Here is a 57,671-nt window from a genome sequence, read left to right on the forward strand (position 1 = left end):
AAATTCTCGAAGCAGCCGGAATTGAATTGGTCTATGATGAAAAGGAAGCACCGAAACATATCTCACTTCTGAACGAAAACATTGTGAGTATGTGCATCAAAGAGGCGGTGACGAATGTCGTCAAACATAGTGGCGCGACGGTTTGTAAAATCACCATTCACCAAAAATCAAAGGAAGCGATCATCACCGTTGAGGATGACGGAACATTTAAAGGCGACTATCCGCCCACTCAATCGAAGGGTCACGGCCTTTTAGGAATAAGAGAAAGATTGGAATTTGCAAATGGCCGCCTGCGTATTGAGACAAAGGATGGGACAAAGCTCATTATGATCATTCCAAATGATTCAGCTGCAAAAGAAAAGGAGGGGATGAAATGATCAACATCTTTATCGCAGAAGATCAGCAAATGCTGCTTGGTGCACTCGGTTCACTTCTCGATTTAGAAGACGATATGACGGTTGTTGGAAAGGGTACGAATGGTCAAGATGCCATCGATTTTGCCAAAAAACACGCTGTTGATATTTGCTTAATGGATATTGAAATGCCGGGAAAATCTGGACTTGATGCAGCGGAAGAGCTCAAAGGATCAGATGTGAAAATCATCATTTTGACGACCTTTGCCCGCTCTGGTTATTTCCAAAGAGCGTTAAAAGCTGGCGTCAGCGGCTATATGCTGAAAGACAGCCCCAGCGAGGAACTCGCAAGTGCGATTCGCAGTGTGATGAAAGGGAAAAAGGTGTATGCCCCTGAATTGATGGAAGACTTATATAGTGATGAAAATCCTTTAACGGAGCGAGAGAAATCGGTCCTTGAACTCGTCGCAGACGGTAAAAACACAAAAGAAATTGCAAAAGAACTGAGCATTAAAAGCGGCACTGTCCGGAACTATATTTCCATTATTTTAGATAAGCTAGAAGTGAAGAACCGCATCGAGGCCATTACCCGCTCAAAAGAAAAAGGCTGGTTTAAATAAGAAAAAAGATCAGGACACACGCTGCCTTGATCTTTTTTTGATAAAAAATCTCTTCTTTATTTTTTATCACCAGCTATCAAAATGTCATTGACAACAGCCCACAGTCCTATGATATGATATCCGAGTGATAATAATTATCATTATCACTAATTCAACCAAATATACGGCTATGTGCCGATTTCAAAGGAGTCTACATTCATGAAGAAAATATTGTTCCCTCTGATGCTCATCTTTGTACTTGCATTGAGCGCATGTGGCAATAGCAGCAGCTCTTCCTCAAATAAAGGAAATCAATCAACATCATCAGACAAAATTACATATCAATCTGAAAATGGCCCTGTGAAGCTGCCAGCGCATCCAAAACGTGTTGTTGTTCTAGGTTCTTACGCAGGTAGTGTCATGTCACTTGGTGTGAACATCGTTGGCGTTGACTCTTGGTCAAAAAAGAATCCGCGCTTCCAAAAAGAATTAAAAAATGTGGAAGAAGTATCGGATGCTAATGTAGAGAAAATTATGAAGCTAAAACCTGATGTCATCATTGGCTTAAGCAATACTAAAAATGTAGAAAAACTCAAAAAAATCGCACCAACCGTTTTGTTTACGTATAACAAAGTCGATTACCTTCAGCAGCACATTGAAATTGGAAAAGTATTAAACAAAGAAAAAGAAGCCAAAGCTTGGGTAAAAGATTTCAAAAAACGTGCAGATGAAGCTGGAAAAGAAATCAAAGCAAAAATCGGTAAAGATGCAACAGTTTCTGTCTTTGAAAGTGGCACAAAAGAGCTCTACGTCTTTGGAGATGCATGGGGCCGCGGAACAGAAATCCTCTACCAGGAAATGAAACTGAAAATGCCTGAGAAAGTGAAAGAAAAAGCATTAAAAGCCGGCTACTATGCAGTTTCACAGGAGGTCATTCCTGAATTTGCTGGAGATTATATGATCATTAGTAAAAACAGCGAAATGGACAATTCCTATCAAAACAGTAAAATTTACAAGTCCATCCCAGCTGTCAAAAAACATCGTGTGTATGAGGCCAATGCAGAAGAATTCTATTTTAATGACCCGATCACACTTGAATACCAACTCTCATTCTTTAAAAAGCACTTTTTAGGTAAATAAGCTGAAGCAAGGGATCTCTTCCCTTGCTTTTTTCTTGTCTGCTTCTAGCGGCATGGTCCTTTTTCCGCTACAATGACAACAAGCGAATACAAAAAGTGTGGTGCTGATTTTGTTTAAGATTTTACTAATTGAAGATGATACAACCCTCTTCCAAGAAATCAAAGAACGTCTAGTCAACTGGTCCTATGATGTTTATGGGATTCAAGATTTTCATCAGGTGCTGCAGGAATTCACATCTGTCCAGCCTGATCTCGTCATTATTGATATACAGCTGCCAAAATACGATGGCTTTCACTGGTGCCGGATGATTCGGCATCATTCAAATGTTCCAATCATCTTCCTCTCCTCAAGAGACCACCCTGCTGATATGGTCATGTCGATGCAGCTCGGCGCCGATGATTTTGTGCAAAAGCCCTTCCACTTTGACGTGCTCATTGCCAAAATTAATGCTGTTCTTCGCCGCGTGCATGATTATAATGCAGAGCCGGCCAGCCTAAAGGTGTGGTGCGGCGCTGCCATTGACCTAGAAAAAAACACCGTTACAAATGATCACGGTGAGGTTGAATTAACAAAAAATGAGTTATTTATTCTCAAGGAATTGATTCAGCATAAAAATCATATCGTCAGCCGGGAATCACTCATTCAAGCATTGTGGGAGGATGAACGGTTTGTCAGTGACAATACACTGACTGTAAACGTCAACCGGCTCAGAAAAAAACTAGACGAGATATCCCTTGGCGCCTTCATTGAGACAAAAGTGGGTCAAGGCTATCTTGCAAAAGAAAAGGATGATCAATGATGCTGCAAGCATTTTTAAAAGAACGAAGAAGCTGGATTCTTTTCTTTCTTAGTTTGCAGCTCCTCATTCTATTTGTTGCTTATTTGGATACGACCATTCCCATCGCTTCTCTTTTCTATATTGTGATATTGTCTATATTTCTCATGATTGTCTTTCTCTTTTTTCGATACCGAAAAGAAACGGCTTATTATGAGAGGTTGAAAGAATGGGATGATGACATTGAACATCAAATGCGGCTAACCCCCTCTTCCCCATTTGAGCAGCTCATACATGATGCAACGTCAGAGCAAATTGCACGCTACCGGCGAATGGCAGCAGAGCAGAAAGTCGCTCTCGAAGAAGAAAAAGATGAATTGCTCTCTTGGATACATGAGGTCAAAACCCCCCTTACAGCGATGCGCTTAATGATTGACCGCTTAACAGATCAGCAGCTGAAATCCAATATGACATACGAGTGGCTCAGAATACATTTATTACTTGATGCCCAGCTGCACCAAAGCAGAGTACGTCATATCGAAAATGATTTATTCATTGAAAAGCTGGACCTGCAAAGCATCATCGCAAAGGAAATCAAAGCGCTCCAATCATGGTGCATGCAAAAAGGAATCGGCTTTGAGCTGGCGCTGGAGGAACGGACCGTATTAAGTGATATAAAATGGTTATCCTTTATGATCAGACAGGTACTCACAAATGCAGTCAAATACAGCCATTCATCTGATATTGTCATTGAAAGCAAGCAAATAAATGACCAAGTCATTCTGACGATCACAGATCAAGGCAGAGGAATTGATTCAAGAGATATCTCTCGTATTTTTGAAAAAGGGTTTACCTCGACAAGACATCACAATGACACCGCCTCAACAGGAATGGGGCTCTATTTAACGAAAAAAGGAGCAGACGCTCTTCATATCACGATCGAGGTCAGCTCCACGATAGATCAAGGGACAACCTTCACCTTCACCTTTCCGAAAAAGAATGATTTTGTTCATATTGCGAGCATGTAAAAAGCAATCGCAATCTCTTCGCGGCTGTCAAAACTTGCGCGAAGAGATTGAGGTGGCTTACTTAGGAAATACTTCCCGCTTCTTTGCGAAAAACATTTCCCATCTGTCTCCGTCTATAAATACTTAAGATCAGCCCAACAGCCATCATTTCTAGGAGAATATGTGAACCTCCATAGCTCATGAAAGGTATAGACACTCCAGGTAATGGCAGCAAGCCAAAGTTTGTGAAAATGCTTAACAGATATTTTGCTGCAAACACAGCCGCTAAACCTGTCATGACCATTTTGCCATAAGCCATTTTCACTCGTTTTGCTGTACGAAATACTCTGTGAATAAAGATGACAAACAACAGGAGCGCAATGAGCCCTGCCAACCAGCCAAATGAATAAATGATATATGTAAACATCCAATCCGTGTGAACCTCAGACATAGCATAAGGTGTGATCTGAAGCCCGTTTGAGCTGAATTCATGAACTTTGAAAAAGGAACGGTGTCTATCTGCTTGAAAAAGAGAAAACACTTCAAACATTAGATATAACACGCCTGTTGCCGTCAGCAGAATGATTTGCTTATAACTTGCGCTAGACACATACATCACGGTTAAGCACATGACCAGACAGATAACGGTCGCAGGAAGAAAACCAATCGTACTGATTAAAATAATCGGTAAAGCCATCATCCCTACTCCAAGCCAAGTTTTGTACGCATTTTCCCAATTCCAATTGTGAAAGATCCCTGCTAAAGAAATAGCTAGAAGAAAAGGCATAATCTCAGTCAAATTTATTGATACATCACGTATTCTTAAAAAAAGAATACCGTTCACTCTTGACCCGAACATCATCGAAAAAATCAGCATTCCGAGTGTCCCAATGTATAAATACCAAGAGTATTTCAATAAGCGCCGATAATCGAAGGAAAACAAACCAAACATAAGCGCTAAACCTACCAGATAAAAGGCAAGGCTTTTATAAAAAATGTTCATGTTTTGAAGATTTGTAAAATCTGAATGAAACTGTAAAAAGTACATCACAAGCAGCCCGCAAGAACAAGCGGCTAGCACTAGAAGAATCATCTTAAAATCGATTTGGACTTTATGTGTTTCGTGAAGCTGCGTTCCGAGAATTTCCGCATCACCAATTTGGTCCAACGCTTGCTCTACCGCCTCTTCTTCAGACATCCCAGCATTCATTGCTTCCTCTTTTAGCGTGTATAGATGATCCATCAGCTCAAGCTTTATATTCGAATGAACATCTTTATTTTTAATTCGTTTACATACACTTTTGACATACTTCTCGAACTTTTTATCTAATCCCATGCGATTTTCTCTCCGTTCAAAACGCCATCAACTGCTTGTTTGAATACGTTCCATTCTTCTTTCTTTTCCTGTATCAATGCTTTCCCTTGTTCATTTATTTTGTAATACTTTCTTTTCCGGTTGCCATTCCCTTCGCCCCAATAAGAGATAATGAACTCTTTCCCCTCCAAATTGTGCAAAATAGGATAGATTGTTCCTTCTTTAAAGCTGAAAATCCCTTCCGATTTCGTCTCTAATTCTTTAATCATTTCATATCCATACATCGGTCTTTCATTTAATAAGCTTAAAATAAGGGTAGCTGTACTTCCCTTTAGAAGCTCTTTACTCACTTTCATTCTTAGTTACCTCCAATACATAGATTTACTATGCATTTATTTAATATGCATATCATACATGAATAAAATGGCCATGTAAAGCTTCAAAACAGCATCCTGACATGAAAAATCTGAGAAGATTGATACATAAGAGTGAAAAACAGATAAAATAAATGGGGAAAGAAAACTCACCCTAATAAGAAACTGGTTTACATACAATTTGTTTAAAAAACAAGCATGTGACAACAATGTCACATGCTCGTCTGTTTTGTTCGCCAAATCGAAGGACGTCTGGCAGGCTTCTTTTTATACTAGAGTTATCAATTAAAAGAAAAAGGGGTTCAGCAAATGAACATTTTAGAAGCTCGCAAAATTTATAAAAGCTATGGAAATAAATTCAACAAACAAGAGGTGCTGAGTGGTATTGATTTAACCATTGAAGCCGGGGAATTTGTCAGTATCATGGGGCCATCAGGCTCGGGGAAAACAACCCTTCTGAACGTATTGTCGTCTATCGATCATGTGTCCAGCGGATCCATTCGTATTGCAGATGCTGAGATGACGCAAATGAAGGATCAGCAGCTTGCGGAATTTAGAAAAAAGCAGCTTGGCTTTGTTTTTCAAGATTATAATTTACTTGATACACTCACAGTCAAAGAAAACATCCTTTTGCCTTTATCCATCTCCAAAACGCCAAAAAAAGAAGCTTTTGAACGTTTTCAACAGCTTGCAGAAGACATGGGGATTTATGAACTAAGAGACAAATACCCGAACGAACTCTCTGGCGGACAAAAGCAGCGGACATCGGCGGTTCGTGCCTTCATTCATGAACCAAGTCTTATTTTCGCTGATGAACCTACAGGGGCACTTGATTCCAAATCGGCATCTGACCTGCTCAACAAACTGCAAGATTTCAATCGCAAACGAAAAGCGACCATTGTGATGGTGACACATGATCCTGTCGCAGCCAGCTATTCAAGCCGCGTCATTTTTATCAAGGATGGACAGATTTATACACAGTTGAATAAAGGCGCTTTAGAAAGAAAAATGTTTTTCGAGGATATTATGAAAACGCAAGGTGTCTTAGGCGGTGTGAAGCATGAACATTAATCAGCTCATCTTTCGTAACCTGAAGAAAAATTTGAAGAATTACTATTTATATGTGTTTGCTCTCGTGTTTAGTGTGGCGCTCTATTTTTCCTTTGTCACCTTGCAATACTCACCAGCACTTGATGATGTAAAAGGCTCCATTAAAGGCGGTGCTTCGATTAAAGCCGCTTCGGTTCTGCTTATAGCCATCGTCGGTATTTTCCTGCTATATGCGAATAGCATTTTTATTAAGCGCAGAGGAAAAGAAATAGGTCTCCTGCAGCTCATTGGTATGACGAAACAAAAAATTTCCAGACTGCTCAATGCAGAGAACTTTATTCTATACGTGACAGCCATGACTATCGGCATCATTGCAGGCTTTATCGGTTCAAAGCTGATGCTGATGGTGTTATTTAAAGTGACTGGTGTTAATGCCATCGCCAATCTGCATTTTTCAGGCATGGCCCTTCTGCAAACACTCATTGTCTTTTTTATTATCTATGGATTGATTATGCTGAGAAATAGACGTTTTATTAATAAACAAACGATTTTATCTTTGTTTAGAACAACGTCTTCGACAGAACAGCGTGTGAAAAAGATCTCTGTGTTTGAAATCATCATTGGAGTGTTCGGTATTGTCTTGATCAGCTCAGGCTATTATATTTCTTCTAAGCTTTTTACCGGCTCATATACGTCCATGTTTGAGTTACTTTTAGCCATGATTTATATTCTAGCCTCTGTTATCATCGGTACCTTTCTTTTTTACAAAGGCTCTGTTTCTTTCATTGCCAATATTGTACGTAAAAGAAAAAATGGCTATCTCGCCATTCATGAAGTATTATCTCTGTCATCCATTATGTTCCGGCTAAAATCAAATGCACTGCTTTTAACGATTATTACAACCGTATCTGCACTTGCCATCGGTTTGCTGGCTCTTAGCTACATTTCCTATTACTCAGCAGAAAAAACCGCTGAGCAGATGATTCCAGCTCATTTCGCCATGGGCTCAGAAAAAGAAGCAGCAACCTTCACTCGTGCACTTTCTGACAAACATATTGCTTATGATCAAAAGCAGTTCAAAGTGATTCAAGCGAAATTTGATGCGAAAAAAATAGTGGATTCAGAGGTGAAAAATATGAAGAATGATCCAGGCGTATTGACACTGCCTGTGATCAGTGAGAAAAATGCACCAAATTTTCATGTGGAGAACAACGAAGTTATTTTAAGCGGCTACAGTGATCTATTAAAGAAAATCATGCCGATTCAAAGCTCAGGCGATGTGAAGCTTCTCATTAAGAAACCGCTTGATTTGAAAGTCATAGATATGAAGAAAGATTATCTCATTTCTTACAACTTCACTTTTGGCGGTCTACCTGTTGCCGTCGTGAGTCAAGATGTTTTTGAGCAGCTCGATCAACAAAAAGATCCAAAGCTACAGCTTGAAAATAGCCAATATATCTCAGTCAATATAAAAGATGATAAAAATCTTGAACAAGCAAATAGCGTGTTTACATCTTTAAAACTAAGTGACAATAGCATGTCTCAATTAGCTTCAGCTCAGCAGCAAAAACAAACAATAGGACTGATGATGTTTGTGGTCGGGTTTTTAGGCCTTAGCTTCCTTGTCACATCTGGCTGTATTTTATACTTTAAACAAATGAATGAAAGTGAAGAGGAACAAAGCTCCTATACGATCTTGCGTAAGCTTGGTTTTACTGAGAAAGATCTATTAAAAGGCATCCGGCTTAAACAGCTGTTTAACTTTGGGATTCCGCTCATCGTCGGATTGCTGCACAGCTACTTTGCTGTACAATCAGGCTGGTTTTTATTCGGCGGAGAATTGTGGACTCCAATGCTCATCGTTATGTCGATTTACACTGTCCTCTATTCTATCTTCGGATTCCTATCTGTCCAATATTATAAAAAGGTCATTAAGGATTCCTTGTAATCAATTCCCCATAGGCAACGCCTATGGGGTTATTTTATTTATGAAGGTGTTGATTCAAACTTGTGTGATAAAATATGGTCTCTTGCCGCATAAGCTTTTCGTTTGACCTCTTCTAGGTTCACACCGACTAGCTTTCCGTTTTGTTTCACTGCTTTTCCAGCAACATAAACAGAATCAACATTTGAAGGATGTGCCGTTTGGACAACCGCTCCAGCCGGATCTGTCATCGGAAGAAGATTCATGCTTGTCCGATCGATCAAAATAAAATCCGCTTCTTTCCCAGGTGTAAGCGACCCAATTTTATGATCAAGCTGTAATGCACGAGCGCCATTGATCGTCGTAGCCTCAAGCATTTGATGAGCTGACAGCCCAAGTTCAGGTCCCGGCATGATCCCATCCATTAACAACGATTGATTTTGGATCGCGCGCTCTGCCTGAAGCCCGAATTTCATTTGAGCAAACAAATCTCCTCCTGTCGCTGTCACTACGTCTACACCGAGCGTTGGAAGAACGCCTTGTTCAATCGCAAGTCCTGTAACAGGATAACCGTGACCCATCATCATTTCAATTTCAGGGGTAATGGATATGGAGCTTCCGCTGTCTGCCAGCATCTTCATTTGATCCGCATCTATTGCGTTAATATGCACCATGTTCAAATCCGGTCCGAGCAGCCCTGCTTTGTAAAGCCGCTCAATCGATCGATCCTCCGCTCCCCAATTTCCAAAGCCGATGTGCATACTACATAGAGCATCTAGAGACCGAGCTGTTTCAATTTCAAATACCGACGTCTCCCATGAAGAAAACTCTGGACCACGAATCGCAAGTCCCATTGTTAAAAGCTGATCTGATGATTGAAAATGCGCTTTTTTCACACGTGCTGCGTCCTCCATATTGGTGAGCGTACTCTCTCTATCCCAATATTCAGCATCTCCAGAGGAACCAAAAGCAAAAACAGCTCGTATACCCGCATCTTTTAATCCTCCAATGAGCTCTTCTGTATGCTCCATTGAATTGATCATCGTCCAATCTAAAAACGTGGTCACACCTGCATCTAAAGCCTCTAATGCTCCTAAATAATTGGCGATACGATCGTCGGACGGGCGTCTCATCGCTCCATAATTGCCATAATAGATTTTGCTTAAATAAGTCTGCAAAGACCAATCTGTTCCTATACCCCGGATGACAGACTGCCACACATGCCGATGTGTATCTACAAGACCAGGCATAATGACCATATTAGATGCATCAACAATGTCTGCATCACTTACTTCAATTGAAGGTCCAACTTCTAAAATGTGTTTCCCTTCAATTAATAAATCTCCCTTTTCAAGAAAACCTAAAGATGGATCAAGTGTTAAGAGTGCTGCATCTTTAAACAATGTTTTCTTCATCCATATCCCCCTTTTCAAATGACGAGGATTAAGTGACCCCGCCTAAATGTCATTTTAAAACAGAACAGGATCAAATTAGAAGAAAAGTGACTTATCAAAATATTTTAAGAGCTGATGTTTCTGAAATAGTTGTATGTGCGCTTTAATTTGATGTCATGCTTCCCTTTTGGACTTTCCATCATCCCAAACTCAAAGAACTTCACAGGTTTGATTCCGACATATTGCAAGAGAGCTCGTTTCATTAACATCTTGTGCGCATTTTGTAAAAAGAACAAAGGGTAGTTGGTTGGTCCTTGCATTGTCGATACACAAACGGCACTTTTCCCTTTTAATAATCCTTCTGGCAGCAGACCGCCTGTTTGACGATAAGCGAAATTCGCAGCAAACATGCGGTCAATAAAGCCAAGCAGCATAGCTGGCGGCCGCCCCCACCAAATGGGATAAACGAACACGATTTTATCCGCCCACATGATCTTATCCTGATACTCGCGAATGTCAGGATCTTTATGCATATCACGTCTCTTTTTCTCTTCATTAAAAACAAGTACAGGATCAAATTTTTCTTGATATAAATCGATTATTTTCACTTCTTGAACGATTGGATTTTCTTCGCTGCCTCTAACAATTTCTTTAAAAAAAGCACCATTTAAACTATTGTGATGAGGGTGAGTATAAATAATGAGTACATTCATATTTTTCTCCTTTAGTTATCATTTGATAACAAAATGATACACACCTCTCGATTAGTTGTCAAATGATAATTGTTTTTTGATAATAAATTTGATATGTTACGTAGGAGGTGATCATCATGCAACATCCACATTTCTTCAAGGAATTCGTCGCATTTGCTTCTACTTTTTCAGAGTTAAAACATAATATGATGAGCAAAGTCAAACCACCAGAATTAACACCCTTACAATATTTAATTTTAGAGCAGCTAGCGGTCAGCGAACCGCTTACCCCTAGTGACATCGCAGACTGCCAGCATATGTCTCTTCCAAATGTCAGCAGAGAACTGAAAAAGCTGCAAGAAAAACAATTCATTGCTAGAGAAGAAGACCGTAATGACAAACGAAAGCATGTCATTATACTTTCTGACAAAGGCCGAGCCTGTATGAACGAAGCCTTCCAGCATATCGAAAGGATGCTAATAGATAGCCTATCTTCCTCAGATATAGAACAAATGGATGATATCGTACAAGCTCTCCGTCTATTAAATCAAACGATTTTTAAAAAATGACCCAATCCTGCATGAGCACTATGCTCATGCAGGATTGGGTTATTGTACTTCCAACACACAAAAAAGCGCTGGATCATTTCGTCCAAACGCTTCTTGTACCTTTACACAATCAATTGATATGCAATGTATAACGCAACCAGCCAGATCATGACCGCGGAAGCTTTATTGATACGGTTCATCCATTTGCCGTTTGTATCTAACTTCCCTAACATCTTCCCTAAAAGGGCGAGACCAATAAACCATAACCAGGACACGATGATACAGGCAAGTGTGAATGCCAGCTTTTCTGCGCCGCTATATTGCACCGAATTTGTCCCAATGACACCAATCGTATCGAGAATCGCGTGGGGATTTAAAAGAGAAACGGAACAAGCAAATACAATTTGTTTTCTTGCAGGCATTAATTTCTGCTTCTCTTGATTACCTGATGATGAGCTTGTGTTCCATACGGACCATCCCATATAAACTAAAAAACAAAAACCAATGATATAAAGACCAATTTGCAGTACTGGAATGGTAAACACCACAACAGAAACACCTATGACAGCTAAAGCAATTAAAAGTGTGTCACAAAGAGAAGCTGTGATGACGACAGGCATTGCTCGATATAATCGAGGCTGCAGCGCTCCTTGTTGAAATACAAATACATTTTGTGCGCCCAAAGGTAAAATGAGACCAAAGGCAAGTACAATTCCATGAATGATCGCAATCGACATCTACTAACATTCTCCTTTTTCAGAAATTCCTACATATTTTAACATAAAGCACCTTGCCTGCTTTCAACAAATTTCATTTTCCGTACAAAAAAAGCGCTGGATGCTTCCATCCAAACGCTTCTCATTTTTTCATTATTTACTTTTTCGTGCAAGCTCTCTTTCTCTCAGCTCTACACGGCGAATTTTCGCTGACGGTGTTTTTGGCAGTTCGTCAATGAATTCGATTTCTCTTGGGTATTTGTATGGTGCTGTTGTGTTTTTCACATGTGTTTGCAACTCTTTGATCAGTTCATCACTTTGCGCCACTCCATCACGAAGGACGACGTATGCTTTCACGATTGATCCTCTGATTTCATCTGGGCTCGCCACAACTGCACATTCCTTCACTGCTGAATGCTTGATCAGCGCATCTTCTACTTCAAACGGTCCAATCGTATAGCCTGAGCTGACAATGATGTCATCTCTGCGGCTTTCAAACCAGAAGTACCCATCTTCGTCTTTTTTCGCGCGGTCACCCGTAATGAAGTAATTTCCTCGGCGCTGCGCCTTTGTACGCTCTTCGTCTTTATAGTATTCCTTAAATAAAGCCGGTGTTTCGAGATGGACCGCAATGTCACCAATTTCTCCAGGTGCGCAGACGTTTCCGTCCTCATCAATGATATCTACTTCATTGCCAGGGGTTGGTTTTCCCATACTGCCTGGCTTGATGTCCATTCCTTTTAGCACCCCTACGAGCAGTGTGCTTTCAGTTTGGCCATAGCCGTCTCGTACTTCTATATCGAAATGCTTTTTGAATGTATCAATGACTTCACGGTTCAATGGCTCTCCCGCAGAAACAGCACTATGCAGCTTCGGCAGCGCGTACTGACTCAAATCATCTACTTTTGCCATAAAGCGATATTCTGTCGGTGTACAGCATAGGACATTGATTTCATTTTTTTGAAGCAGCTCTAAGTATGTATTTGGATTGAATTTCCCTCCATACACAAAGCCTTCTGCTCCACTTCCTAACACAGATAAGAGGGGGCTCCACACCCATTTTTGCCAGCCTGGTCCTGCTGTCGCCCATACTTTATCTCCTTCATTAATGGAGAGCCATGCTTTGGCAGCTGTGCGTAAATGTGCATACGCCCATCCGTGTGTATGAACAACCCCTTTTGGGTTCCCTGTTGTACCTGATGTATAGGATAAAAACGCCATGTCTGTGCGTTTTGTATCTGCCAATTCAAGTTCGTTTGATTGCTCTTCCTTTTGCGCTAGAATGTTTGTCCAGCCATGATCGTTTTCACCGATTGAGAATGTTTTAAAATCGTTCGGCTTTTTAGTTCCGTCGAACGATTGAATGAATGAAGAGTAAACGATCGCTCCCTTTGCTTCTGCGTGTTCAATTCGGTAATCTAAATCTTTCGCACGCAGCATTTCAGAACAAGGAATCACGACCATTCCTGTTTTCAAAATCGCTAAATAAATGCTGTATGCCTCGAGCATGCGCGGCACCATCACAATGATTTTATCGCCTTTTTTGAAGCCTGCATTTAATAAAACATGTCCAATTTTATTTGCCTCTTCTACTAATGCTGCATATGTTACATGCGCTTCGTGCCCATTACCGTCCTGCCAGTGCAGGGCCATTTTCTCCTTGTCATGACTGAACGCTTCAATCTCACTGACTAAGTTATATTGTTCTGGTGCAATTAAGTCTTCTCTTTTCATGGTACAGCTCCTTTTAGCCTCTTTCTTATGAAACGAAACATGTTTCAATTTACCTATTCTAACACTCATAACTGAAAAATGCTTGAATTAGGACCTACTCCTAGTATTATGCCATAATTTTTTAAATCCGTCTTCTTTTTTAAAAATATTCTAACTATTTATATGTACAAAAAGAAAAGAGCGGGAATCATCCCGCTCATAAGCCATAGCTTTTAAATTGTGTGTCTTAGAAAGATCCGCCACCCATATGTTGTTGAGCGTAAGATACAAGACGCTTAGTGATTTCTCCACCAACTGATCCGTTAGCGCGAGATGTAGTTTCTGCACCAAGGTTTACACCAAATTCAGAAGCGATTTCGTACTTCATTTGGTCGATAGCTTGTGCAGCGCCTGGTACTAGTAATTGGTTAGAACTGCTTTGTCTGTTTTGTTGAGCCATGTGTTCTCACCTCCTTGTGAATATAGAATGTGTAGAAACACATGACTTCATGCGATTGATTTTATGGTAATTATTATGAAATTTTCGTTTTAGAATAAATCAGCGAATTCATCTGCCGTTTTCTTTTCATTTGTCACAATAATCGTTTCAATTTGCTCTACTGCCTCGTCCAGCATCGGCTCGAAATCAGCAAAGCTTTCGTAGCGTTCTACCTTCTCAAGCTTTGGTTTTGTTTTAGGGGACGGCGGCGTAAAGATCGTACAGCAATCCTCGAAAGGCTGAATGCTTGTATCGTATGTGCCAATTCTTCTTGCTTCATCAATAATGTCATTTTTATCGACAGCTATGAGCGGGCGGATGATTGGTGTATTAGTCACATGATTAATGGCATACATGCTTTCAAGTGTCTGACTTGCCACTTGCCCAAGGCTTTCACCAGTAATAATCGCAAGGGCATCACGCTTTTCTCTTATTTTGTCAGCTATTTTCAGCATCATTCTTCTTGTTGATGTCATCGTATAGTTTTCAGGTACTTGTTTGTGGATCAGCTCTTGAATTTTTGTAAAAGGTACGATATGAAGCTTCACTTCGCCTCCATATGCTGCTAGGCATTCTGCAAGATCAATCACCTTTTGTTTCGCACGTTCACTTGTATACGGAGGGCTAAAGAAATGCACAGCTTCAATTTGAATTCCGCGTTTCATTGCTTGATAGCCGGCAACTGGGCTGTCAAAGCCGCCTGAAAGCATGAGCATCGCTCTTCCGCTAGAACCAACCGGCAGGCCGCCTGCACCTTTGACATCTTTAAATGTAATGTACGTGGCTTGCTCTCTGATTTCGATGCGTAAATGCACATCTGGCTGTTTCACATTGACTGTTAAGTTTTCCGTATTTCTTAGAACATGTCCGCCAATTTCGCGATTCATTTCATTTGAATCAAGTTCAAATTGTTTATAAGAACGTTTCGTTGACACTTTAAATGTATTCCCTTGTTCATACACTTCCTGTACCGCTGTTAGTGCCGCATCTTTAATCGCATCTAGATTTGTCTCACATTTAACCGCAAGACTAAAGCTCTGAATGCCAAATACACTTTTGAGCTGTTCTGAAATCGGTTCAGGGTCTTCTCCGTTCAGCATAATCGTGATACGGTCTCTATCAGAAGCATACTTCAATGCTTCAAAATCCTTTAAGACGAACCGAATGTGCTGTCTTAGTTTTTCAATGAATTTCTTTCTATTCTTCCCTTTTGTTGAGATCTCACCAAAACGGACTAAAATATGATCATATTTCATGCTGTTATCTCATTCCTTTTAATTTTTTCACACTTTGTGTGATCGATGTGATGATTTGCGATGCAAGCTCTGGTCCTTGTCCATACGTCAAGCTGATTCTCATACTGCTTTTGGCCACTTCCTCTGATTTTCCCATCGCCAGCAGTACACGGCTTGGCTCTTTTTTCTTGGCTGAGCAGGCAGAGGTTGTAGAAACATATATGCCTTCTTTTTCAAGCATATGGAGGAGGACTTCAATTTGAATACCCGGCACTGAAAAATTCACAATGTGCGGCGCACTTTGCGCCCTCGGTGTGTTCATCACAATACCTTCTATGTCTCCAAGCTGTTTTTGCAGCTGCGTTTTTAAGTTCAGCATCTCATCGTGATGCTTGTCAAGCTGTTCATATGATTGTTTCATGGCTTTTGCCAAGCTGACAGCTCCAGCAGGGTTTTCAGTACCTGAACGAAGCCCTAATTCCTGCTCTCCGCCTGTAATGAAAGGGGCGAGAATGACATCTTTCTTTAAAAAGAGTGCGCCTGTGCCTTTTAAGCCATGAATTTTATGACCTGACATCGTCAAAAGATCTACATCCAGCTGTTTATTAAGTGCTACTTTGCACATTCCCTGCACCCCGTCGACATGAAAAAGCGCGTTTTCGGCATGCTCACGAATGATGCCAGCAGCTTCTTCAATCGGCTGGATGGCACCCGTTTCGTTATTGACGTGCATCATGCTGACAAGCACTGTATCAGGGCGAAGCACTTCTTTTAAATGCGTCATATCTGCATGGCCTTGCTCATTTACTTGAATATAGGAGATGTCAAAGCCAAATAACGCCTTTAGCTGTTCAAACGATTCAATGACAGAAGGATGCTCAATTGCTGTCGTCACAATGTGCTTGCCCCGATTCATTTTGGCAAGTGCTGCACCTTTAATGGCGATGTTATTCGCTTCTGTAGCACCAGAAGTAAAAATAATCTCATATTGTTTTAAGCCCGTGTAGTGAAGCATTTGTTTTCTCGTTTCATTTAACAGCCGGCTTGCATCTATTCCGAGCTGATGAAGCGAAGATGGATTTCCAAAATAACGCTCACTCACTTGCTGATATACTTGTAAAACCTCAGGGTACGGTTTTGTGGTTGCACTATTATCAAGATACATCATTGCGAAACTCCTTATCCTCTTGCGTTTAACTAATATGATTCGAATTCCTTTTATTTCAATATAAAGCAGTATATTGACAACCTCATCAATTCACTATATCATGCATAGTGCCATTGTCATATTTTTTCCTAAATTAACAGAATATTTAAACATGGCGGAAAAATAAAATAATAGGGGGATAACCTTATGAAAAATAAGTTAAGTCAAACAGACACATTAGCCATCGGCTTAATGTTGTTTGCACTCTTTTTTGGCGCAGGCAATATGATATTCCCTCCTGTACTTGGACAGTACGCAGGTGAAAACGTATGGCTTGCGATCGGTGGATTTTTACTGACAGGCGTGGGACTTCCGCTGCTAGGCATTATTGCCGTTGCCTTGACAGGAACAGGTGCAAAAGGGCTTGCTGATAAAGCTCATCCTACATTCGGTACCATTTTCACCGTCATATTATATTTATCCATTGGACCTTTCTTTGCAATCCCTCGTACTGGGACGGTTTCTTATGAGATTGGGCTGGCGCCGTTTCTGTCTGAAGCGCAGTCTGAATCATGGATTCCATTATTCTTGTTTTCAATTGCTTTTTTCGGCATTACCTATGCTCTTGCTTTAAATCCATCGAAGCTTGTTGACCGAATCGGTAAAATTTTAACACCAATTTTACTCGCTGTCATTGCTTTAATTGTGATCAAAGCAATCGCGACACCAATGGGTGGAATTGGCAGTCCACATCCAACCTATGCAGGAAGCCCGCTGTTTACCGGCTTTTTAGAAGGCTACAAAACGATGGATGCTCTTGCTTCAATCGTTTTCGGAATTGTCGTTGTCACGGCTGTGAAAGAGCGTGGTATTACAGAACGTAAATCGATTGCAGCAGCCTGTATTAAAGCGGGGCTTGTCGCAGCTGCTGGACTAGCTCTTGTGTACATATCACTCGCTTATGTCGGAGCATCAAGTCCTGAGGCTACAGGTATGGTCGGAGCAAATGATGGCGGAAAACTCCTTTCGCTTGCGGCAAACTTTTTATTTGGTTCTGCTGGAAATATTGTGTTAGGGGCTGCGATTTTATTTGCTTGTTTGACCACAAGTATTGGACTTGTTTCATCCTGCGGGGAATATTTTTCTTCACTATTTCCACGCTTTTCTTATCGTACAGTTGTTTTAATTGTATCTTTATTCAGTACATTTGTAGCAAACCTTGGACTGGCACAAATTATTTCGCTCTCTGTTCCAGTGCTTGTTGCGATTTATCCGTTAGCCATCGTGATCATTCTCTTATCTTTTCTTGATCGCTGGATCAACGGAAGACGGATTATTTATGTGACTTCACTCATTTTTACAGGTATTTTTGCCATAATCGACGGGCTCGTGGCAGCGAAAATCCCTCTTGGCGGATTCCCTAAATTTTTAGAAGCTGTTGTTCCTTTATACAGTCTTGGGATCGGCTGGGCCATCCCTGCCGTTCTTGGAGCTATTATTGGACTTCTTATTTCTTTATTGACGAGTCCACCTAAACAGCTTGCTTAATCAAGCATCAAAACAAAAAACATCCCTTTCCATAGGAGAAGGGGATGTTTTTTTATGTTCTTCATATACTAAAATAGAAAAATTCATGACTTTTGTATGAAAACACATGTTGACATCAGGCGTACATCCTTTATAATTAGTGAATGTTAATGAAGAACGGTTTTAACAACTAATTAACAGAATATTTCAACATAATATTGGAGGCTTTATATTCAATGAAGGCAACATTGTCGACGAAAGATACGGTTATTATAGGTTTTATGTTATTTGCTTTATTCTTCGGCGCCGGAAATATGATTTATCCACCAGAGCTTGGGCAATATGCTGGAACAAATGTATGGAGAGCAATGGGCGGATTTTTATTAACAGGTGTCGGTTTACCTCTACTAGGTATTATTGCGATCGCTTTAACAGGACGTGATGCAAAAGGACTTGCGGATAAGGCTCACCCAGTGTTTGGAACAGCATTCACCGTCATTTTATATTTATCCATTGGGCCGCTTTTCGCTATTCCGCGTACAGGAACAGTTTCGTATGAGATTGGGGCATTACCATTTTTATCAAGTGTACCAGCTTGGCTGTCCCTTCTTTTATTTACACTCGTCTTTTTCGGTATTACGTATTACCTTGCTTTAAATCCAACGAAAATCGTGGATCGTGTAGGGAAAATATTAACACCAATTAAATTTACGATCATTTTTATTATCATTGTCAAAGCCATTTTGACACCGATGGGCGTGATTGGTACACCAGATGTATCTTATAGCAACGGATCGTTTTTCAAAGGGTTTTTAGAGGGCTATAAAACGATGGATGCTCTTGCTTCTATTGTATTTGGAATTGTTGTCATCAACGCGATTAAAGGACGCGGTGTGACAAGTAAAAAGGCCCTGGCTTCTGCTTGTATCAAAGCAGGTTTGATTGCAGCTGCTGGATTAACCTTCGTTTACCTATCACTTGCGTATCTAGGTGCTTCTAGTACACATGCCATTGGATTCGTTGGAGATGGAAGCAAAATCTTAGCTCAGTCTTCTCAGTTCCTTTTCGGAAGTCTAGGAAATATTGTGTTAGGAGCTGCCATTACAGTCGCTTGTTTAACAACAAGTATCGGTCTTGTCACATCATGCGGAGAGTATTTCTCAAAGTTAATTCCTAAACTTTCTTATAAAATGGTCGTGACACTTGTTACATTATTTAGTTTCATCATTTCTAACTTTGGACTTGCTCATATCGTTGCTTTCTCTGTTCCAGTCTTAACAGCGATTTATCCGCTGGCAATTGTGATCATCGTTCTATCACTTGCTGATAAATGGCTTGGACATAGAAGACCAGTATATGTCCTCTCGTTAATTTTAACAGGGTGCGTCAGCTTATTTGACGGATTAGCAGCAGCAAAGCTTCCAATCGGTCCAGTAAAAGACCTCTTCCAAACAGTATTGCCTTTTTATGACCTTGGCATTGGCTGGCTTGTCCCTGCGTTACTTGGAGTCGCCATTGGATTCCTGATCTCACTTTTCACTTCTTCTACTTCAGAAGAACGCCAAAAACAGGCGTCATAATACAAAAAAGCTGAAGTCCTATCAATGGACTTCAGCTTTTTTTATTGATGCTGATATTCTTTTTCCTGCTGAGCTAATAGCTTCTGAACGGCTCCAGGTGATGCTTTTTCAACAGCAGCTGCTGCTACATCAAATGAACCGTTATAATCGAATGCATAAAATCTTCGCTCTGCCTCTTTTAATTGTTCAGAAAGAATATGATTTTGGCTTCTAAAACGATTACCGTATTGAATGATTCGTTCAATTTGATCCACTTTAGTGAGCATTTCTTCCGTCTCATCCACAACATGTCTCACTGTGTCAGAGGCTTCTTTTAATTGCTCATTCACGGCTGGCATGTTGAGCGGCAGGTTCTCCAGCTGCTCGTGCACTTGCTGAATCATCTCCTGCGCTTTTTCAGCCTGCTCTTTCATGTCAGCAGGTACACCTGGAATATTGCTTTTTTGCAGCTGACGCACTGTATCTGTCAGCATCGTTTTGAGCTCAGCCAGTGTTTCTCTCGCTTGCAGCTCTTCTTTTCTTAATGATTGAAGGTGATCTTTAAACGTATCATGCAATGCTTTTGCATCATCGATAAAGGTTTCGAGCTGATTGATTTCATCCATTAATAATGAATATGCGACATGATCACGATCAAGCTTCTCTCGAATTTGTTTCATGAGCTTTTCAATTTCTTCTAAGCGTTTTTCGAACGCCTTCTGTTGATCAAGCTCTCCGGCTGTCAGTTTGTAGCTTTCTTTTACAAGAGCTGTTTCTGCCTTTGTTTGCGTGTGATCCTGCTCGAGTTTTTCAAATGCTTCCGTCAGCTCAGGCATTTTGCTTTTGATTTCCTGCCCTGCTTCTACTTCCGCTTCAAGCTGATCATACAGCGTCTGAATTGCATCATCAATCATTTGGAGAATGCTTGATGCTTCATCCAGATTGAGTTCATCAATCAGCAGTTTTTCCGCACGGGTCAGCTGTTTGTTTAAGTTCTCAAGCTCTTTAGTGATCTGGATATGCTCGAGCTTGTAGCCTTTGTCTGTCATTTCTTTATATCCGTCTTTCAGCTTCGTCAGCTGGCCTGGTACGGTTTGTTTGCAGTCTGCAATGAGCTTCGGTACATCATTGATATACAGCTGAAGCTGATCGAGTCTGCGGTCTTGCTCAAGCAAAATCTTTCTTGCTTTCATATAGTTTCCGTTTTCTGTCTCTTCCTCGTACTGCTTGATCCCTTCCCAGGCCTCATCTAAGTCCTGCTCCATTTTGTCATAAAGGGTGCCGTATAAATGGCTGTACGCAAGCAGATTTTTTCGAACTGTTTGATATTGTTCTTTGACCTTTTCAATGTCCTTGCGATTTTGCTCCTCGCTTGTGACAAGGTCTGCAATCTCTTTTAAAATGTCTTCAATGTTCGAATCAGCAGCACTCAGCAAGTCCTCAATGTGCGTAAGAACCTGCTTGGCTTTGGAGAATCGATATTTATCAGAATACTCTTCTGCATCATATAATAGCTCCTCTACCTTTGGAAGATGGGCTGTGACGATATCGTCCCACTCTGCACGCCATCTTTCAAAAAATTGCTCTGTTTCTCCGGTCATTTTTAAATGTTTGATCTTTGAAATTTCTTCTACAATTGATCTGTTTAAAATTTCAATTTTCCATGCTTCCAATCGGTCAATCTCTTTATATATATTTTTTCGCAGGAAATAACCGACTGAAAACAAAGCAAGCAAAATGACAATTAAACCGATGATAAACTCCATAATGAGCCCCCTTGTTGTGATCTAAGTGATGTCAGGGTAAAAGTGTCCCGAGTAGACCTGAGAACCCTTTCGTGTCCGCTTTGCATTTGTTTTTTATAAGCAGGATCGTATGTTTTCCAATACCATCCATTCACGGTTTTATGTATGTTTTTTCAAGAAAGTATTTGTGCGCTTTCTATCATTTGATCACACGTATCAATGTGACCTGCTTTTATGTATGCGGAAGCTGTCGTTTTCATTGTTATTATGATACCATGTAACCAGCATTTTTGGTCATGATTTTTCATTATTTTCGCTGATAAACATTACGTTTTTCAAAATATCGACAAGAGGTGACGACATGCTGAAACAAGATGCACATCTACATACACCGTTTTGCCCGCACGGTTCGCTTGATTCTTTTCATTCTTATATTGAAAAAGCCATCAAAAAGGGATTTGATTCCATAACCTTTACCGAGCATGCCCCGCTGCCTCCATCGTTTCAAGATCCAACACCTGAGCAGGATAGTGCCATGAAGCTCCTAGACCTTGAAGCGTATATCACGAAACTGGCTCAGCTGAAACAAGAATATAAAGGACAATTAATAGTAAAAACTGGGCTTGAGGTTGACTTTATCAAAGAGTATGAAGAGGAAACTAGAACCTTTTTAGACTGCTACGGTCCAGAGCTAGACGACGCCATTTTATCTGTACACTTTCTTCCTGCTGGCGATGATTATATTTGCCTTGATTTTGACGAGCATGCCTTCCAGCAGCTAATAAGCATCTATGGCAGCATCGAACAGGTCTACCAAAGCTACTATGACCAAATTCATTCTTCTATTCTATCATCTTTAGGCCAATTTAAGCCAAAGAGAATCGGTCATATCACCCTTGTCCAGAAATTCAAACAGCTTTTTCCATATGAAATGTCACCTGAACTTTGTCAAAAGGTCACCCTTTGCCTTGAAGAAACGGCAAAAAAAGGCATGTCCTTAGATTTTAATACATCAGGTCTTCGTAAAACATATGCCAGAAGTATCTATTTAGATCCATGGATGATTGACCTTGCCAAAAAGAAAAAAATTCCGCTCATATTCGGCTCTGATGCCCATCAAGCGGAAGATCTCGGATATGCGTATGATCAATTCGAGGACATCATGAGGTTCAGATGAGAATCTAATGCCGGCTCTTTTGGTTCTAACAGATGATGAAGCGAGCGGCTCAGCTCTTTAAAGTACATTTGATAGAAATACGGCTCACTTGGGTTCAAATAAAGCACCTCTGTTAAATATTGCGGCTGTAAATATGGCATCATGAGAAGTGATTTCAGCTGAATCATAAAGGATGCGAGTGAAAGCTGCTCACAAATAACATGGGTGCTTTTTCCTTTTTCAATGATGAGCTGAAACAAATACTTTTCTTTTGTTAAATATGTCGACATGATTTCTCTGATGAGTGTCGAATCAATCGTCACCTCCCGATAAACGAAACGGGTTAATTGACGGTGCTTGTGCTGATAAGATAAAATATCAAAAACCACATGTAGTAAGCATTCTTTTGCGTGACGGGTTTCCATGTGATGAAGATGTGATTCAATCATATGAATGTAACCTTCATAAAAATCGGATACGAGCTGCTCAAGCAGCCCTCCTTTTCCTTGAAAGTAATAAGAAATGTGGGCAACGTTGACGTTTGCTTCCTTCGCAATCTCACGGACAGAGGTTCCAGAAAATCCTTTTTGGTTAAAAAGTCTGATGGCAGCATCCATAATACGGTCTTTTGTTTGCACGGTTGTTGATGTTTTCATCCGCTCACCCCTCTTCATGTGTACATACTTCAAGATGAAGGCAGAAGTTCCTTTTACAATTGCTCGACAAATCCCACATGCGAAACGCAAGTTATGTATTTTTAAGATAGAAAGTAGGAGATTTTCATGTTTCATGTCGAAAAACAGTCTGGCGATCCTTCAAAAGACTATCAATTGCTTGTCAAACAGGTAGAAGCCATTACAGATGGTGAACCTGATCTGATTGCCAACTTGGCAAATGCAGCTGCATTACTCTATCACTCACTTCCTGAAGTCAATTGGGCAGGTTTTTATTTAGCAAAGGGCGGCGAGCTTGTGCTTGGACCATTTAACGGACTGCCTGCATGTGTGCGCATCCCTTCTGGAAAAGGCGTTTGCGGTACAGCGTTTGCGACAGGTGAAGTGCAGCGTATCGCTGATGTCCATGCATTCCCTGGACATATTGCGTGTGACGCCGCATCGCAATCTGAAATAGTCATTCCGCTAAAAGTCAATGGACAGATCATTGGGGTGCTCGATATTGACAGTCCTGTGAAAGACCGCTTCAGTGAAGTAGATGAGACCTACCTTATTCAATTTACAGAGATTCTTCAACAGGCGTTATCTGTCTCTACGGATGCGTAATCATGCAGAAAAAGCAGGCACATTGTCTGCTTTTTTATGTTTCTTTATATAATGGGGAACGTCACCTTTGCCTCTAAATAGGTTGACTTCTCATACCCAGCGTCATATAATAGAGTTTGTGTGAAATATGGCAGCCTTTTTGTTCGGCTTTTTTGTATCATTTTGTTCCTTCTATATGAAGGTGCATCTTGTAACTCCCTGCTGCTGGAGCGAGGATGCATGAAAACATAATGACGAAGAAGAGGAAGAACAGACGGTTTTTATTTTTCACAAATAAAAACAATAAGGAGGAGTCACATTATGGCTCGCTATACAGGTCCAAGTTGGAAGATTTCCCGCCGTTTAGGCATTTCATTAAGCGGAACAGGTAAGGAACTTGAAAAACGCCCTTACGCTCCAGGCCCACATGGTCCAGGACAACGCAAAAAACTATCTGAATACGGTTTACAATTACAAGAGAAGCAAAAGCTTCGTCACATGTACGGTGTCAACGAACGTCAATTCCGTACACTATATGACAGAGCTGCTAAACTTCCTGGTAAACAAGGTGAAAACTTCATGATCCTTCTTGAAACTCGCCTTGACAACCTAGTATACCGTCTTGGCCTTGCTCGTACTCGCCGCCAAGCTCGTCAGCTAGTAAACCATGGTCACATCCTTGTTGATGGAAGCCGTGTAGACATCCCATCTTTCTCTGTGAAACCAGGTCAAACGATTGCTCTTCGTGAGAAATCTCAAAACCTTGCAGTAGTGAAAGAATCAGTTGAAGTAAACAACTTCGTTCCTGAATACCTTTCTTTCGATGCTGAAAAGCTTGAAGGAACTTTCACTCGTCTTCCAGAGCGTTCTGAATTAGCGCCTGAAATCAGCGAACAACTAATCGTTGAGTTCTACTCTCGTTAATTTCATTACTTCTCTAAGAGAGAGCAAACAAACCCTAGATCCCTTGATTTTTCAAGGTTTTCTAGGGTTTTTTGTATGTTCTCAATTATACATGAAATCATTTGAAGTCATCTTCCATTTTCAACACTTATTTTCCCCGGCTGCCTGCTCCATTCTTACTTCAATCAAACCTTTCTCAATTTTTATATACAAATATAGGAAACATTTCATTGAAGTGCCTTTTTTCTATTGGTACAATAATGATAGATGACGTATCAGTCGTATTGTTCTCTATAGTACTTAGATGGAGGAGATCCATGTTTAGTATCATAATCATTCTATTCTTACTCTTAATCTTATCAGTGATTGCCTATTCTCTTTTAAGAAAAAAACAGATTATCGATGAGCCGCCCAATAGATTTGCTGCATGTCTGTTTATCTTCCTGCTCTTTTTTTCTATCTGCTTTGTGATCGCGATTCCTAGTGTATTGCTATACATCACCGTTTTAGGTGTGAATTTTCTTTTTGGAGAAACCATCACGTATGATTCGTTTTTTTCTTTGATCTCTTTCTCTTTGTTCGTGAGTGTTATCGTTGTTTTTTGGTCACCTTTCCTTCTATTCATAGGAAAAGGACTGGCTTATCTCCTTAAACTTCCTGTATGGCTCACTTATGTTTTGGAATGGGTGAGTTCTTGGATCGTTTTACATCTCTCCATCAAGTATGTCCTTTACTTAAATTTAATGAATGTATCGATAAGGGATTCCGGCGTATTAATTTTATCATTCTTTGTCAGTTTTTTATTTATTGAGATTGATCTCTTTTACTCACGTAAGAAACAACGAAAACAATCGCTGGACACATATCATTAGCATGAAAAAAGCTCCTAGATTTCTTTCTAGGAGCTTCCAATCGTTCATTCTTGACTTGTCCATTTTGCGATGAGCTGCTCTGTTGTCATGACAGTCGCAAATTCATCATGCAAGGTTGCAAGTGAGAGCCGGTGGATCGTTTCTGGGTCAAAATATGTACCATTTTGATCTGTTAATCCAAAGGCAGCTGTTGCATCTGAGATCAGGTACGTATCAAAACCAAGATTTCCGCTCATTCTTGTCGTTGTTGATACGCAATGAGGGGTTGTTAATCCTGCGATGACGACCGTGTCAATCTGGTTTGATCTTAGTTGTTCTTCTAGGCTTGTACCTATAAAGCTGCTGTTGACTTTCTTTTGTATCACCGTTTCTTCCTCTAGCGGTTTAGCAATATCTTTAAAAAGGTGCCCTTCATTTGCTGGATGAAAGACAGATTCCGGATTGTCGGATGTATGCTGAATATGAATCACTTTCCAGCCTTTCTCTCTCCAAAACGTCAATAGCCGGCTAATATTCTCCTCTGCCTCTAGGTTATTGCGTTCTCCCCATTTTTCATGCTCGAACGCTTTTTGTACATCTACAATGATGAAAGCCTTTTGATTCGTTTTCACAAACGCCCACCTCCGAAGATTCTTATTCACTACATGTAGTGTACGGAATGGCGAACGTTTTGTACATGTTTTTATTCGGTTATATACGATGCTTTATCTGTTTTGTGTCATCGTTATACTTCCCTTTTCAAGATCTCTTTCATCTAACAGCTGCCATATGCCAATTGACATCAAAAAAGACAGCATATGCCGCTGCCTTTTTTCGTTTTTTAATTCGTATTCTGTCCTCCGCCGTTCAGTCCTTCTTTAATATAGCCTTTCACTTGGCTTGAGGTTAATAGACCGATATGGCCAACGCCGTGAATCAGGACGTTTTTTGCGCCAATTAAGCGAGAGAGGCTGTTGACGACGATGAGATCTGCTGAACTATAAACGGATGTGTAAAGAATTTTCTGATTTGGATCTGTTCCTGGCAGTGCTCTGCTTGAAACAAGTCCGTTTGCTCCACCAATCGTGACAACGTTTTCAATTTTATCTCCGCCATCAAGATTTTTAATATAGTATAATGTGTTCGCCCCGCCCATACTATGAGCCACAATATCTACTTTTTTGGCACCCGTTTTGTCTAACACATCTTTGACGAATCTGGATAGACGCGGACCATTGTTGCGGTTATTTCCTGTTTTGTCTATGAAATCGATAGCATATAATTGATTTCGATCCCAGCCTTGTCCAACCAAGTAACTTTTAATAGAATAAAAGTTATAAGAGGCACCACCAATACCATGTACCATCACAACCGGATTATGCTCAGCCGCCTTCACCTCTTTCGGCTGGATAAAAGCCATTGAACCAATCACCAATGCAAGTGCAACGAGAATTTGCAAACTCCTTTTCTTAACAAAAATCACTTTCATTCCCCCTTATTCATCTTATACGACTCTATTTTATAAAAGAAAAATATGTCAGAAAAGTGAACAAGGTAATGTTTATGAGATGATTTTACAGAAATATAAATAATCAAAAAGCACCTTGGACTTTTTTAAATTCAAACAAAAAGACTACGAGACCTTCTTTCTTTCATATATAATATCAATAGAAAAAGGAGGTTCTACTAGATGCTATTTACGCAAACCCCTGCTCCACCCTACTATGCTGTGATTTTCACATCAAAACGAACAAATGTTGAGCAGAAAGAATACGCTGCGGCTGCTCAAAAAATGGAAGAATTAGCGAAAGATCTAGATGGGTTTCTTGGAATAGAAAGTGTACGAGATGAACGTGGTGTTGGGATCACTGTCTCTTACTGGGATTCATTAGCAGCCATCAAAGAATGGAAAGCACATACAGCACATCAGCGTGTTCAAAAAAAGGGGAAAAAGGATTGGTATGAATCCTATACTACCCGAATTTGTAAGGTAGAACATGCTTATACAAACAAAGATTCACTCCTTGAACAAGAAGCAGACGAATGAGCTACTTCTACATAAAAAAGAAAAGCACCTCAATGTACACGAACATTTGAGGTGCTTTTTCATGATGTTTACTGTTTCATAAAGATTTATTTATACGTCACAAGGAAGTATTTCTTTTTCCCTCTTCTTAAAACGGTAAATTGGTTTTCAATTCGGTCGTCAGCTGAGAGCACATAGTCTTTATCTGTTTGTCTCTCTCCGTTGATGGAGACAGCACCATTTGTGATATCTTCACGTGCTTGACGCTTTGATGGAGACAGCTTTGATTCCACAAGAATATCAACTAGTGTTAATTCTTCTGTGCTGCTTTTCTCCATTGATGGAACATCCTTAAAGCCTACTTTCACTTCTTCAGCTGTAAGAGATTTGATCTCGCCTTTAAATAGTGCATTTGAGATGTTGACTGCCTGTTCTAGTGACTCACGGCCATGTACAAGTGTTGTCACTTCCTCTGCTAGACGGCGCTGCGCTTCACGCTTTTCAGGTGCTGTTTGCACTTTTTCTTCATACGATGCGATCTCTTCTTTTGATAAGAACGTAAAGTATTTTAAGTATTTCACGACATCACGGTCATCTGTGTTAATCCAGAATTGGTAGAACTCATATGGTGACGTTTTTTCTTTATCTAACCAGATAGCGCCACCTTCTGTTTTACCAAACTTTGTGCCGTCTGCTTTTGTGACAAGCGGCATCGTCAGCCCGAATGCTTTTGCTCCTTCTGCTTCAGACTTACGGATCAGCTCAAGTCCAGATGTGATATTTCCCCACTGGTCACTTCCGCCGATTTGCAGCTTACAATTTTCATTTCTGTAAAGGTTTAAGAAGTCTAAAGACTGCAGGATGACGTAGCTGAATTCTGTGTAAGAAATCCCTGTTTCGATACGTGAGCTCACGATATCTTTTGCCAGCATAAAGTTTACACCGAAGTTCTTTCCAATATCACGAAGGAACGTGATAACATTCATTTGGCTGATCCAGTCGTAGTTATTCACGATGACGGCTGGGTTCTCGCCTGCTTCAAAATCAAGAAATTGAGACAGCTGTCCTTTGATTTTATCTGACCACTGTTCGACGATTTCTGCTGGGTTGAGTGAACGTTCTGCTTTTTTGAAACTAGGATCGCCAATGAGTCCAGTCGCACCGCCAACAAGAGCAATCGGGTGATGACCTGCTTCTTGGAATCTGCGTAATGTTAAAATTGGCAATAGATGACCAATGTGTAAGCTGTCAGCTGTCGGATCAAAGCCGGAGTATAGCTTGATTTTCTCTTCTGCTAATAATTTTGTTAAACCTTCTTCATCTGTTTGCTGCTGAATTAATCCTCTGAACGATAGCTCTTCCATCAATTGACTCATATCCAAATCTCCTTTTTTTACAATTCAACAAAAAAACGCCCCTTCGAATGAACGAAGGGACGATATATATCGCGGTACCACCCTGCTTAAAAGACAAAAAATCTTGTCTTTTCACTTACACTGATAACGGACAGATCCGTTCTTTCACTAATCAGGGCATGCTCCTTTTCGTAAAAGCGGTTCGTGAGGGTAATTCGAATATCTCTTTGTACTGACTTGCACCAGCCGTCAGCTCTCTTAAACAGGGAAAGATCATTCTACTGAATCTCAGTCAAAACCTTTTCATATTCAACTAATGTCATTTTTAACACACTTTTGATATCAAGTCAACTGATGAAAAAATTAATCTTCCATTGTCGAAAGGTCACCAGCAGGTAAATTCAGCTCCCACGCCTTTAGCACACGTCTCATAATTTTTCCGCTTCTCGTTTTTGGCAGTTTGTCTTTAAATTCAATTTCTCGCGGTGCCGCATGTGCTGCGAGTCCTTTTTTCACAAACGTACGAATCTCTTCTTTCAGCTCATCTGTCGGCTCATATCCGCTTCTGAGCGCAATAAATGCTTTAATAATCTCACCGCGGACCGGATCTGGCTTTCCAATGACACCAGCCTCTGCAATGGCTGGATGTTCAACCAGTTTACTTTCTACCTCAAATGGACCGACCCGCTCTCCTGACGTCATGATGACGTCATCGACACGTCCCTGGAACCAAAAGTATCCGTCTTCGTCCATATAAGCTGAATCTCCTGAAACATACCAATCTCCCGGCATAAAGTAAGATTCATATTTTTCAGGATTGTTCCAGATCGTATGCATCATAGAAGGCCAGCCTTTTTTAATCGCAAGGTTGCCCATCCGGTATGGCGGAAGTTCATTTCCTGCATTATCCACAATCGCCGCTTCTACGCCTGGAATTGGTTTTCCCATCGAGCCCGGCTTGATGTCCATGCATGGATAATTACAAATCAGCTGTGCACCTGTTTCTGTCATCCACCAAGTGTCGTGAATTCGCTTGCCAAAAACAGCATCTCCCCAGCGGATGACTTCTGGATTAAGAGGCTCTCCCACACTTAGCACATGACGGAGCGAGCTGAGGTCATATTTTTGAATGAGGTCATCCCCTGCCCCCATGAGCATTCTAAAGGCTGTCGGGGCACTGTACCAAACGGTTACACCGAGTGATTCAATGGTTTCATACCACGTATCAGGATTAAACCGGCCGCCTAAAATCACATTCGTCGCCCCATTAAACCACGGTGAAAAAATACCGTACACTGTGCCTGTAACCCAGCCTGGATCAGCTGTACACCAGTAAACGTCATCTTCTTTCAAGTCAAGCACCCATTTACCAGTCTGGCCTTGCTGCACCATTGCACCATGGACATGAAGCACACCCTTTGGCGTACCAGTAGATCCTGATGTGTAATGAAGCAGGAAGCCGTCTTTTTCATCCATCCATTCAATTTCAAGCTCCTTTGCTGCCTCCTCAAACGCCTCTTCATAGTGAATTGTCCGAACGCCATCGACGTCTTCATTTTCACCGCCGACAATGATGACAGATTCAAGCTTTGGAAGCTCTGCAAATGGAATTCGCTCAAGCAGATCAGGTGTTGTCACAATCACCTTTGCCTCACTATTCTCTAAACGGTCTTTGACGGCACCTTCCATAAATGCCTCAAATAACGGGCCAACGATCGCCCCAATTTTCACTGCGCCTAGCAAAAGAAAATAGAGCTCAGGTGATCTTGGCATAAAGATAAACACGCGATCCCCTTTTTTCACATGTGCCTTTTCTTTGAATAGATTTCCCGCTTTGTTTGTGTTGATTTTCATATCCCTGAACGTATACTTTTCATCCCGCTGTGAATCTTTGTAGTGAAGCGCCACCTTGTTCTGACGAAACGAGTCCGCATGTCTGTCAATCGCTTCATAGGCTGCATTTATTTTTCCTGTTTCATACCAGGAGAAGTTTTTTCTAGCTTCCTCCCATGAAAAATCTTTGTATGCCTGCTCATAATCATTTAAATGATAATCCCCTTTTACTGATGGTAGCGTTTCCAATTTCATCAAACAGTCCCCCTTTGCATACGTTTACAATGACCATTATAGTATAGATGACTTTTTTTCTCAATTTTTAAAAAACTTCTGATGAAACCGTTTTAATTATTGCAAGATTTAAGATAGAATAGAGACGACTCACTAGAATTAGGGGCGGTGGATACGTGGAGCATCCTAAAACTTATTATTCAAAAACCATTGAGCGAGAAACAGGTTCCATCCTGATTGAAGGACCGGTACTTGCATCAGAGCTTGCGAACTATACGTTTCATGAAGGACTAACGGCATTTCGCACGCCTGAGGAACAGAAACAAGCACTTGTTGAAATAGCAGATCTTCCAGAAGGACGTATTATCATTGCAAGAGTGAATGAGCTTGTCGTAGGCTATGTCACGTATTTGTATCCTGATCCACTTGAGCGCTGGTCAGAGGGCAAAATGGAGAATTTAATTGAGCTTGGCGCAATTGAGGTCGCTCCTCCATTTAGAGGATGCTCACTTGGCAAGCATTTGCTTGATGTGAGCATGATGGATGAGCAAATGGAGAATTACATCATCATTACAACTGAATATTACTGGCATTGGGATTTAAAGGGGACAAAGAAAAACGTTTGGGAGTACCGCAAAATGATGGAGAAAATGATGAACGCAGGCGGTCTTGTCTGGTTTGCAACAGACGAGCCAGAGATTAGCTCACATCCAGCCAATTGTTTAATGGCCAGAATTGGGAAACATGTGAGTCCTGATTCGATCGAGCGTTTCGATCGTCTTCGCTTCCATCAGCGCTTTATGTATTAACGTTCAATTCGTTTTTTTGGCAAAGGGGATTGGTAAACAATGATGATTGAACAAATTATGGAGCGTGATGTGATCACGCTGCGAAAAACCGATACGATTGAAGAAGCCATTCAAAAAATGAGTGCACACCACATCCGGCATATTCCGATCGTATCTGATCAAGGATCTGTCATTGGGATGGTGACAGATCGGGATATTAAAAATGCCAGTCCAAGTATTTTTGAGACAGAGAAAAGAAAGCTCTTTATTCAGCGGCCAGTCGAAGAGATCATGGTATTAGAGACGATCACTGCTCACCCGCTTGATTTCGTTGAGGAGATATCAAGTGTCTTTTTTGAGCACGGAATCGGCTGTCTTCCAGTGGTGAGACGCGGCAAGCTTGTAGGCATTATCACAAAAACAGATCTGCTTCGTACGTTTGTAAGACTGACAGGTGCAGATCAGCCTGGATCACACTTAGAGGTTGAAGTGGAGCAGATGACTGAAGGCCTCGCAGACATTACAGCCATTTTAAAGGAGCAGCATATTCAATTGCTGAGTGTACTTGTGTATCCTCATGCCAATGAGGCTTCTAAAGTGCTCGTATTCCGCCTTCAAACCATTCATGCAGATCATGTGACGAAGCTGATTCGCGCAAAAGGCTATAAGGTGCTCTGGCCTATGGAGCAGACGATCAAATGAAGGAAGCGACCTTTGTTTTTTCACCATCTTTTCAAACGTACCAATTTAACCAAGATCATCCCTTCAATCAGCTTCGTGTCTACTTAACTTATGATCTTCTTCAAAAAATGAAGGCGTTAACAGAGGATGAAATTGTCGCACCGCGTATGGCTACTCTGGAGGAATTAAAGCTCGTCCATACAGCAGATTATATCCAGGCCGTGCAGCGGGCAAGTGAAGGAAAGCTGTCTACAGCAGAGGGAGAACGCTACGGTCTTGGCACAGAGGATACACCGATGTTCGCAGGCATGCATGAGGCGGCATCTCTCCTTGTTGGAGGAACGTTAACAGCGGTTGATCAAGTGATGCTCGGTCATTCCCAGCATGCACTCAATCTTGGCGGCGGGCTTCACCACGGGTTCAAAGGGCGTGCATCTGGCTTTTGTATTTATAATGACAGCTCTGTGGCGATTCAATATATTCAAAAGACATATGGCGCTAGAATTTTATATATTGATACGGATGCTCATCACGGCGATGGTGTCCAGTTCAGCTTCTATGACGACCCAGAGGTATGTACAGTCTCCATTCATGAAACAGGACGCTACTTGTTCCCTGGAACCGGACAAGTACAGGAAAGAGGCCACGATAAAGGCTATGGCTACGCCTATAATATTCCGCTAGATGCATTTACGGAAGATGAATCGTTCCTCGAAGCATACCGAACAGCAGTGACTGAGATTGCTGCTTTTTTTAAACCAGATGTGATTTTGACGCAAAACGGAGCTGATGCACACTACTATGATCCGTTAACTCATTTATCTGCCACTATGAAAATATATGAGGAAATTCCTAGACTTGCCCATGAACTTGCGCATCAATATTGTGACGGCAAATGGATCGCTGTTGGCGGAGGGGGATATGATATTTGGCGCGTCGTTCCAAGAGCGTGGAGCCGTATTTGGCTTGAGATGAAAGGCATTACACCGCCAGATGAACTCCCTCGGGATTGGATTCAAGCCTGGAATAAGCAATCGCCTGTTACCCTTCCACCTACGTGGAGAGACCCTGACGATTTATATCCACCGATCCCAAGAAAAGCAGAAATCACAGAAAAGAATGCTCAAACAGTAGAAAAAGCACTCATGCCTGTTAGAAGAGAAAAGAAAAAGGCATAAGAAAAGCAGGCTTTCCCTCACAAGGTAAGCCTGCTTTTTTTGTTTTATTTTGTTGATTGTCTTTCTTCAATTCTGTGCGGAAGCTCAACAATTTGATCGTCCACTTGTTCTTTGTTCATCAGCTTTGTGAGCAGTCTCATGGCAACAGCACCAATATCATATGTCGGTTGAACGACTGTTGTCAGCTGAGGACGCACCATGAGAGAAAGTCTTGTGTTATCGAAGCCAATCACTTCTAAATCTTCAGGAATGGATACCCCTCTGTCTTGTGCTCCGTGAATGACACCTAGCGCCATTTCATCTGTAGCTGCGATAACAGCTGTCGGCTTGTCAGACTGCTCGAGCAGATGAGCGAGTGCTTCAATTCCAGAATCATAAGAGTAATCGCCTTCAGCGACGAGTGCATCGTCAAACGCGATGCCCGCTTCTTCAAGCGCACGCTTATAACCCGCAAGTTTTCTCACGGAATTAATTGGTTCTGACATTGGACCAGAAACAAACGCAATTCGTTTATGCCCTTTTTCAACTAACAGCTGAACAGAATCATAAATGGCCTGCTCATAGTTGATGTTGACAGATGGTGTTTGAGCTTGCTCTTCAACAGATGCTGCAAGAACAATCGGTACAGGAGAGCGCTTAAATTCTTCCACATGCACGTCTGTGATGTTTCCGCCCATAAAGACAATTCCGTCTACTTGTTTACCGAGCATCGTATTTAACAAATGAAGCTCTTTATCAGTATTTTGATCTGAGTTGCTCAAAATGATGTTGTATTTATACATCGTGGCGATATCTTCAATACCGCGTGCTAATTCCGAATAGAAGATACTAGAAATATCAGGGATGATGACCCCAACTGTCGTTGTTTTTTTACTTGCTAGGCCTCGTGCCACTGCATTCGGACGATAGCCAAGGCGATCAATCGCTTCAAGCACCTTTTTTCTTGTTGTTGGTTTTACGTTTGGATTACCATTTACTACGCGTGATACCGTTGCCATACTTACATTTGCTTCTCTTGCTACATCATATATTGTAACATTATTCACATAAATCACTCCTTCAAATACACTTCATATCTATAGCATTCACCAATTGGATTGAGACATGTCAGATACGAGGAAAATAATATCCTATTTGTCATTAAAACGATGAAAAGAGACACATAATTTTTCAATCTACATCAAAATGACATTCTTTTATGAAATTATACACGTTTTTTTGTCATATGAAAACGTTCCCTTTCTTTTTATAACTAAATTAAACAAACTTTAAACAGCTTGTTACCTGTAATTTGAATCATATTTCATAAAAAACCATCGAGAACGCCAGCTATGACAATGATCTTAACAGATTCTATCGGTTTTTAAAAATGAAAACATTGTGAACAAGCTCTTTTTGAGCTTGCAATGTGCTTTCTTCCTTTCATTCCCAAACTTCATCGTATTTTCTCCATAAAAAAACCGCCGGGCAGTCTCCGGCGGCTATTTCTATCTATGATTACGCGTGAATGTTGACAAGTGGTCTTAACGCATCTAACCATTTTTCGAATTGTGGAATGTCCATTTGCTGCGCTGAATCAGATAGAGCAACAGATGGATCTGGATGTACTTCTGCCATAACACCGTCTGCTCCAATCGCAAGAGCTGCTTTTGCCGTTGGAAGGAGAAGATCTCTACGTCCAGTTGAATGCGTCACATCAACGAAGACTGGTAAATGTGTCTCTTGTTTCAAGATTGGCACTGCCGAGATATCTAGTGTATTTCTTGTTGCTGTTTCGTATGTGCGGATACCGCGCTCGCAAAGGATGATTTGATCATTTCCTTGGGCGATGATGTATTCAGCTGCATTGATGAATTCTGAAATGGTCGCTGCAAGGCCACGTTTTAAAAGAACTGGTTTCTTCACGGAACCGGCTTCTTTTAACAGTTCAAAGTTTTGCATGTTACGTGCCCCAATTTGGATGACATCAATATGCTCAATCGCTTCTTCAATATGAGCAGGATTAACAATTTCACTAATGACAGCAAGACCGTATTCATCCGCTACACGCTTTAGAATCTTGAGACCGTCTACACCAAGTCCTTGGAAATCGTATGGACTTGTACGAGGTTTAAATGCGCCTCCGCGTAGTAGTTTTAACCCTTGTTGTTTCGCTGCTGCAGCTACTTCTGCAACTTGCTCGTAGCTTTCAACAGCACATGGTCCAACGATGAAGCGCTGCTTTCCATCACCGATCGCTTCCCCATTGATGTTCACGATTGTGTTTTCTGGTTTTTTCTTACGAGAAACAAGAAGTGCTTTGCTGTGGTCATCTTCTTGAAGCTCTAGACCTGCTTTGAAAATCTCTTTGAAAATATGCTGAATTGTTGAGTTTTCAAATGGTCCATCATTTTCTTCAAGAATTTGGTTCAGCATTGTGCGCTCTCTGACAGGATCATAACGGTTGACACCTTGCGCTTCTTTCGCTTTTCCAATTTCTTTTACAATGTTTCCTCTTTCATTGATCAGTTTTAAGATTTGAAGATTTAGTTCATCTGCTTGCTGCCTCAATTTTTCTAGTTCATTGTTGCTCATTTTTGTCATCCTTTCCTCTGCCTGTTCTCGCTTTTTATTTTTTCATTCTTGCATGATAGGGTTTATTATAAACAAAGATTTCGGAATTGTCACGAAAATTTTCTTTATTACCCAAACGCTTTTAAGCGGTAAAGTATTGTATGTAAGATTATAGCATACTTTTCGTTCAAGTAAACCTTTTTTTATAAAAAAAACGTCAGCCGCTGCTGACGTTTCTTTCTTTTACAGATTATGTTCAAGCGCTTCTTTTGTAATGCTTGAGTGGGATGCATGCCACTTCACTTTTCCACCACTAAAGACGAGTACTTGAGGACTTTCGTGCTTTACACCCGATTTTTCAGTCACGTAGGATGAAAGCTCTCTTGTGTTTTGGATTTGCAAGAAATACGTTGGCACGTCCTCATGTGCAGACGCAAATGCTTCAAACTCTTGAAAAGCCGCTTGGCTGATCGGACATGTCAAACTGTGCTTAAAAAAGACAAAGGTCCCATCTTGATTCGTTAGTTGATCAAACTGTTCTTCTGTTTCAATGAGTTGTTTTGACATGATGTTCTCCTTCTTCACTTCGAGCAGTGAGGGTTAGCCTTTAGTAGATTGTTCTACTTTTTCTTTGACATCTTTGATGCCGTCTTCAATTTCTGATTTTGCTTCTTGTGCTCGTACTTTTGCTTCATCAGCTACATCTGATGCTTCGCTTGCTAAATCAGCTACCGCATCTTCTGCTTCACTTTTCACATGATTAGCTTTACCAGCTGCACGGTCTTTTATGTCTTTCACTTTGTCTAAAATCTGATTTGACTGCTCTGCTACAAGCTGAGACAATTCAGACGTTTTATCTTTCGCAATCGTCACATATTCAGTGCCTCTTTCTTTTGCATCTGTTGCGAGTCGATCTGTTTTTTCTTTTAAAACATTCGCTTGGGTGTTCAAATCATCGCGAAGCTCTTTCCCTGACTTCGGTGCTAAAAATAATGCTGTTGTTGCACCAACAATTCCACCAATAAGTGTTCCGATCAAAAAGTCTTTGCTATTGATTCCGTCTTTGCTCATGATTATTCCTCCTATGCGAATATGGTTTATTTTTGGTGTTTACGTTGTTTCCATTTCTTATAAATTTCAAGTGCTGCGTTACTCCAGCTTACCACATCCGTCACTTTTTCTTGATTTCTTTCAACGGATGAAGAAACCGCACCAGCTGCCTGCTTTATGCTTGTATTAAATTGGTTGATCGAGCCACCAATTCCCTGCACCGCATCCACAACTGTGTTAAGTTTTGCCGATTTGTCTTGAATATCTTCAGCAAGCTTGTTTGTCTTATGTAGCAACTGTGCTGTCTCTGTGGTGATACCTTGCATCTGACCTTCAAGACCTTCTAAAGTTGATGCAACATTCTTTAATGTCAGCTGTAAGGATTTTAATGTTTTGGACAAATAGATGACAAGAATGAGGAAAGCAATTGCGATCAGTGCAACGCTTAGATATAGAATAATAATCATCTGTTACCTCCTTTGCTGCGGGCATATTCAATTCATTACCCTCTCGTTGTATCATTCAAACATCGCCTAGAATGACCGATTGAATAATAATTCTACACTTATTCGCTAATTCCTGTCCACAGCGAACGAAAAAAAGCGGCACATGTTGACACATTTAGCTCTTTTGTCACATTTTATTCAAAATAAAAAAGTGCCGTTTTACACGGCACTTTTCGTTTAGCATTTATACAGCGACTTTTTCATAAGCGCGCAAATATTTTTGAATGTCGCCTGCTCCCATAAAGATCAGAATTGCATCTTCGTGCGCTTTCAGCACAGATGTATCTTCTTCCTCAATCAATTGGGCCTGCGGGATTTTTCCTCTTAAATCTTCAATGCTCAGCTTCCCAATGTTTTCGCGGGCTGAACCGAAAATATCACAAAGATAGACATAGTCGGCTTTCTTTAGACTATCAGCAAATTCACTTAAGAATTGCTGTGTACGTGTGAAGGTATGCGGCTGGAAGACAGCCACAATATCACGGTCCGGATATTTTTGGCGAGCTGCTTCGATTGTAACTTCAATTTCAGTTGGATGATGTGCATAATCATCAATTAAGACCTGCTCACCGACCACTTTTTCATTAAAGCGTCGTTTCACACCGCCAAATGTCTTTAATGCGCCTTTGATAAGCTCTACATCAATGGACTCATAGTGACATAATGCGATAACAGCTAACGAGTTGAGGACATTATGATTTCCGTAGGCAGGAATGTAGAAGGTATCATAAAATGTATTGCGTACAAATACATCAAATGTAGTGCCTTCCGTATTTTTCACAACATTGCGAGCTTGGAAATCATTTTCTTCGTTGAAACCGTAGTACACAACAGGTACCTTCGCTTGAATTTTTGGCAAGTGCTCATCATCACCGCAAGCAATAATCGCTTTTTTCACTTGAAGCGCCATGTTTTGAAACGCATCAAACACGTCATCAATATCTGAGAAATAATCAGGGTGATCAAAATCAATATTGGTCATGATCGCATAATCTGGATGATAGCTGAGGAAGTGTCTGCGGTATTCGCATGCTTCAAAGACAAAATACTCGCTGTTTTCTTTTCCCATTCCAGATCCATCACCGATTAAGTACGAAGTAGGTTTTGCTGCCTGCATGACGTGAGCAAGCAGTCCTGTTGTCGATGTTTTGCCATGAGCACCAGTAATCGCAACGTTTGTGAATGAATCCATGTATTCTCCAAGGAATTTATGGTAACGAATGACAGGAATCCCTTCAGAAAGGGCACGTTCAATCTCAGGGTGTGTATCAGGGAATGCATTTCCTGCGATAACCGTCATCCCTGGCTGAATATTATCTGGGTCAAATGGTAGGATTTTAATATTTCGTTCTTCTAATGCTTTTTGTGTAAAGATATGTTTTTCGATATCCGATCCTTGGACAGTATACCCAGTATCATGAAGAATTTGGGCCAGTGGACTCATACCTGTCCCTTTTATTCCAACAAAATGATAAACAGTCATAATTGTACCTCCAACAAACGTCTATCTGACTTACAGTATATGACGCTCATTTCAATTTGCAACTTGTGATTTTTGCCTCTAGCTGATCACAGATCGCAGCTCCAAATAAAGATTTTTTCCGATCTTCCTATTCTAATCAATATTAACTATGATTAGTATCCGACAACTTTCCCATTTCTAACACCTGTTTCCGCTTATTTTACATAAAAAAGCGTTCTGGCAGACATGCGAAAAGCGTCCAATTACAAAATTGCACCTATGTGCTATCATACCATGTTTATAAAAAAAATGAAGTGGTTTGTTTAGATCAACTGTTCTAAGTCACTCAGCGTCATGAGCACTTCTCTTGGCTTACTGCCTTTTGCACCAGAAATCATGCCCTCGCGCTCCATCATGTCAATCAGTCTGGCTGCACGATTGTAGCCAATTCTAAATCTTCGCTGCAAACTTGATGTACTAGCGCTATTCTGCTCGATGGCAAAACGACAGGCATCCATAAACAATTCATCTTCGTCTGTAATCGCAGAGCCTTGAAGCATTAGTTCCTCCTGTTCAAAGAGGAACACTGGCTTGCGCTGCTTTCTCACATGCGCCACCACTTGATCAATCTCCCGATCTGATACAAAGTTCCCTTGCAGCCTTGTCGGCTTGCCGGAGCCATTTTCTAAGAAGAGCATGTCTCCTTTTCCAAGAAGCTTTTCTGCACCTGCCATGTCAATGATCGTTCTTGAATCAACCTGACTTGAAACAGAAAACGCAATTCTTGTTGGGATATTGGCTTTAATGAGACCTGTGATGACATCAACAGAAGGTCTTTGTGTCGCAATCAATAAGTGAATGCCGCATGCTCTTGCTTTTTGTGCAATTCGGCAGATGCTTTCTTCGACTTCATTTGGTGCGACCATCATTAAATCGGCCAGCTCATCGATCACCACGACGAGGTAAGGTAGTTTTTCACCCATTTGTTTTTCTTTTACAAGCTCATTGAATCGTTTAATTTCTCTCACGCCAGAGTGTGCAAATAGTTCATAGCGTCTTTCCATTTCATCCACTACCCATTTCAGAGCAGCTGTTGCTGTCTTGGCATCGGTAATGACAGGACTCACAAGGTGCGGAATGTGGTTATACGGCGCTAATTCAACCATTTTAGGGTCAATTAAGAGCATTTTCACTTCATCTGGTGATGCTTTAAACATTAAGCTCACTAAAATCGTATTAATGCAGACACTTTTTCCTGAACCAGTTGCTCCAGCAATTAAGCCGTGCGGCATTTTTTGCAGATCAACCACGACAGGCTGGCCTGAGATATCTAATCCAAGTGCTGCTGTTAAAGGAGATGGATTATCTCTAAAAGCACTGCTTCTGATCATTTCTCTTAAGAACACCATTTTACTGTGCAGGTTTGGCACTTCGATCCCGATCGTGTTCTTCCCTGGAATCGGTGCTTCAATTCGAATATCCTTTGCGGACAAACTAAGTTTAATATCATCTGACAGGTTCGTGATTTTGTTCACTTTGACACCTGGTTCTGGATGTACTTCAAACCTTGTCACAGAAGGGCCCTGTGTGACATGAACAACACTTGCTCTTACATTGAAATTTTTAAGCGTCGCATTAAGCAGCTCTGCCCGCTCTTTCACCCATGTTCCGTCCTCTTCTTTTTGAGCTGGCGGTACGTCTAAAAGGGCGAGACTTGGAAAAACATACCCTTGTGTATCGGCTGCTTTCTTTTGCCCTTGCACGCGCTGATCACTTTTTAACATCATGACATTAAACGGAACCGTAGTGGTTTGACCGCTTGCGCGTGGTGGCTGCGGAGATGTCTGTTTTGGTTCTTCTTTCTTGACTTCGTGCGTTTGTTCTTGCTGCTCTGTCTGTTCTATGACCGTTTCTGCAGGTTCAGATGCAGTTTGTTCCTCTGTTACTTGTTCTACTGGCATCACTTGTTCTTCTTCAAATTCAGCTTCTTGAACCAGCTGATCTTCCTGCAGGTCATGTTGGACTGGATCAGCTTCTTCATATGCTGCCGCGGGCGCTTCTTCTTGTTTGTCTTCTATTGGATCAGCTTCTACTTCTTCCACTGGTTCTGCTGACATATTTTCTGTTAACGCCGCTTCTTCTTCTGCTAGAATGTCTGCTTCCATTTCAATCGCTGGCTGCGAAGGTTCCGGTGTTTCGAAGGTCAACATGTCTATTTCCACAGTATGATCTTCAAACTGATGAACAGGCTCGTCTTTTATTTCTTCTTCATCGCTGGTGGCAGCCTGTTCCGGCTCGGACTGTACCACCTGATCCTGATAGACTTCGGCTTGCTGCTTATGTAAATCAGCTTCATGATAATCTTCTGGCTCGTTTTCTTCTAGCTGGAAAGGCTCGTCAGTTAAACGTTCCATCGTCGATTGAACATGATCTTGATAAGCGAGTTCCTCTTCCAATGTATGCGGGGTTACTTCTGGCTCCTTATCCGCTCTCTCTTTTGCTGATGCTGAAACCATTTCCTCGATACGTTTTTCTTTCTGAATAGATGGGATGTTCATTTGCTGCCTGACATTCCGTTCACGCTCTGCCTCTTCTGATAACAATGTGACACGCTGCGCCGTTTCTTCTGCTGCTTTCCTTTGAACTGAACCTACTTCCTCTTTTGCTTCTGCCTTTTTTGGACGCATATCCTGATGATAGCCATAGATCGGTGATGGAATTTGCTCTGGCTTGAATGGCTTTTTATTCATATCAGGCTGAAGCGTTTGTTTAGGCTGATAGGTTGTCTGTCTAGTCTTTGACTGTCTTGGTTTGGCGTGTTTTCTCTCCGGCTTCACTCCGTCACGCAGAGGTTCATCTGGAACGAGCGGAAACCGAAAGTTGCCTTTTGGATATTCATAATACACTTTCGTATCTTCGATTTTTTTATATTCTTTATGCTGTTCAAAAGCTGACTGCTTTGGTGCAGCTAGATCTTCTTCAGGTCTTACAGCTTTTTCTTCTCCTAAAAATACACTAAAAAATTTATCTAACCAACTCATCATTTATCACTCACTTTAACTCCCCTTACGTTTTCTTGGGCGATTTTTAGTATACCATTGCTTTTTCATGCAGAAAAGCGAGAAAAGTGCCGGTTTATGCTGTTCATGCTGTCTGTAGATGAAAAAAAGTCACTAAGTACGTACTTAGTGACTTTTGGTATAACACATTCTTCGCTCCTATGTGCCCGTTTATGGGAGGTTATGCTTTAAAGGGTTCGCCAGCTTGATGGCTACCATCTAAAACAAGTATCCCTTTTTCAGCAGGTGCGTCTGGAAGATCTAACTCTTTTGCTGAACAAATCATGCCGCTTGATGGAACCCCTCTTAGCTCAGCATCTTTGATGACCATACCGCTTGGCATCACTGCGCCGACCTTCGCCACCACGACATATTGGCCTTGGTCAACGTTTGGTGCACCGCACACGATTTGTAAGGTTTCATCGCCCACATCAACTTGGCAAATGTTTAATTTATCTGCATTCGGATGCTTTTCTTTTTCCTTTACATAGCCGACAACAAATTTTGGTGATAGATCCACAGTCAACGTTTCACTGACACCGTTGCGGTTTAAAATTTCATTGATATCTTGAACAATGGTTTCAGAAAGCGGGACAGATCCGTTTTCTTCAATTTTCATGTAAGTAGATGCATTGAAGATATTAAAGCCTGTTGTTTCTTTTGTTTCTTGATTGAAGATTCGTACAACATCTCCAAACGTCTCATGTCCTACTTCTTCTCTCGTCACATCTTTCAATGAAATAAGGAGTGTGTCGCCTACACCTTCTGCATTATAAAAAACATTCATTCTTCAAAATTCCCTTCTACTGCTGTTTTGGTCTGCTTTTTGCAAGTATAAAGATCGGTTCAAGCTTACCCTCATCATATAAAAATGACAATGCGGTAATCGGAACCGTACCGCTGGCGAAGAAGCTCATCGACATCTGTCCTAAAATATCATAGCCTGAATCATTGCGAACATCTGCAATGATGAATACATCTTGATGAGGAACAGAAATCGCCATTTGTCCTTCTATTTTTTGCGCGTATTCTTGTAATAACGACTCATTTAAAAGTCTGCTGGCGTCATACCCGTCATTTGCGCGGAAGAAATAAAACAGGTTGCCTGCCACTTCATCCATTTTCACTACAGTTTCTAGTGAACGGACGTTGAAGCTTGCAGTTTCTCTGATTCGTTCTTTTGTCCAGTTTTCCTTTTGAAGCATCTTTTCATCAATTAATCGGTAGCTGCTTCCAAGGTCAAGTGCATAGTAGATTCTCGTTTCAGCTGTATGCTCATCAAATACGAGCGGAATTCCATCACTTGATGCCTCAGGAAAGGAAGTGGAACGAATGACCGGATAGATCTGCTTTTCTTTTCCTGAAATGTGCTGCGCTTCGCCTTTCATGGCACTCAGCGCTTCTTTCACATAATAAACAATCTCATCAATTGTTTCATCAGGCTTTACTTCCCACTTTGCAATAATTGGCGGGAGCTCTAGTGTGATGCCTTTGCCTGTTTGTTTATCTTCAATACGAAGTGTATCTTTTTCCCGATCAAACTGGTGTGACCAGCTATCGTTCGTCAGACGGCTTTTGAGTTCATTCGCAAGCTGTCTTGATGTCATTTTTGCCATCGTTTTAGACTCTCCTTTCGTTATTTAGAAAGAGAATCTGTTAAAAATGCTTCAATCTCTTCCTTTGTCTTACGATCTTTGCTGACAAAGCGGTTAATCTCTTGTCCGTTTTTAAAGACTAAAAAGCTTGGAATGCCGTAAATTTCCCACTCTGCACAAGTGTCAATGAACTTGTCTCTATCGACATAGAAGTACTCAAATTCTGGGTAGTTTGCTTCAAGCTCTGGCAAGAATGGCTCAATAAATGTGCAGTCCGGGCACCAGTCAGCTGAAAATAGCAATACCGTTAAGTCTTCTTGAATCACTTTTTGTAATTCTTCGTTAGATTCAATTTTTTTCATGTTTCATTCCTCCAGTTTGTATGGTTAAATCTCCGAATTGTATATAGCCTTTCTTTCTCATCCATTCTGATACTACCAAACTAATCACTGCCGGGCCAACGATATGCAAGAGAGCTATCGCCAGAAATACAGATGGATGAAACCCCATGACAGTGAGGGTCATGAGCTGTCCAACAAGCCCGCTCGTTCCCATTCCCGCTCCTGCCGCATTATTGACCATCCCAAAGCCAATAATACCAATTGGCGCGAGAATCAGACCAGCAATCGTCGGCGGAATCAGGATGAGGGGGTTTTTCACAATGTTCGAAAGCTGCAACTTTGACGTCCCAATGCCGACAGCCGCAAGCCCGCCAAAGCGATTTTCTCTAAAACCTGCAGCAGCAAAGCCAACCATTTGGGCACAGCAGCCAATCGTTGCAGCACCAGCAGCTGTTCCGCTTAAGTCAAGCATGAGCGCAAGTGCAGCACTTGAAATCGGAGAACTTAGAGCAAGTCCAACAATGGTCGCTACTAGCATGCCCATGATCAGCGGGCTTTGGTCTGTCCCCCACATGATAAGTCTGCCAAGCCCTGTCATCATCGCCTGAATGCCAGGACCGATGAAAGCAGCAGTGAAAAAGCCAGTGATAATGGTGACAAGCGGCGTTAAAATAATATCAATTCTTGTCTCACCACTGACAAGTTTGCCTATTTCCACTCCAATTAGAGCAGCCGCGAAGCTTCCGGCTGGTCCCCCAAGCTCTGCTCCAGCGGCACCTGAGACAACACTTGCAAAAATGATTAATGGAGAAGCATTTAAGCGATAAGCAACTGCTACGCCAATTGCCGGTCCCATCAGACCCATAGCAAGCGTACCCATTTTCACAATGAGAGAAAGTGATAACAGACCGCCTGCTGTTTTTAAAATCAGACCTACCACTAATGTAGCAAATAGACCTAAAGCCATATAAGAAAGTGCATCAATGAAATACACCTTTGGCGAAAGGGAGATCCCCTTTCTTTTCAAATAAGTCATCAACGTCGTCTTCCTGCTTTCTCATAGGAAAGACGAAGAGGCCTGTCCTTCCCATTATATGTAGTATTCTTACGATGAAAAATTGTCTCTACCATGAATATCATAATCATATTTTTTTTGCTTTATCAAGCACTTCTTGTGTAACATGAAAAGAAACAGGACAAACCTTTACTAAGTTTGTACAAAAGGAGGAGTTCGTTATGCAATTAACTGTTTATTTAGCTGGAGAAATTCATAGCCAGTGGCGTGATGAAATCAAGGAAAAAAGCCAATCTTTGAAGCTGCCGGTGACATTTGTCGGTCCAATGGAAAATCATGACCGCTCAGATAACATCGGTGAGGATATTTTAGGTGAGCAGCCGAATGCCATTTTCAAAGATGATGCAGCTTCTGATTTGAACAATTTTCGTACTGAAATTTTATTAAACAAAGCAGATGTCGTCATTGCGCGCTTTGGTGAGAAATATAAACAGTGGAACACAGCCATGGATGCGTCTGCTGCAATTGCAAAAGGGAAACCTCTGATTTTAATCCGTCCAAAAGAACTGCACCATCCGTTAAAAGAACTCTCAAACAAAGCAAATATCACTGTGGAAACCGTGAACCAAGCGATCAAGGCGTTATCTTACGTGTTTGAACAGCAATAAGAAAAAAGGCTGCTCTTATTGAAGAAGCAGCCTCAGATTGTTGACAAAGGGCTAAAATGATCTTTATTTTAGCCCTTTGTCTTCTTTTCAGCGTGATAGAAAACCTTTGCAGCCCTAGGAAGGACGAGTACCGGAGCGGAGCGAATTGTACATTCGTGAGCACCGGCACGCAGGACTGACAAAGAATGCGAGGGTTTGTCTACACGCTGAAGCTGCTCTCATTGAAGAAGCAGCCTTTTTCTATTCTATTTATACTTGTTGATAAATAGAATCCACTGTACTTTGATCACAATTTTTCACTAGGCGGACAATTAACTCTTTTGCCGCTGCGTAATCGTCCACATGTAACACAGAATGACTTGTATGAATGTAGCGTGCGCATACCCCAATGACAGCAGAAGGCACACCTTGGTTTGAAATATGAACACGTCCAGCGTCCGTACCACCCGGTGATACGAAATATTGATATGGAATGTTGTTTGTCTCAGCAGTATCGAGTACAAAGTCTCTCATTCCGCGGTGCGTAATCATTGTGCGGTCAAAAATACGCAGAAGTGTACCTTTTCCAAGCTGGCCGAACTGTGTTTTATCACCTGTCACATCGTTTGCAGGACTTGCATCTAAAGCGAAGAAAAGATCTGGCTGAATCATGTTTGCAGCTACCTCAGCTCCTCTAAGCCCTACTTCCTCTTGAACAGTTGCTCCTGAATACAACTGGCATGAAAGTGATTCATCTTTTAATTCTTTTAATAATTCAATTGCAAGGCCGCAGCCATAACGGTTATCCCAAGCCTTTGCCAAAATCTTTTTTGGATTCGCCATTGGGGTAAATACCGTTGCAGGAACGATTTGCTGCCCTGGGCGAACGCCAAGCTCTTTTGCCTCTTCTTCACTGTCTGCACCAATATCAATAAGCATATCTGACGGCTTCACAGGTTTGCTTTTTTGTTCTGGCGTCAGAAGATGAGGAGGTGTACTCGAGACGACACCAGGAATTGGACCCTGATCGGTATGTACGTCTACACGCTGCGCCAGCATGACTTGACTCCACCAGCCGCCAAGTGTTTGAAAACGAATCATTCCGTTTTTCGTGATCGATGAGACCATGAATCCGACTTCATCCATATGACCAGCTACCATAATTTTCGGTGCGTTTTCCGGCCCTTTGCGTACGCCAAACACTCCGCCAAGGCGGTCTTGAATGAGTTCATCAGAATATTTCTCAAGTTCTTTTTTCATAAAAGCACGCACATGGTGCTCATTTCCTGGAGTTCCCTGTAATTCTGTTAAATTTCGGAAAAGCGACAATGTTTCTTCGTTCATTCTACAGTTTACCTCGTTTCTATGTAATGACCATATATATTCCTATAAAAATAACACTCACTTTATACTATAAGAATTCTTTCGGTTTTCCAAGTATCTCTCTAAAAATTTTGAATATGCTTTCAAGTATTCGGATTCCTTAACATCAATGGACAAGTTTTGTATAATGGAAAAAACAGCAATACGGAGGTGCAGCACGTTGAAGTTAAAACATGTTTTGATTGGTGCGAGTATTGGAGTAGCCGCTGCAATTGTTGCAAAGAAAGTATTTTTCCCTACGTATATCTCATCTGAAAAAGCATTAAAAATTGTGAAATCTGCTTTTAAACAGCGCGGCCCGATTGATGGCTCTTGGATTTATACTGTACCAGAACCGTATACCGTAAATGGTGAAACGATTGATGTGTACAAATCTGGCATTACCCGCTCTGCCTTTGGCGAGCTTGAACAGTATGAAGTGATGATTGATGCCAAAACAGGCATGATCGTTGATGTGATTGATTCTGTTGCTTGATCAAGAAAGCTTCGCAAAGACATGTCCTTGCGAAGCTTTTTTTATATGGCTTTGATTTTTTTGTACACAGGATGCCACATCGCGTCCTGCACAGCCTGAATGAGGTCATCAGGCGTTTCTTCTGCTATTCCTTCATCAATTGCTGCCTGCGCCACGCGGACGGCCACTGTTGCTGAAACGGTTCGAAGCTGATCGACACTTGGCAGCATCGCTGCACCCGGCTTCCCCACATTGACCATGCTTGCAATGGCTTCAGCACTCGCAACAAACATACTGTCTGTCATCAACCTGGCTTTTGACACAATCGTGCCTAGACCAAGACCTGGGAAGACAAGGGCATTATTCGCTTGTCCAATTTCATATGTGACGCCTCCATATTCAACAGGATCAAATGGGCTTCCCGTTGTCACAAGTGCGCGTCCTTCAGTCCATTCAATCAGATCTTGCGGCTTTGCTTCTGAAAGAGGTGTCGGATTCGACATCGGTAAAATCGCAGGGCGCTCCACGTGTGACGCCATTTCTTTTACAATTTCCTCTGTAAATGCTCCTCCGACCGTCGAGGTGCCAATTAAGATTGTAGGTTTCGCCTGTTTGACGACCTCTAATAGATCAATCGAATGCTTTGGACCATTACGGGCATAATCCTTTACTTCGTCAGAACGTCTTGCATACGGCTTTTGAAATGGCTGAATGTCAGGTGAATCATCTGTGAGCAGCCCCGTTTTATCAATACACCAGAAATGATCATAGGACTCCTCTTCTTTGACTCCGTCTCTGACGATCGCATCACGGATTTGCTCGGCTATGCCAATACCTGCCGTACCCGCTCCAAAAATGACGATACGGTGATCTTTCAGCGGGACCTTCGAAGCTTTTGCACATGCCATAACTGCAGCAAGTGAAACGGCGCCAGTTCCTTGAATGTCATCGTTAAATGTACAAATGCGGTCCTTATATTTTTCCAATATCGCACGGGCATTCTTTGTACCAAAATCTTCCCAGTGAAGAAGTGCATTTGGGAAAGTAGCACGGGCAAGCTCGACATATTGATCAATGAACTGATCATAGCGCTCTCCTCGAACGCGGGAGTGCTGATTTCCAACATAAAGCGGATCATTTAAGAGACTTTCCTGGTTCGTCCCGGCATCAAGCACTACCGCCAGCACGCGGCTAGGATCAATGCCTGCTGCAGCTGTATAAACAGCAAGTTTCCCGACTGAAATGGCAATCCCGCCAACGCCCCAGTCTCCGATGCCTAAAATGCCTTCTGCATCAGTTGCAACGATTAAATCAATTGATTCATCAACACCATAAGAAGCAAAAATTTCTTCCATGCCTTCTAGATCATCAATCGATAAATAAAGCCCTCTCGGCTTTCGATACTCATGGCTATAACGCTGAATAGCCGTTCCTACAGTCGGCGTGTAGACAATCGGAAGCATTTCCGCCAAGTGCTCATTAAGTAATTTGTAAAAAAGCACTTCGTTTCTATCATGAAGTGATGTTAAATACACATTTTTCCCTAGCTCATCCGGCTGTGCCTTGAACTGCTCATATGCACGCTTTGCTTGATCCTCTAAAGTTAAAACCTTAGGCGGAAGAAATCCCTTTAACCCGAGCTCCTTCCGCTCTTCCTTTGTAAATGCAACCCCTTTGTTTAAATAAGGGACTGACATGACTTCCATCCCTCTTAATGGTGTTTCGATCACATCACCATGTACACGATAAAATTGGTTCACCTGCACTCTTCCTTTCACAAGTTCATTTTGTCGTTATTTTGTGTGAAAGGCGAAAAAAACATACAGATGATCTTTTATCTTCCTGTTTCTCTTTTGATTTCTTGTGTGATCTGCCCATCTTCGTCCCATTTTACAGCACGATAAATGGCATCATGATAAAACAAGTACCACGCATTTTTTTCTTCTGCAAATGCCTGCCACTTTTGCTTGGCTGGAATCGACGTCATTGGGTAATCATCATATGCCAAAACCCAAAGTGGATTTTTATGAGCGTGTGTTGGCATGATATCAGCTAAATGAATCGCTGTTTCGCCCTCACTTGTGAGCGTTAAAATGCTATGACCATTGCTATGGCCGCCTGTATGGTGCAGCTCGATGCCTTCTATCACTTCAATACTTTCTTCAAATGTGACCACTTGATCTGCCACAGGCTCCCAGTTTTCTTTCCAATATGTATTTCTTGAGCGAATGTTCGGCGCTCTCATTTCATCCCATTCGATTTTCGATGTGATGATTTTTGCCTGCTGAAAAACAGACACGAGCTTATCGCCTTCACGTTTTGTTAATCCGCTGGCATGATCAAAGTGCAGGTGTGTCATTAATACGTAATCTATATCTGATGGGCGCAGACCAAGGGCCGCTAGAGATTCTTCCAATTTGGTTTCCTCTGTCACGCCGTAATTGCGTTTTTGTTTATCTGTCAGCTTCCCTGATCCGATGCCCGAATCCACTAACAGATGCAGTCCCTTCCACCGAATGAGAATTGGATCACATCGTAATTCAATTTGATTGCGTTCATTAACCGGGTATTTTTTTGACCATAAAGGCTTTGGCACGACACCGAACATCGCACCGCCGTCCATGTGCGTATCTCCCCCGTTTAACCAAAACAGTTCCATTTCACCTATTTTCATTGTCTCCATTGCTGTCATCCCTCCTTTTTCTATCGTAGCAAATACAGCCAAAAATCGCATGCACCAATCTTTTCATAAAAAAAGCTGACTGAAATTTTTTTGCAGCCAGCTTGATGTCACTTGTTATTCTGGGAATTTGACTTCTGATCGATAGATGGGTTGTCCCATAGATGAGAATTTCTCTTCATATTCAGTCATCACGTTTCCTTCTAAGCCGTCCTCATGTAAATCTAGGCTGACATACGTTAAAAGAAGGCCATAGGCAGAAAAACTTTTTAAGGAATATTCAAATAACCCGCGGTTATCTGTTTTGAAATGTAATTCACCGCCTGGACGAAGAATATGTTCATATCGCTCTAAAAAGGTTTTAAACGTCAATCTGCGCTTTTCGTGTCTTGCTTTTGGCCACGGATCAGAGAAATTCAAATACACCCGGTCAATCTCATTTTCCGCAAACACATTTGTCAGCGTCTCAGCATTGATGTTCAAAAGCTTTACATTTTCAACATCTGTCTCTTTGATTTTATCTACTGCCGTCACAATGACACTTTTAAATAATTCAATGCCAATATAGTTGATATCAGGATGAAGCTTGCCCATTCCAGCAATAAAGCTCCCTTTTCCTGTCCCAACTTCGATATGGATTGGATGATCATTTCCAAACAGCTCATGCCATTTCCCTTTATATTGCTCGGGATTTGCTAAAGCAATATGAGCATTCTCAGCTAAGTAATCATCAGCCCATGGTTTATGTCGCATTCTCAATTTGATACACCTCTATTTTCTTTACATTTTATCAAGATACCATGAAACATAAAGACCCGCAAGACAGCATCTTCTATGTCCATATAAAAAGACCAGCCCTTCGCTTGAGCTGGTCTGCCGCATGTATAAATTGGGCGCTGATTGCACAGTTTAACCTCATAAATGACACGCAGGAAAGGAGCATTTATATGGGTTTAAACCGTCAACATCAGCTTCAATTAATCAAAGATATTTTAACCGATCACCAGCTGGATTGCTGCGGGACTGTTGCAGAATATGAACAGGTGGGACGCGTAATTCAATTAATGCTGGCAAAAGAAGATCTGGATCCCGACATTCGTCAGCTGTTAACAGATATTTATGATTACAGCCAAAAGGGCACCTCTGTCAGTTCAATTGATGCACATATCGAGGAGCATCAATCACATCTGTCTGAGTGGGTCGAAAACATTCCACTGTCTTAATGGATGTTTAACCTTTTTAAGAGTGCATTTAGCTCCGCTTGCACTTCTTTTTGCGCCTTTTCATTCCCTTTTCGTTTATGCCAAACGACAAACGATACGGTTTCAGCGAGCACGTACCACGCCATGCGCTTTCGCAAATTATCCGTCAGCGGGGCGCCGTACATAGAGAGCCAGCTTTCCCAGTTCTCTTCCTCAACATAATGGTATAAAAGCGGTCCAAGATCAATCGCTGGGTCTGCAATCATCGCCCCATCCCAATCAATCAAATAGAGCTGGTTTTCATCTGTCAGCAGCCAATTATTATGATTGAGATCACAATGACAGACGACCTTGTCCTCAAAATGGACAGCCTCGACATGCTTCTCTAAATACTGGATGGCACGCGTGATGTCTTGTGAAACAATTTGCTCGTTTAATATGGACTGTTTTAGATGCATCAGAATGGATTCTGGATCTAGAGAGTGCTTCTCTAATCGTTTCAGCATATCGAGCAATTCTTTTGATGTATGAATTTTTCTTAGCTGCTCTGCTACAGGACGATCATTCATGTCCTTTGGCTTCAGCTCTCTACCGCTCAGCCAGTGCTGTGCAGTAATTACATCTCCATTTTCCATCCGTTTTGTCCAGACAAGCTTCGGCACAATGCCTTCAGCTGACAAAACCGCAAGAAACGGTGACGTATTGCGTTTTAAAAATAGCTTTTGGTCATTGTGTGTTGCGAAGTACGCATCTCCCGTAGCGCCTCCAGCCGGAGAGATGTGCCATTCGCTACCTAATATTTGTCCCAACCAGTTCATATCAATTTTCAACCCATCATTTCTTAAAATATTTTAAATCTTGCTTTTTTAGTCGACAAAATTCAGCCGATTGAGGATCAATTGGCTGTTTTTTTTTTATTTATATGATCATAAAAACAAAAAGGACAGCTATTGAGAATGAGATGCTAAACAATAGCCGTCCTATAGATTTTATCGTTACCTTCTTATACTCGTCAAGCAAAACTAAAAAATCAGGACAAGAACCTTACGAAAAAGAAGCCTTTTTTCATGGTTCTTTGACTGCGGACATATCGCAAGTTATTTAAGCACGTAATTTTAAGGATCGTTCACTTGCCTTCACAAAGACAGGCGTTGCACCGATCACTTCTCCATCTGCGTGAAATAAGATTTTTTCATCTGCTTCTAAGTACGCTTCCTCATGCTGAAACAGGGTAACCCCCTTCATCCCAAGGTGCTTTCGAAACACCATTGCACTTAGAAACAAGAGGACTTTGAATGGATTCAAATCTGTGACAACCATCGTTTGAAAGCCTGGCTGCCTTGCACTCACTTCCGGTGCTGCTTCCAGCCCTCCCCCGTAATACGGGTGATTGCATACGATCACAAACCACACTTGTCGAAAGACTTTCTTCTCATTTTCAATAAATAACGCAAGATCAAATGGCTTAAACGACCATAGAGAATGGAGAAATGACAGCGGGTAGATGATAAAGCCAAGCCCCAGCCGTTTCAGCCACTTTTTTCCTCTAAAATGCACCGTTTTCCTCAGCACATGTGCATCAAACCCCACACCGATATGATTGAGAAAAAGAACAGATTGCGGACTTTCGGCATGATCTTGAAAGGAGCCGAGAGAAAATGTTTTGGTGAGCATTCTCTTTTGCCTTCTCACTTCTTTTAGGACATCATGACGATGGATACCGAGACCCTTCGCAGCATCATTCCAATGACCAGCAGGGACAAAACTAAGCTGCACATGATCGATTTCCTTTAAGCCATTCAGCACTTCATGAATCGTTCCGTCACCGCCAATCACAATCAACCGCTTCAGCCTGTCATCCTGCATGGCACTGATTTGTCTTGCCAAAACTTCGGCATGGCCTTCATGCTGGGTGAGAAACGATCGATAAGAGACCTCCACCTTTTGTAATTCTTTCTCTATGCTCCTCCATGTGCGGAGTCCTTTTCCATGTCCTGCTTCTGGATTAACGATAAAGTACCATTCATTCATATATTAGCTCCACTCGGGTCTCATTTTTCGTGACCTTCCATCATGCCTTTAATCGAGCCATTCCTGCCTTCTTTTGCTGTCTGTTTCACCATAAGCAAGCAACGCCTTTGTCGCCTTAAATTGCTGATGCTTTGTCGGCGCCGTATTTTTCCGCTGCTTTTCAAACCACTCTTCTGCCTTCTTCTTATCGATAACCTCCATCCCATATGGAACTTCAGGTAAATCAATATAAGAGGTTCGGCTAATGAGGATTTTTTTCACAGGAAGGTCTACACCACTTTGCTGTAAGATCTTTGACACAACGGTGCCAGAACGCAGAAGGCTTGCACAAGGATTTAAGACGGACTGAACAGCTTTCCCAGTCGCCCGTTTTTCCCAAAAACGTTCCTTCGTTCCGATATAGACACTGTCTGGCTCGGCCTCTAAGAAGGATAAACAGATTACTTCGAGCGGCGTTATGAGTATCGGACATAATTCCATCTCAGCTTTTTGAATGAGCAGCACCGGCTTGTACATCACAAAATAAGAATCTGGAAGCTGCCTCGCAAGCATTCGCAGCTTTTCATCATATCGAATATGATGGGAGACGGTTGAAATATGTGAAATCGTTGAGCTCGCCCATTTTAATTGCACTTCAAAGAGATGATCCTTAAAAAAGTGAATCAGCTTCGTTTCATCGGTAGGGACGTTTCTGAAAACCCCTTGCTCTATATCTGTCGGCTCGTTAAAAAGACTCAGGTCCCGTTCCTTTTTCATATCGGCTTCTTTTTGCTTTCTCTTTAAGGAGAATTTCTTTCTCTTTTCTTCCTCCTGTTCAGGCACTTGTTGAGGAATTTGGTCAAATGGTTGCTGCGCCTCCTCTTTTGAAGCCTTTTTCAACTCGTCCCATCTTTGTTTTTTCAACCGATTGAATTGATTGATGTAGTGATGCGGGTCTTGTTCATATCGTGATATATAATCTTGAATTTTGATAATTTGCGCCATCTGCTGCTCACTCCAACTTCTAGAATCATTTATGTAGTGTAAATTGTTTGATTGCGTGATAACGAGGGGTTTCCTTCGGACGTATTTCAAATAAAGTGATACGCGAAACCTCCATCACATATGGCTCTTTGCGTAAAGGCGCTTGTTCTTCATAAAGGTCATCCGCATTCCATTTGCGTGCAATCGTTATATGCGGATGAAACGGTCTCTTTTCAACAGGGTGTCCTGCTGACAAGACGGCCTCCTTTACCTTTTCTCTTAAATGCATGAGCGGCTCACTTTCATGAGGCTTTGCAAAAAAGACTCTCGGGCGTTCCTTCGCACCAAACTGCCCTACCTCATTCAGCTCTAGTGGAAATGCAGATGCTTCATTTGAAAGGAGGTCAAGCAGCTGGATGATCTTTTTTAAACGCTCTTCTGGAATGGCGCCTAAAAAGACAAGGGTTACATGATAATCATGTGGTGCTGTCCATTTTTGAAAGAACAGTCCGCTCCTTTGATCAATGTCTTGTTTGATTTGATGCGCAAGTTGTTCAGGGATGTGAATCCCTATAAAATAATGACGGTTTTCTGACACAATATCACCTGTCCTTTTTTAACAAACTTTACGAATCCCCATTGATGATAGTATAACTAAAGAAATGCGGAATGAGAAGAAAGGGTGTCATCTGATGAAAGTTGCACAAAATATAGCTGAGCTGATTGGCGATACACCGCTTGTCAAATTACAGCGGCTCCAGCCAGAAAATGCGGCGGCTGTTTACTTAAAGCTGGAATCATTTAATCCTAGCGGAAGTGTCAAAGACCGCGCCGCTTACAATATGATTGTTGAGGCAGAAGAACAAGGGAAACTCACAAAAGGAGCAACCATTATTGAACCTACGAGCGGGAATACAGGGATTGGTTTAGCCATGAATGCTGCCGCAAGAGGCTACAAAGCTATCCTTGTCATGCCTGATACGATGACAAAGGAAAGAATCAATATTTTGAAGGCATACGGGGCGCAGGTCGTCTTAACCCCAGGAGAAGAAAAAATGCCAGGCTGCATCCGCAAGGCGGAAGAACTGGCTGCTCAAATTCCTCACAGCTTTATTCCGATGCAATTTGACAATAGAGCAAACCCAGATGCACATAGAGGAACAACAGCGGTCGAAATCATGGAAGCTGTGAACCAACTTGGACAGCCCCTTGGCGCCTTTGTCGCAACAGCTGGAACTGGCGGTACTATTACAGGAACTGGAGAGGAATTAAAAAAGGCATTCCCTCATTTAACCATCCGTGTAGCAGAGCCTAAGGGATCTCCAGTCTTATCTGGCGGGGAACCTGGCAAACATAAGCTCGTTGGCACAAGCCCAGGATTTATCCCCCAAATCTTAAACGAGGATGTCTATGATGAGATCGTGCAAGTAAGCGACGAAGATGCGTACCACATCACACGGGAGCTCGCTATGCTTGAAGGCATTTTAGTAGGCCCATCCTCTGGGGCGGCTTGCTATGCAGCCATTGAAACAGCGAAGCAATTGCCGGCAGATCAAATCGTGATCTGTATGACAGCAGATACGGGTGAACGATACTTATCAAGTGATGTTTTTCAAGATTAAAAAAGGAACAGGGTGATGAATCCCTGTTCCTTTTTCTTCTTTCACGGTTAAGATGCTTAGACAGATTTCACCTCAACCTGCTCCCCTGTGACGAGTAAAGCCTGTTCATCAGTAAGCGGACATAAATCAAGTGTCTCCTGATACTTCTCTATGATTTGCTCCGCAGCCTCGCCTAAATAGGCATTGTGCATATGCGGTACTGGATAGCGGCTTATTTCATTGAAACCTTGAAATGATGAAAGCTCCGGCGCCTTCTCCTGATCATCCATCATGGAGATATATTCAATGCTTGGCGCCATAATGATACTCCCCGCAGACTCTCCGATGTACAGCTTGCCGTTGTTGATTTCTTCTTTCAACACGTCATCGAGACGCTGCTTTCTTAACTCCTGCAATAAATAAAAAGTGTTGCCTCCTGAAACATAGATCACATCATTTTGTTTGATCATCTGTGTGATCTCTTCTACGGATTGTTCATCTACCTGCACAGTCTCAAGCTGCATGCCTAATTTCTGAAAGGCTTCCTTCGCTGCCTCCACATAGTGCGTGACTTCTTCTACAGCACTTGCCGTTGGAAAGAAAGTCACACGCTTACCTTTTAATGATTCACCTGCAAAGTCAGACAAGAGAGAATAGCTGTCTTTGAATGAAGAACTTAAGAACATTTTTTTCACTATGAATCCCCTCTTCTCTTTTCCAATTTCTATTTTGCTAATTCATACATAGCTTGTGCATAAAGAGCTGCTGCTCTTAGTAAGTCATCAATTTCAATATATTCATCCTTTTGATGGGCGCAGTCTGGTCTGCCAGGAAATAGAGGTCCAAACGCAACGCCAGCTTCTAAAGATCTCGCATACGTTCCTCCCCCAATGGCAATAAGGGTTGCAGGATCTCCCATTTGCTCCTCATATACCCGCTGCAAGGTTTTCACAAGCGGATGATCTTTTGAGACGTGATGCGGAGGGCTGTCTTCGAATTTTAGAAGGGACGCCCCTTTGATGCTTTCAATTCCTTTTTTGACGTCCTTGCCGTCTACAGTTACTGGATAGCGGACATTTAACCCTAGCTTTGCTTCCTCATTCTGTTTATAGCGGATTGTCCCAACATTCAATGTCAAATCTCCACTAATATCATCTTTGCAAGCAATTCCCAGATTTTTCCCTCTTGTATCCTGATCAAATAAAGCATTGATTTGGGAAGTAAAGGCAAGTCCCTGCTCATCTAATTCATGTCCGCATAAGAAATTCGCCATATGAATGCCCGCATTTGTCCCATGCGCCGGCTCCATGGCATGAACGGATACCCCTTTTAATGTAAAATGCAGTCCATCCGCTGTGCTTTTTACCTCACCAGATAATTGATGATCAGCAAGATAGGCTTCGAAGGCCGTTTTTAATGATTCAGCATCATGTGCCTGTGCAGCAGTCACAGTAGCAGCTGCCTCATCTGGCACCATATTGAGCCTCATACCCGATGCAAATTGCTTAAGCGTATAGCGCTGTTGATTCGATGGTTGTTGATATGTAAATGAC

General features: G+C 41.6%; 58 protein-coding genes and 1 other annotated feature (2 of these 59 running past the window's edge). Of the genes, 22 read left to right on the forward strand and 36 right to left on the reverse strand.

Going from position 1 to position 57,671, the window contains the following annotated elements:
* From MHI46_RS13735 to MHI46_RS13755, 5 genes are all read left to right on the forward strand, one after another.
* A protein-coding gene (locus MHI46_RS13735) for a sensor histidine kinase (protein WP_342502898.1) crosses the window boundary here: on the forward strand, positions 1 to 377 show its 3' end. It extends 760 nt beyond the left edge of the window; only the last 377 of its 1,137 coding nucleotides appear in the window; its start codon lies beyond the left edge, outside the window; it ends in the stop codon at positions 375 to 377.
* Positions 374 to 973 (forward strand): response regulator transcription factor, encoded by a 600-nt coding sequence (locus MHI46_RS13740; protein ID WP_058838277.1) that lies wholly within the window; start codon positions 374 to 376, stop codon positions 971 to 973. The genes MHI46_RS13735 and MHI46_RS13740 overlap by 4 nt, the downstream gene beginning before the upstream one ends.
* A gap of 198 nt (positions 974 to 1,171) precedes the next feature.
* Positions 1,172 to 2,092 (forward strand): iron-hydroxamate ABC transporter substrate-binding protein, encoded by a 921-nt coding sequence (locus tag MHI46_RS13745; protein ID WP_039180614.1) that lies wholly within the window; start codon positions 1,172 to 1,174, stop codon positions 2,090 to 2,092.
* A 109-nt stretch (positions 2,093 to 2,201) separates the two neighbouring features.
* Positions 2,202 to 2,891: a response regulator transcription factor gene (locus MHI46_RS13750; RefSeq protein WP_047203767.1), complete on the forward strand. Its 690-nt coding sequence runs from the start codon at positions 2,202 to 2,204 to the stop codon at positions 2,889 to 2,891.
* A complete protein-coding gene (locus MHI46_RS13755) occupies positions 2,891 to 3,895 on the forward strand; it encodes a sensor histidine kinase (RefSeq protein WP_268502735.1) in 1,005 nt (334 codons plus the stop codon). Before MHI46_RS13750 ends, MHI46_RS13755 begins: the two co-directional genes overlap by 1 nt.
* 61 nt (positions 3,896 to 3,956) lie before the next feature.
* Here MHI46_RS13755 and MHI46_RS13760 read toward each other — a convergent pair whose 3' ends face one another.
* Complete coding sequence (locus MHI46_RS13760; protein ID WP_260774626.1) at positions 3,957 to 5,210, reverse strand: FtsW/RodA/SpoVE family cell cycle protein; 1,254 nt, start codon at positions 5,208 to 5,210, stop codon at positions 3,957 to 3,959.
* Positions 5,201 to 5,545, reverse strand: a complete 345-nt coding sequence (locus tag MHI46_RS13765; RefSeq protein WP_047203764.1) for a PadR family transcriptional regulator — start codon at positions 5,543 to 5,545, stop codon at positions 5,201 to 5,203. Before MHI46_RS13765 ends, MHI46_RS13760 begins: the two co-directional genes overlap by 10 nt.
* 327 nt (positions 5,546 to 5,872) lie before the next feature.
* On the opposite strand from MHI46_RS13765, the gene MHI46_RS13770 reads away from it, so the two are divergent.
* Positions 5,873 to 6,634, forward strand: coding sequence for an ABC transporter ATP-binding protein (locus MHI46_RS13770; RefSeq protein WP_024426158.1), 762 nt, complete (start codon positions 5,873 to 5,875; stop codon positions 6,632 to 6,634).
* Entirely contained in the window at positions 6,624 to 8,561 is a 1,938-nt protein-coding gene (locus MHI46_RS13775) for an ABC transporter permease (RefSeq protein WP_064497823.1), read from the forward strand. Before MHI46_RS13770 ends, MHI46_RS13775 begins: the two co-directional genes overlap by 11 nt.
* A gap of 38 nt (positions 8,562 to 8,599) precedes the next feature.
* On the opposite strand, the gene MHI46_RS13780 is transcribed toward MHI46_RS13775, so the two are convergent.
* Both MHI46_RS13780 and MHI46_RS13785 read right to left on the reverse strand, forming a co-directional pair.
* Positions 8,600 to 9,952, reverse strand: coding sequence for an amidohydrolase family protein (locus MHI46_RS13780; RefSeq protein ID WP_260774627.1), 1,353 nt, complete (start codon positions 9,950 to 9,952; stop codon positions 8,600 to 8,602).
* Positions 9,953 to 10,056: 104 nt separating this feature from the next.
* The gene (locus tag MHI46_RS13785; RefSeq protein ID WP_058838272.1) at positions 10,057 to 10,644 is read right to left on the reverse strand and encodes an NAD(P)H-dependent oxidoreductase; all 588 of its coding nucleotides are present in this window, start codon (positions 10,642 to 10,644) and stop codon (positions 10,057 to 10,059) included.
* 116 nt (positions 10,645 to 10,760) lie between these two features.
* On the opposite strand from MHI46_RS13785, the gene MHI46_RS13790 reads away from it, so the two are divergent.
* Positions 10,761 to 11,192 (forward strand): MarR family transcriptional regulator, encoded by a 432-nt coding sequence (locus MHI46_RS13790; RefSeq protein ID WP_099663537.1) that lies wholly within the window; start codon positions 10,761 to 10,763, stop codon positions 11,190 to 11,192.
* A gap of 101 nt (positions 11,193 to 11,293) precedes the next feature.
* Here the strand turns inward: MHI46_RS13790 and MHI46_RS13795 are convergent, their stop codons facing one another.
* From MHI46_RS13795 to MHI46_RS13815, 5 genes are all read right to left on the reverse strand, one after another.
* Entirely contained in the window at positions 11,294 to 11,908 is a 615-nt protein-coding gene (locus MHI46_RS13795; RefSeq protein ID WP_144464243.1) for a LysE/ArgO family amino acid transporter, read from the reverse strand.
* Between the two features lie 132 nt (positions 11,909 to 12,040).
* Positions 12,041 to 13,621 (reverse strand): acyl--CoA ligase, encoded by a 1,581-nt coding sequence (locus MHI46_RS13800; RefSeq protein WP_059374794.1) that lies wholly within the window; start codon positions 13,619 to 13,621, stop codon positions 12,041 to 12,043.
* A gap of 226 nt (positions 13,622 to 13,847) precedes the next feature.
* Positions 13,848 to 14,060, reverse strand: a complete 213-nt coding sequence (locus tag MHI46_RS13805) for an alpha/beta-type small acid-soluble spore protein (protein WP_024424829.1) — start codon at positions 14,058 to 14,060, stop codon at positions 13,848 to 13,850.
* 89 nt (positions 14,061 to 14,149) lie between these two features.
* On the reverse strand, positions 14,150 to 15,355 hold the full coding sequence (gene thiI, locus MHI46_RS13810) for a tRNA uracil 4-sulfurtransferase ThiI (RefSeq protein WP_039180639.1): 1,206 nt from the start codon (positions 15,353 to 15,355) through the stop codon (positions 14,150 to 14,152).
* Positions 15,356 to 15,359: 4 nt separating this feature from the next.
* On the reverse strand, positions 15,360 to 16,502 hold the full coding sequence (locus tag MHI46_RS13815; RefSeq protein WP_260774628.1) for a cysteine desulfurase family protein: 1,143 nt from the start codon (positions 16,500 to 16,502) through the stop codon (positions 15,360 to 15,362).
* Positions 16,503 to 16,688: 186 nt separating this feature from the next.
* Between MHI46_RS13815 and brnQ (MHI46_RS13820) the strand changes: the two genes are divergently transcribed.
* Together brnQ (MHI46_RS13820) and brnQ (MHI46_RS13825) are read left to right on the forward strand one after the other, a co-directional pair.
* A complete protein-coding gene (gene brnQ / locus MHI46_RS13820) occupies positions 16,689 to 18,029 on the forward strand; it encodes a branched-chain amino acid transport system II carrier protein (RefSeq protein WP_260774629.1) in 1,341 nt (446 codons plus the stop codon).
* A gap of 215 nt (positions 18,030 to 18,244) precedes the next feature.
* Positions 18,245 to 19,588 (forward strand): branched-chain amino acid transport system II carrier protein, encoded by a 1,344-nt coding sequence (brnQ, locus tag MHI46_RS13825; protein ID WP_260774630.1) that lies wholly within the window; start codon positions 18,245 to 18,247, stop codon positions 19,586 to 19,588.
* A gap of 41 nt (positions 19,589 to 19,629) precedes the next feature.
* On the opposite strand, the gene ezrA is transcribed toward brnQ (MHI46_RS13825), so the two are convergent.
* The gene (ezrA, locus tag MHI46_RS13830) at positions 19,630 to 21,333 is read right to left on the reverse strand and encodes a septation ring formation regulator EzrA (protein ID WP_260774631.1); all 1,704 of its coding nucleotides are present in this window, start codon (positions 21,331 to 21,333) and stop codon (positions 19,630 to 19,632) included.
* Between the two features lie 340 nt (positions 21,334 to 21,673).
* Here ezrA and hisJ point away from each other — a divergent pair, with 340 nt between their 5' ends.
* Positions 21,674 to 22,489 carry a histidinol-phosphatase HisJ gene (gene hisJ / locus MHI46_RS13835; protein WP_260774632.1) on the forward strand — a complete coding sequence of 272 codons (816 nt, stop codon included), beginning with the start codon at positions 21,674 to 21,676 and terminating at the stop codon, positions 22,487 to 22,489.
* Here the strand turns inward: hisJ and refZ are convergent.
* Complete coding sequence (refZ, locus tag MHI46_RS13840) at positions 22,459 to 23,124, reverse strand: forespore capture DNA-binding protein RefZ (protein ID WP_034624245.1); 666 nt, start codon at positions 23,122 to 23,124, stop codon at positions 22,459 to 22,461. The genes hisJ and refZ overlap by 31 nt on opposite strands.
* A 126-nt stretch (positions 23,125 to 23,250) precedes the next feature.
* Between refZ and MHI46_RS13845 the strand changes: the two genes are divergently transcribed.
* The 3 genes from MHI46_RS13845 (at position 23,251) to MHI46_RS13855 (ending at position 25,502) form a co-directional block, all read left to right on the forward strand.
* Complete coding sequence (locus tag MHI46_RS13845; RefSeq protein WP_024426170.1) at positions 23,251 to 23,748, forward strand: GAF domain-containing protein; 498 nt, start codon at positions 23,251 to 23,253, stop codon at positions 23,746 to 23,748.
* Between the two features lie 300 nt (positions 23,749 to 24,048).
* Entirely contained in the window at positions 24,049 to 24,651 is a 603-nt protein-coding gene (gene rpsD, locus MHI46_RS13850) for a 30S ribosomal protein S4 (RefSeq protein WP_039180654.1), read from the forward strand.
* 296 nt (positions 24,652 to 24,947) lie between these two features.
* Positions 24,948 to 25,502 (forward strand): hypothetical protein, encoded by a 555-nt coding sequence (locus MHI46_RS13855; RefSeq protein ID WP_260774633.1) that lies wholly within the window; start codon positions 24,948 to 24,950, stop codon positions 25,500 to 25,502.
* Between the two features lie 44 nt (positions 25,503 to 25,546).
* Here the strand turns inward: MHI46_RS13855 and MHI46_RS13860 are convergent, their stop codons facing one another.
* A complete protein-coding gene (locus MHI46_RS13860) occupies positions 25,547 to 26,113 on the reverse strand; it encodes a cysteine hydrolase family protein (RefSeq protein WP_342502899.1) in 567 nt (188 codons plus the stop codon).
* 209 nt (positions 26,114 to 26,322) lie between these two features.
* A complete protein-coding gene (locus MHI46_RS13865; protein ID WP_212043825.1) occupies positions 26,323 to 26,964 on the reverse strand; it encodes a triacylglycerol lipase in 642 nt (213 codons plus the stop codon).
* Positions 26,965 to 27,171: 207 nt separating this feature from the next.
* On the opposite strand from MHI46_RS13865, the gene MHI46_RS13870 reads away from it, so the two are divergent.
* Positions 27,172 to 27,528: an antibiotic biosynthesis monooxygenase gene (locus MHI46_RS13870; protein ID WP_144491314.1), complete on the forward strand. Its 357-nt coding sequence runs from the start codon at positions 27,172 to 27,174 to the stop codon at positions 27,526 to 27,528.
* 86 nt (positions 27,529 to 27,614) lie between these two features.
* Here the strand turns inward: MHI46_RS13870 and tyrS are convergent, their stop codons facing one another.
* Positions 27,615 to 28,883, reverse strand: a complete 1,269-nt coding sequence (gene tyrS, locus MHI46_RS13875; RefSeq protein ID WP_039180668.1) for a tyrosine--tRNA ligase — start codon at positions 28,881 to 28,883, stop codon at positions 27,615 to 27,617.
* A gap of 52 nt (positions 28,884 to 28,935) precedes the next feature.
* Positions 28,936 to 29,167, reverse strand: a binding site (T-box leader).
* A 58-nt stretch (positions 29,168 to 29,225) separates the two neighbouring features.
* The gene (acsA, locus tag MHI46_RS13880; RefSeq protein ID WP_064497812.1) at positions 29,226 to 30,950 is read right to left on the reverse strand and encodes an acetate--CoA ligase; all 1,725 of its coding nucleotides are present in this window, start codon (positions 30,948 to 30,950) and stop codon (positions 29,226 to 29,228) included.
* A 155-nt stretch (positions 30,951 to 31,105) separates the two neighbouring features.
* Here acsA and MHI46_RS13885 point away from each other — a divergent pair, with 155 nt between their 5' ends.
* Genes MHI46_RS13885 through MHI46_RS13895 form a run of 3 tightly spaced genes read left to right on the forward strand, consistent with a single transcriptional unit; the run spans position 31,106 to position 33,576 of the window.
* A complete protein-coding gene (locus MHI46_RS13885) occupies positions 31,106 to 31,738 on the forward strand; it encodes a GNAT family N-acetyltransferase (protein WP_064497811.1) in 633 nt (210 codons plus the stop codon).
* Positions 31,739 to 31,777: 39 nt separating this feature from the next.
* Positions 31,778 to 32,419, forward strand: a complete 642-nt coding sequence (locus MHI46_RS13890) for a CBS and ACT domain-containing protein (protein ID WP_024424849.1) — start codon at positions 31,778 to 31,780, stop codon at positions 32,417 to 32,419.
* Positions 32,416 to 33,576, forward strand: coding sequence for an acetoin utilization protein AcuC (locus MHI46_RS13895; RefSeq protein ID WP_039180680.1), 1,161 nt, complete (start codon positions 32,416 to 32,418; stop codon positions 33,574 to 33,576). The genes MHI46_RS13890 and MHI46_RS13895 overlap by 4 nt, the downstream gene beginning before the upstream one ends.
* Before the next feature lie 44 nt (positions 33,577 to 33,620).
* Here the strand turns inward: MHI46_RS13895 and ccpA are convergent, their stop codons facing one another.
* The 11 genes from ccpA to MHI46_RS13950 all read right to left on the reverse strand — a co-directional run bounded on the left by ccpA (position 33,621) and on the right by MHI46_RS13950 (position 45,178).
* Positions 33,621 to 34,622 carry a catabolite control protein A gene (gene ccpA / locus MHI46_RS13900; protein WP_024424851.1) on the reverse strand — a complete coding sequence of 334 codons (1,002 nt, stop codon included), beginning with the start codon at positions 34,620 to 34,622 and terminating at the stop codon, positions 33,621 to 33,623.
* A 451-nt stretch (positions 34,623 to 35,073) separates the two neighbouring features.
* Positions 35,074 to 36,150, reverse strand: coding sequence for a bifunctional 3-deoxy-7-phosphoheptulonate synthase/chorismate mutase (locus MHI46_RS13905; protein WP_034279528.1), 1,077 nt, complete (start codon positions 36,148 to 36,150; stop codon positions 35,074 to 35,076).
* Between the two features lie 222 nt (positions 36,151 to 36,372).
* Positions 36,373 to 36,696: a bacillithiol system redox-active protein YtxJ gene (gene ytxJ, locus MHI46_RS13910; protein ID WP_212040122.1), complete on the reverse strand. Its 324-nt coding sequence runs from the start codon at positions 36,694 to 36,696 to the stop codon at positions 36,373 to 36,375.
* Between the two features lie 33 nt (positions 36,697 to 36,729).
* Complete coding sequence (locus MHI46_RS13915) at positions 36,730 to 37,200, reverse strand: YtxH domain-containing protein (protein ID WP_047203485.1); 471 nt, start codon at positions 37,198 to 37,200, stop codon at positions 36,730 to 36,732.
* 26 nt (positions 37,201 to 37,226) lie between these two features.
* Positions 37,227 to 37,646 carry a DUF948 domain-containing protein gene (locus MHI46_RS13920; RefSeq protein WP_039180688.1) on the reverse strand — a complete coding sequence of 140 codons (420 nt, stop codon included), beginning with the start codon at positions 37,644 to 37,646 and terminating at the stop codon, positions 37,227 to 37,229.
* A gap of 223 nt (positions 37,647 to 37,869) precedes the next feature.
* Positions 37,870 to 39,168 carry a UDP-N-acetylmuramate--L-alanine ligase gene (murC, locus tag MHI46_RS13925; protein WP_107163215.1) on the reverse strand — a complete coding sequence of 433 codons (1,299 nt, stop codon included), beginning with the start codon at positions 39,166 to 39,168 and terminating at the stop codon, positions 37,870 to 37,872.
* A 302-nt stretch (positions 39,169 to 39,470) separates the two neighbouring features.
* Positions 39,471 to 42,191 (reverse strand): DNA translocase FtsK, encoded by a 2,721-nt coding sequence (locus MHI46_RS13930; protein ID WP_342502900.1) that lies wholly within the window; start codon positions 42,189 to 42,191, stop codon positions 39,471 to 39,473.
* A gap of 196 nt (positions 42,192 to 42,387) precedes the next feature.
* Positions 42,388 to 42,993, reverse strand: coding sequence for a YtpR family tRNA-binding protein (gene ytpR / locus MHI46_RS13935; RefSeq protein WP_024424858.1), 606 nt, complete (start codon positions 42,991 to 42,993; stop codon positions 42,388 to 42,390).
* 16 nt (positions 42,994 to 43,009) lie between these two features.
* Entirely contained in the window at positions 43,010 to 43,822 is an 813-nt protein-coding gene (locus tag MHI46_RS13940; protein ID WP_099663540.1) for a DUF1444 domain-containing protein, read from the reverse strand.
* Positions 43,823 to 43,842: 20 nt separating this feature from the next.
* Positions 43,843 to 44,163, reverse strand: a complete 321-nt coding sequence (locus MHI46_RS13945) for a thioredoxin family protein (protein WP_024424860.1) — start codon at positions 44,161 to 44,163, stop codon at positions 43,843 to 43,845.
* On the reverse strand, positions 44,150 to 45,178 hold the full coding sequence (locus MHI46_RS13950) for a PTS sugar transporter subunit IIC (protein WP_048239117.1): 1,029 nt from the start codon (positions 45,176 to 45,178) through the stop codon (positions 44,150 to 44,152). The genes MHI46_RS13945 and MHI46_RS13950 overlap by 14 nt, the downstream gene beginning before the upstream one ends.
* Before the next feature lie 200 nt (positions 45,179 to 45,378).
* Between MHI46_RS13950 and MHI46_RS13955 the strand changes: the two genes are divergently transcribed.
* Complete coding sequence (locus MHI46_RS13955; protein WP_024426182.1) at positions 45,379 to 45,825, forward strand: YtoQ family protein; 447 nt, start codon at positions 45,379 to 45,381, stop codon at positions 45,823 to 45,825.
* Between the two features lie 249 nt (positions 45,826 to 46,074).
* Here MHI46_RS13955 and MHI46_RS13960 read toward each other — a convergent pair whose 3' ends face one another.
* Entirely contained in the window at positions 46,075 to 47,148 is a 1,074-nt protein-coding gene (locus tag MHI46_RS13960; RefSeq protein WP_039180701.1) for a M42 family metallopeptidase, read from the reverse strand.
* A 199-nt stretch (positions 47,149 to 47,347) separates the two neighbouring features.
* Between MHI46_RS13960 and MHI46_RS13965 the strand changes: the two genes are divergently transcribed.
* Positions 47,348 to 47,662 (forward strand): PepSY domain-containing protein, encoded by a 315-nt coding sequence (locus tag MHI46_RS13965; protein ID WP_003217759.1) that lies wholly within the window; start codon positions 47,348 to 47,350, stop codon positions 47,660 to 47,662.
* A gap of 41 nt (positions 47,663 to 47,703) precedes the next feature.
* On the opposite strand, the gene MHI46_RS13970 is transcribed toward MHI46_RS13965, so the two are convergent.
* The 3 genes from MHI46_RS13970 to trmB form a co-directional block, all read right to left on the reverse strand.
* Entirely contained in the window at positions 47,704 to 49,401 is a 1,698-nt protein-coding gene (locus tag MHI46_RS13970) for an NAD-dependent malic enzyme (RefSeq protein WP_081258405.1), read from the reverse strand.
* 74 nt (positions 49,402 to 49,475) lie between these two features.
* Complete coding sequence (locus MHI46_RS13975; protein WP_099663542.1) at positions 49,476 to 50,324, reverse strand: MBL fold metallo-hydrolase; 849 nt, start codon at positions 50,322 to 50,324, stop codon at positions 49,476 to 49,478.
* A gap of 114 nt (positions 50,325 to 50,438) precedes the next feature.
* Entirely contained in the window at positions 50,439 to 51,080 is a 642-nt protein-coding gene (gene trmB / locus MHI46_RS13980) for a tRNA (guanosine(46)-N7)-methyltransferase TrmB (RefSeq protein ID WP_342502901.1), read from the reverse strand.
* A 188-nt stretch (positions 51,081 to 51,268) separates the two neighbouring features.
* On the opposite strand from trmB, the gene MHI46_RS13985 reads away from it, so the two are divergent.
* Complete coding sequence (locus MHI46_RS13985) at positions 51,269 to 51,544, forward strand: YtzH-like family protein (protein WP_025092409.1); 276 nt, start codon at positions 51,269 to 51,271, stop codon at positions 51,542 to 51,544.
* On the opposite strand, the gene MHI46_RS13990 is transcribed toward MHI46_RS13985, so the two are convergent.
* From MHI46_RS13990 to thpR, 4 genes are all read right to left on the reverse strand, one after another.
* Entirely contained in the window at positions 51,541 to 52,341 is an 801-nt protein-coding gene (locus tag MHI46_RS13990) for a phosphotransferase family protein (protein WP_186366062.1), read from the reverse strand. The genes MHI46_RS13985 and MHI46_RS13990 overlap by 4 nt on opposite strands.
* A gap of 283 nt (positions 52,342 to 52,624) precedes the next feature.
* Complete coding sequence (locus MHI46_RS13995; RefSeq protein ID WP_144494622.1) at positions 52,625 to 53,554, reverse strand: YegS/Rv2252/BmrU family lipid kinase; 930 nt, start codon at positions 53,552 to 53,554, stop codon at positions 52,625 to 52,627.
* A 48-nt stretch (positions 53,555 to 53,602) separates the two neighbouring features.
* Positions 53,603 to 54,538 (reverse strand): hypothetical protein, encoded by a 936-nt coding sequence (locus tag MHI46_RS14000; RefSeq protein ID WP_047203493.1) that lies wholly within the window; start codon positions 54,536 to 54,538, stop codon positions 53,603 to 53,605.
* A 25-nt stretch (positions 54,539 to 54,563) separates the two neighbouring features.
* Positions 54,564 to 55,115 (reverse strand): RNA 2',3'-cyclic phosphodiesterase, encoded by a 552-nt coding sequence (thpR, locus tag MHI46_RS14005; protein WP_342502902.1) that lies wholly within the window; start codon positions 55,113 to 55,115, stop codon positions 54,564 to 54,566.
* Positions 55,116 to 55,206: 91 nt separating this feature from the next.
* Between thpR and cysK the strand changes: the two genes are divergently transcribed.
* The gene (cysK, locus tag MHI46_RS14010) at positions 55,207 to 56,139 is read left to right on the forward strand and encodes a cysteine synthase A (RefSeq protein ID WP_342503259.1); all 933 of its coding nucleotides are present in this window, start codon (positions 55,207 to 55,209) and stop codon (positions 56,137 to 56,139) included.
* Positions 56,140 to 56,195: 56 nt separating this feature from the next.
* On the opposite strand, the gene MHI46_RS14015 is transcribed toward cysK, so the two are convergent.
* Positions 56,196 to 56,813 (reverse strand): Type 1 glutamine amidotransferase-like domain-containing protein, encoded by a 618-nt coding sequence (locus MHI46_RS14015; protein WP_342502903.1) that lies wholly within the window; start codon positions 56,811 to 56,813, stop codon positions 56,196 to 56,198.
* Positions 56,814 to 56,842: 29 nt separating this feature from the next.
* Positions 56,843 to 57,671, reverse strand: the 3' portion of a protein-coding gene (gene pepV, locus MHI46_RS14020) for a dipeptidase PepV (protein WP_342502904.1). 572 nt of this gene lie beyond the right edge of the window; the window shows 829 of its 1,401 coding nt (coding positions 573-1,401); its start codon lies off the right edge, out of view — the gene reads right to left on this strand; its stop codon occupies positions 56,843 to 56,845.

This window comes from Bacillus sp. FSL K6-1000 (assembly GCF_038630785.1).
GTDB classification, from domain to species: domain Bacteria; phylum Bacillota; class Bacilli; order Bacillales; family Bacillaceae; genus Bacillus; species Bacillus safensis.

Excerpts from the sequence above, each read along its gene's own strand:
- MHI46_RS13740 (WP_058838277.1), top strand. The coding sequence starts at position 374 with ATGATCAACATCTTTATCGCAGAAGATCAGCAAATGCTGCTTGGTGCA.
- MHI46_RS13745 (WP_039180614.1), top strand. The coding sequence starts at position 1,172 with ATGAAGAAAATATTGTTCCCTCTGATGCTCATCTTTGTACTTGCATTG.
- MHI46_RS13755 (WP_268502735.1), top strand. The coding sequence starts at position 2,891 with ATGCTGCAAGCATTTTTAAAAGAACGAAGAAGCTGGATTCTTTTCTTT.
- MHI46_RS13760 (WP_260774626.1), bottom strand. The coding sequence starts at position 5,210 with ATGGGATTAGATAAAAAGTTCGAGAAGTATGTCAAAAGTGTATGTAAA.
- MHI46_RS13765 (WP_047203764.1), bottom strand. The coding sequence starts at position 5,545 with ATGAAAGTGAGTAAAGAGCTTCTAAAGGGAAGTACAGCTACCCTTATT.
- MHI46_RS13770 (WP_024426158.1), top strand. The coding sequence starts at position 5,873 with ATGAACATTTTAGAAGCTCGCAAAATTTATAAAAGCTATGGAAATAAA.
- MHI46_RS13775 (WP_064497823.1), top strand. The coding sequence starts at position 6,624 with ATGAACATTAATCAGCTCATCTTTCGTAACCTGAAGAAAAATTTGAAG.
- MHI46_RS13780 (WP_260774627.1), bottom strand. The coding sequence starts at position 9,952 with ATGAAGAAAACATTGTTTAAAGATGCAGCACTCTTAACACTTGATCCA.
- MHI46_RS13785 (WP_058838272.1), bottom strand. The coding sequence starts at position 10,644 with ATGAATGTACTCATTATTTATACTCACCCTCATCACAATAGTTTAAAT.
- MHI46_RS13790 (WP_099663537.1), top strand. The coding sequence starts at position 10,761 with ATGCAACATCCACATTTCTTCAAGGAATTCGTCGCATTTGCTTCTACT.
- MHI46_RS13795 (WP_144464243.1), bottom strand. The coding sequence starts at position 11,908 with ATGTCGATTGCGATCATTCATGGAATTGTACTTGCCTTTGGTCTCATT.
- MHI46_RS13800 (WP_059374794.1), bottom strand. The coding sequence starts at position 13,621 with ATGAAAAGAGAAGACTTAATTGCACCAGAACAATATAACTTAGTCAGT.
- MHI46_RS13805 (WP_024424829.1), bottom strand. The coding sequence starts at position 14,060 with ATGGCTCAACAAAACAGACAAAGCAGTTCTAACCAATTACTAGTACCA.
- thiI (WP_039180639.1), bottom strand. The coding sequence starts at position 15,355 with ATGAAATATGATCATATTTTAGTCCGTTTTGGTGAGATCTCAACAAAA.
- MHI46_RS13815 (WP_260774628.1), bottom strand. The coding sequence starts at position 16,502 with ATGATGTATCTTGATAATAGTGCAACCACAAAACCGTACCCTGAGGTT.
- brnQ (WP_260774629.1), top strand. The coding sequence starts at position 16,689 with ATGAAAAATAAGTTAAGTCAAACAGACACATTAGCCATCGGCTTAATG.
- brnQ (WP_260774630.1), top strand. The coding sequence starts at position 18,245 with ATGAAGGCAACATTGTCGACGAAAGATACGGTTATTATAGGTTTTATG.
- ezrA (WP_260774631.1), bottom strand. The coding sequence starts at position 21,333 with ATGGAGTTTATCATCGGTTTAATTGTCATTTTGCTTGCTTTGTTTTCA.
- hisJ (WP_260774632.1), top strand. The coding sequence starts at position 21,674 with ATGCTGAAACAAGATGCACATCTACATACACCGTTTTGCCCGCACGGT.
- refZ (WP_034624245.1), bottom strand. The coding sequence starts at position 23,124 with ATGAAAACATCAACAACCGTGCAAACAAAAGACCGTATTATGGATGCT.
- MHI46_RS13845 (WP_024426170.1), top strand. The coding sequence starts at position 23,251 with ATGTTTCATGTCGAAAAACAGTCTGGCGATCCTTCAAAAGACTATCAA.
- rpsD (WP_039180654.1), top strand. The coding sequence starts at position 24,049 with ATGGCTCGCTATACAGGTCCAAGTTGGAAGATTTCCCGCCGTTTAGGC.
- MHI46_RS13855 (WP_260774633.1), top strand. The coding sequence starts at position 24,948 with ATGTTTAGTATCATAATCATTCTATTCTTACTCTTAATCTTATCAGTG.
- MHI46_RS13870 (WP_144491314.1), top strand. The coding sequence starts at position 27,172 with ATGCTATTTACGCAAACCCCTGCTCCACCCTACTATGCTGTGATTTTC.
- tyrS (WP_039180668.1), bottom strand. The coding sequence starts at position 28,883 with ATGAGTCAATTGATGGAAGAGCTATCGTTCAGAGGATTAATTCAGCAG.
- acsA (WP_064497812.1), bottom strand. The coding sequence starts at position 30,950 with ATGAAATTGGAAACGCTACCATCAGTAAAAGGGGATTATCATTTAAAT.
- MHI46_RS13890 (WP_024424849.1), top strand. The coding sequence starts at position 31,778 with ATGATGATTGAACAAATTATGGAGCGTGATGTGATCACGCTGCGAAAA.
- MHI46_RS13895 (WP_039180680.1), top strand. The coding sequence starts at position 32,416 with ATGAAGGAAGCGACCTTTGTTTTTTCACCATCTTTTCAAACGTACCAA.
- MHI46_RS13905 (WP_034279528.1), bottom strand. The coding sequence starts at position 36,150 with ATGAGCAACAATGAACTAGAAAAATTGAGGCAGCAAGCAGATGAACTA.
- ytxJ (WP_212040122.1), bottom strand. The coding sequence starts at position 36,696 with ATGTCAAAACAACTCATTGAAACAGAAGAACAGTTTGATCAACTAACG.
- MHI46_RS13915 (WP_047203485.1), bottom strand. The coding sequence starts at position 37,200 with ATGAGCAAAGACGGAATCAATAGCAAAGACTTTTTGATCGGAACACTT.
- MHI46_RS13920 (WP_039180688.1), bottom strand. The coding sequence starts at position 37,646 with ATGATTATTATTCTATATCTAAGCGTTGCACTGATCGCAATTGCTTTC.
- murC (WP_107163215.1), bottom strand. The coding sequence starts at position 39,168 with ATGACTGTTTATCATTTTGTTGGAATAAAAGGGACAGGTATGAGTCCA.
- MHI46_RS13930 (WP_342502900.1), bottom strand. The coding sequence starts at position 42,191 with ATGATGAGTTGGTTAGATAAATTTTTTAGTGTATTTTTAGGAGAAGAA.
- ytpR (WP_024424858.1), bottom strand. The coding sequence starts at position 42,993 with ATGAATGTTTTTTATAATGCAGAAGGTGTAGGCGACACACTCCTTATT.
- MHI46_RS13940 (WP_099663540.1), bottom strand. The coding sequence starts at position 43,822 with ATGGCAAAAATGACATCAAGACAGCTTGCGAATGAACTCAAAAGCCGT.
- MHI46_RS13945 (WP_024424860.1), bottom strand. The coding sequence starts at position 44,163 with ATGAAAAAAATTGAATCTAACGAAGAATTACAAAAAGTGATTCAAGAA.
- MHI46_RS13950 (WP_048239117.1), bottom strand. The coding sequence starts at position 45,178 with ATGACTTATTTGAAAAGAAAGGGGATCTCCCTTTCGCCAAAGGTGTAT.
- MHI46_RS13955 (WP_024426182.1), top strand. The coding sequence starts at position 45,379 with ATGCAATTAACTGTTTATTTAGCTGGAGAAATTCATAGCCAGTGGCGT.
- MHI46_RS13960 (WP_039180701.1), bottom strand. The coding sequence starts at position 47,148 with ATGAACGAAGAAACATTGTCGCTTTTCCGAAATTTAACAGAATTACAG.
- MHI46_RS13975 (WP_099663542.1), bottom strand. The coding sequence starts at position 50,324 with ATGGAGACAATGAAAATAGGTGAAATGGAACTGTTTTGGTTAAACGGG.
- MHI46_RS13985 (WP_025092409.1), top strand. The coding sequence starts at position 51,269 with ATGGGTTTAAACCGTCAACATCAGCTTCAATTAATCAAAGATATTTTA.
- MHI46_RS13990 (WP_186366062.1), bottom strand. The coding sequence starts at position 52,341 with ATGAACTGGTTGGGACAAATATTAGGTAGCGAATGGCACATCTCTCCG.
- MHI46_RS13995 (WP_144494622.1), bottom strand. The coding sequence starts at position 53,554 with ATGAATGAATGGTACTTTATCGTTAATCCAGAAGCAGGACATGGAAAA.
- MHI46_RS14000 (WP_047203493.1), bottom strand. The coding sequence starts at position 54,538 with ATGGCGCAAATTATCAAAATTCAAGATTATATATCACGATATGAACAA.